The 57,671-nt window shown below is 30.5% G+C and carries 46 protein-coding genes and 1 tRNA gene (1 of these 47 running past the window's edge); 22 read left to right on the top strand and 25 right to left on the bottom strand.

Annotated features, from left to right (window positions below; translation table 11 throughout):
- Positions 1-2,721, top strand: the 3' end of a protein-coding gene (locus AABJ49_RS09975; protein WP_338378130.1) for an alpha-2-macroglobulin family protein. It extends 3,840 nt beyond the left edge of the window; the window shows 2,721 of its 6,561 coding nt (coding positions 3,841-6,561); its start codon lies off the left edge, out of view; it ends in the stop codon at positions 2,719-2,721.
- A gap of 64 nt (positions 2,722-2,785) precedes the next feature.
- On the opposite strand, the gene AABJ49_RS09970 is transcribed toward AABJ49_RS09975, so the two are convergent.
- The 4 genes from AABJ49_RS09970 to AABJ49_RS09955 all read right to left on the bottom strand — a co-directional run bounded on the left by AABJ49_RS09970 (position 2,786) and on the right by AABJ49_RS09955 (position 7,682).
- Positions 2,786-4,024, bottom strand: a complete 1,239-nt coding sequence (locus AABJ49_RS09970) for a zinc-dependent metalloprotease (RefSeq protein WP_338378129.1) — start codon at positions 4,022-4,024, stop codon at positions 2,786-2,788.
- 48 nt (positions 4,025-4,072) lie between these two features.
- Positions 4,073-5,074 (bottom strand): GTPase ObgE, encoded by a 1,002-nt coding sequence (gene obgE / locus AABJ49_RS09965; RefSeq protein WP_338378128.1) that lies wholly within the window; start codon positions 5,072-5,074, stop codon positions 4,073-4,075.
- A 106-nt stretch (positions 5,075-5,180) separates the two neighbouring features.
- Positions 5,181-6,458 (bottom strand): hemolysin family protein, encoded by a 1,278-nt coding sequence (locus AABJ49_RS09960; protein WP_338378127.1) that lies wholly within the window; start codon positions 6,456-6,458, stop codon positions 5,181-5,183.
- Between the two features lie 99 nt (positions 6,459-6,557).
- Positions 6,558-7,682 (bottom strand): adenylate kinase, encoded by a 1,125-nt coding sequence (locus AABJ49_RS09955; RefSeq protein WP_338378195.1) that lies wholly within the window; start codon positions 7,680-7,682, stop codon positions 6,558-6,560.
- Positions 7,683-7,785: 103 nt separating this feature from the next.
- Between AABJ49_RS09955 and AABJ49_RS09950 the strand changes: the two genes are divergently transcribed.
- The 4 genes from AABJ49_RS09950 (at position 7,786) to AABJ49_RS09935 (ending at position 12,427) form a co-directional block, all read left to right on the top strand.
- Positions 7,786-8,316, top strand: a complete 531-nt coding sequence (locus AABJ49_RS09950) for a hypothetical protein (RefSeq protein ID WP_338378126.1) — start codon at positions 7,786-7,788, stop codon at positions 8,314-8,316.
- A 75-nt stretch (positions 8,317-8,391) separates the two neighbouring features.
- Positions 8,392-9,546 (top strand): 5-(carboxyamino)imidazole ribonucleotide synthase, encoded by a 1,155-nt coding sequence (locus AABJ49_RS09945; protein ID WP_338378125.1) that lies wholly within the window; start codon positions 8,392-8,394, stop codon positions 9,544-9,546.
- Between the two features lie 308 nt (positions 9,547-9,854).
- The gene (purE, locus tag AABJ49_RS09940; protein WP_338378124.1) at positions 9,855-10,337 is read left to right on the top strand and encodes a 5-(carboxyamino)imidazole ribonucleotide mutase; all 483 of its coding nucleotides are present in this window, start codon (positions 9,855-9,857) and stop codon (positions 10,335-10,337) included.
- Positions 10,338-10,402: 65 nt separating this feature from the next.
- A complete protein-coding gene (locus tag AABJ49_RS09935; protein ID WP_338378123.1) occupies positions 10,403-12,427 on the top strand; it encodes a M3 family metallopeptidase in 2,025 nt (674 codons plus the stop codon).
- Positions 12,428-12,515: 88 nt separating this feature from the next.
- Here the strand turns inward: AABJ49_RS09935 and AABJ49_RS09930 are convergent, their stop codons facing one another.
- A complete protein-coding gene (locus AABJ49_RS09930) occupies positions 12,516-13,631 on the bottom strand; it encodes an ATP-binding protein (protein ID WP_338378122.1) in 1,116 nt (371 codons plus the stop codon).
- A 276-nt stretch (positions 13,632-13,907) separates the two neighbouring features.
- Here AABJ49_RS09930 and AABJ49_RS09925 point away from each other — a divergent pair, with 276 nt between their 5' ends.
- From AABJ49_RS09925 to AABJ49_RS09905, 5 genes are all read left to right on the top strand, one after another.
- Positions 13,908-14,411 carry a MarR family transcriptional regulator gene (locus AABJ49_RS09925; RefSeq protein ID WP_338378121.1) on the top strand — a complete coding sequence of 168 codons (504 nt, stop codon included), beginning with the start codon at positions 13,908-13,910 and terminating at the stop codon, positions 14,409-14,411.
- A 101-nt stretch (positions 14,412-14,512) separates the two neighbouring features.
- Positions 14,513-15,226 carry a DUF2071 domain-containing protein gene (locus AABJ49_RS09920; RefSeq protein WP_338378120.1) on the top strand — a complete coding sequence of 238 codons (714 nt, stop codon included), beginning with the start codon at positions 14,513-14,515 and terminating at the stop codon, positions 15,224-15,226.
- The gene (locus AABJ49_RS09915) at positions 15,223-15,654 is read left to right on the top strand and encodes a hypothetical protein (RefSeq protein WP_338378119.1); all 432 of its coding nucleotides are present in this window, start codon (positions 15,223-15,225) and stop codon (positions 15,652-15,654) included. Before AABJ49_RS09920 ends, AABJ49_RS09915 begins: the two co-directional genes overlap by 4 nt.
- 4 nt (positions 15,655-15,658) lie before the next feature.
- Positions 15,659-16,039: a hypothetical protein gene (locus tag AABJ49_RS09910; RefSeq protein ID WP_338378118.1), complete on the top strand. Its 381-nt coding sequence runs from the start codon at positions 15,659-15,661 to the stop codon at positions 16,037-16,039.
- Positions 16,036-16,488: an SRPBCC family protein gene (locus AABJ49_RS09905; protein ID WP_338378117.1), complete on the top strand. Its 453-nt coding sequence runs from the start codon at positions 16,036-16,038 to the stop codon at positions 16,486-16,488. Before AABJ49_RS09910 ends, AABJ49_RS09905 begins: the two co-directional genes overlap by 4 nt.
- Here AABJ49_RS09905 and AABJ49_RS09900 read toward each other — a convergent pair.
- Complete coding sequence (locus AABJ49_RS09900) at positions 16,471-17,286, bottom strand: hypothetical protein (RefSeq protein WP_338378116.1); 816 nt, start codon at positions 17,284-17,286, stop codon at positions 16,471-16,473. The genes AABJ49_RS09905 and AABJ49_RS09900 overlap by 18 nt on opposite strands.
- A 172-nt stretch (positions 17,287-17,458) precedes the next feature.
- On the opposite strand from AABJ49_RS09900, the gene gcvP reads away from it, so the two are divergent.
- The 7 genes from gcvP to AABJ49_RS09865 all read left to right on the top strand — a co-directional run bounded on the left by gcvP (position 17,459) and on the right by AABJ49_RS09865 (position 25,136).
- Positions 17,459-20,302, top strand: coding sequence for an aminomethyl-transferring glycine dehydrogenase (gcvP, locus tag AABJ49_RS09895; protein WP_338378115.1), 2,844 nt, complete (start codon positions 17,459-17,461; stop codon positions 20,300-20,302).
- A 134-nt stretch (positions 20,303-20,436) separates the two neighbouring features.
- Positions 20,437-20,808, top strand: a complete 372-nt coding sequence (locus AABJ49_RS09890; protein ID WP_338378114.1) for a group III truncated hemoglobin — start codon at positions 20,437-20,439, stop codon at positions 20,806-20,808.
- Positions 20,809-20,951: 143 nt separating this feature from the next.
- The gene (locus AABJ49_RS09885; protein ID WP_338378113.1) at positions 20,952-22,010 is read left to right on the top strand and encodes a ketoacyl-ACP synthase III; all 1,059 of its coding nucleotides are present in this window, start codon (positions 20,952-20,954) and stop codon (positions 22,008-22,010) included.
- Positions 22,011-22,077: 67 nt separating this feature from the next.
- Positions 22,078-22,608 (top strand): methyltransferase, encoded by a 531-nt coding sequence (locus tag AABJ49_RS09880; RefSeq protein WP_338378112.1) that lies wholly within the window; start codon positions 22,078-22,080, stop codon positions 22,606-22,608.
- A 63-nt stretch (positions 22,609-22,671) separates the two neighbouring features.
- Positions 22,672-23,520, top strand: a complete 849-nt coding sequence (locus AABJ49_RS09875) for a glycosyltransferase family A protein (RefSeq protein WP_338378111.1) — start codon at positions 22,672-22,674, stop codon at positions 23,518-23,520.
- A 102-nt stretch (positions 23,521-23,622) separates the two neighbouring features.
- Positions 23,623-24,369: an ABC transporter permease gene (locus AABJ49_RS09870; RefSeq protein WP_338378194.1), complete on the top strand. Its 747-nt coding sequence runs from the start codon at positions 23,623-23,625 to the stop codon at positions 24,367-24,369.
- Positions 24,366-25,136 carry an ATP-binding cassette domain-containing protein gene (locus AABJ49_RS09865; protein WP_338378110.1) on the top strand — a complete coding sequence of 257 codons (771 nt, stop codon included), beginning with the start codon at positions 24,366-24,368 and terminating at the stop codon, positions 25,134-25,136. The genes AABJ49_RS09870 and AABJ49_RS09865 overlap by 4 nt, the downstream gene beginning before the upstream one ends.
- On the opposite strand, the gene AABJ49_RS09860 is transcribed toward AABJ49_RS09865, so the two are convergent.
- The 10 genes from AABJ49_RS09860 to porU form a co-directional block, all read right to left on the bottom strand.
- Positions 25,133-29,149, bottom strand: a complete 4,017-nt coding sequence (locus AABJ49_RS09860) for a gliding motility-associated C-terminal domain-containing protein (RefSeq protein WP_338378109.1) — start codon at positions 29,147-29,149, stop codon at positions 25,133-25,135. The two genes, AABJ49_RS09865 and AABJ49_RS09860, sit on opposite strands and share 4 nt — an antisense overlap.
- A gap of 42 nt (positions 29,150-29,191) precedes the next feature.
- A complete protein-coding gene (locus tag AABJ49_RS09855; protein WP_338378108.1) occupies positions 29,192-30,244 on the bottom strand; it encodes a mannose-1-phosphate guanylyltransferase in 1,053 nt (350 codons plus the stop codon).
- Between the two features lie 111 nt (positions 30,245-30,355).
- Entirely contained in the window at positions 30,356-30,958 is a 603-nt protein-coding gene (locus AABJ49_RS09850) for a SprT-like domain-containing protein (protein WP_338378107.1), read from the bottom strand.
- A 1-nt stretch (position 30,959) separates the two neighbouring features.
- Positions 30,960-31,643 (bottom strand): SDR family oxidoreductase, encoded by a 684-nt coding sequence (locus AABJ49_RS09845; RefSeq protein ID WP_338378106.1) that lies wholly within the window; start codon positions 31,641-31,643, stop codon positions 30,960-30,962.
- The gene (locus AABJ49_RS09840; protein WP_338378105.1) at positions 31,633-32,619 is read right to left on the bottom strand and encodes a M20/M25/M40 family metallo-hydrolase; all 987 of its coding nucleotides are present in this window, start codon (positions 32,617-32,619) and stop codon (positions 31,633-31,635) included. Before AABJ49_RS09840 ends, AABJ49_RS09845 begins: the two co-directional genes overlap by 11 nt.
- A 75-nt stretch (positions 32,620-32,694) precedes the next feature.
- Entirely contained in the window at positions 32,695-34,320 is a 1,626-nt protein-coding gene (locus AABJ49_RS09835; protein ID WP_338378104.1) for a pyruvate dehydrogenase complex dihydrolipoamide acetyltransferase, read from the bottom strand.
- 3 nt (positions 34,321-34,323) lie between these two features.
- A complete protein-coding gene (pdhA, locus tag AABJ49_RS09830) occupies positions 34,324-35,325 on the bottom strand; it encodes a pyruvate dehydrogenase (acetyl-transferring) E1 component subunit alpha (RefSeq protein ID WP_338378103.1) in 1,002 nt (333 codons plus the stop codon).
- 131 nt (positions 35,326-35,456) lie between these two features.
- Positions 35,457-35,939, bottom strand: coding sequence for a cytidine deaminase (cdd, locus tag AABJ49_RS09825; protein WP_338378102.1), 483 nt, complete (start codon positions 35,937-35,939; stop codon positions 35,457-35,459).
- 80 nt (positions 35,940-36,019) lie between these two features.
- Positions 36,020-37,189 (bottom strand): type IX secretion system outer membrane channel protein PorV, encoded by a 1,170-nt coding sequence (porV, locus tag AABJ49_RS09820; RefSeq protein WP_338378101.1) that lies wholly within the window; start codon positions 37,187-37,189, stop codon positions 36,020-36,022.
- A 39-nt stretch (positions 37,190-37,228) separates the two neighbouring features.
- Positions 37,229-41,098 carry a type IX secretion system sortase PorU gene (gene porU / locus AABJ49_RS09815; RefSeq protein WP_338378100.1) on the bottom strand — a complete coding sequence of 1,290 codons (3,870 nt, stop codon included), beginning with the start codon at positions 41,096-41,098 and terminating at the stop codon, positions 37,229-37,231.
- A 203-nt stretch (positions 41,099-41,301) separates the two neighbouring features.
- On the opposite strand from porU, the gene gldJ reads away from it, so the two are divergent.
- Entirely contained in the window at positions 41,302-42,993 is a 1,692-nt protein-coding gene (gene gldJ / locus AABJ49_RS09810) for a gliding motility lipoprotein GldJ (RefSeq protein WP_338378099.1), read from the top strand.
- A 63-nt stretch (positions 42,994-43,056) separates the two neighbouring features.
- Positions 43,057-44,340: a UDP-N-acetylmuramoyl-tripeptide--D-alanyl-D-alanine ligase gene (gene murF / locus AABJ49_RS09805; protein WP_338378098.1), complete on the top strand. Its 1,284-nt coding sequence runs from the start codon at positions 43,057-43,059 to the stop codon at positions 44,338-44,340.
- 36 nt (positions 44,341-44,376) lie between these two features.
- Here murF and AABJ49_RS09800 read toward each other — a convergent pair.
- The 8 genes from AABJ49_RS09800 to AABJ49_RS09765 form a co-directional block, all read right to left on the bottom strand.
- Positions 44,377-44,451, bottom strand: a tRNA-Val gene (locus AABJ49_RS09800).
- Positions 44,452-44,535: 84 nt separating this feature from the next.
- Positions 44,536-45,750, bottom strand: a complete 1,215-nt coding sequence (locus tag AABJ49_RS09795) for a folylpolyglutamate synthase/dihydrofolate synthase family protein (protein WP_338378097.1) — start codon at positions 45,748-45,750, stop codon at positions 44,536-44,538.
- A gap of 9 nt (positions 45,751-45,759) precedes the next feature.
- Positions 45,760-46,563, bottom strand: coding sequence for an energy transducer TonB (locus tag AABJ49_RS09790; RefSeq protein WP_338378096.1), 804 nt, complete (start codon positions 46,561-46,563; stop codon positions 45,760-45,762).
- 110 nt (positions 46,564-46,673) lie between these two features.
- Complete coding sequence (locus AABJ49_RS09785; RefSeq protein WP_338378095.1) at positions 46,674-47,075, bottom strand: biopolymer transporter ExbD; 402 nt, start codon at positions 47,073-47,075, stop codon at positions 46,674-46,676.
- On the bottom strand, positions 47,075-47,779 hold the full coding sequence (locus AABJ49_RS09780) for a MotA/TolQ/ExbB proton channel family protein (protein WP_338378094.1): 705 nt from the start codon (positions 47,777-47,779) through the stop codon (positions 47,075-47,077). Before AABJ49_RS09780 ends, AABJ49_RS09785 begins: the two co-directional genes overlap by 1 nt.
- Before the next feature lie 47 nt (positions 47,780-47,826).
- On the bottom strand, positions 47,827-49,197 hold the full coding sequence (gene nhaD / locus AABJ49_RS09775) for a sodium:proton antiporter NhaD (RefSeq protein WP_338378093.1): 1,371 nt from the start codon (positions 49,195-49,197) through the stop codon (positions 47,827-47,829).
- A 15-nt stretch (positions 49,198-49,212) separates the two neighbouring features.
- Positions 49,213-50,439 (bottom strand): Glu/Leu/Phe/Val dehydrogenase dimerization domain-containing protein, encoded by a 1,227-nt coding sequence (locus AABJ49_RS09770; protein ID WP_338378092.1) that lies wholly within the window; start codon positions 50,437-50,439, stop codon positions 49,213-49,215.
- Positions 50,440-50,618: 179 nt separating this feature from the next.
- The gene (locus AABJ49_RS09765; protein ID WP_338378091.1) at positions 50,619-52,094 is read right to left on the bottom strand and encodes a hypothetical protein; all 1,476 of its coding nucleotides are present in this window, start codon (positions 52,092-52,094) and stop codon (positions 50,619-50,621) included.
- Between the two features lie 229 nt (positions 52,095-52,323).
- Here AABJ49_RS09765 and AABJ49_RS09760 point away from each other — a divergent pair, with 229 nt between their 5' ends.
- The gene (locus AABJ49_RS09760; protein WP_338378090.1) at positions 52,324-54,567 is read left to right on the top strand and encodes a reprolysin-like metallopeptidase; all 2,244 of its coding nucleotides are present in this window, start codon (positions 52,324-52,326) and stop codon (positions 54,565-54,567) included.
- Positions 54,568-54,623: 56 nt separating this feature from the next.
- Here the strand turns inward: AABJ49_RS09760 and AABJ49_RS09755 are convergent, their stop codons facing one another.
- The gene (locus tag AABJ49_RS09755) at positions 54,624-55,691 is read right to left on the bottom strand and encodes an anhydro-N-acetylmuramic acid kinase (RefSeq protein WP_338378089.1); all 1,068 of its coding nucleotides are present in this window, start codon (positions 55,689-55,691) and stop codon (positions 54,624-54,626) included.
- Positions 55,692-55,787: 96 nt separating this feature from the next.
- On the opposite strand from AABJ49_RS09755, the gene AABJ49_RS09750 reads away from it, so the two are divergent.
- Both AABJ49_RS09750 and AABJ49_RS09745 read left to right on the top strand, forming a co-directional pair.
- Complete coding sequence (locus AABJ49_RS09750; protein WP_338378088.1) at positions 55,788-56,927, top strand: acyl-CoA dehydrogenase; 1,140 nt, start codon at positions 55,788-55,790, stop codon at positions 56,925-56,927.
- A gap of 41 nt (positions 56,928-56,968) precedes the next feature.
- Positions 56,969-57,442: a hypothetical protein gene (locus AABJ49_RS09745; protein ID WP_338378087.1), complete on the top strand. Its 474-nt coding sequence runs from the start codon at positions 56,969-56,971 to the stop codon at positions 57,440-57,442.
- Positions 57,443-57,671 lie beyond the last annotated feature (229 nt).

Below are 57,671 nucleotides of genomic sequence, written 5' to 3'. Positions count from 1 at the left end.
ATGAGAAAAGAATCTGTAACTGGTTCTATAAGTGTAGTTTCTAGCGAACTAGATGAATCTAATGACTTTAACTACTACAGAGGAAATTTATATCGTGATGGAGATAGCGAAAGTAAATTCAAAAGCTTATCAGGAAGAGTAGCTGGCTTAGAAGTAAAATATGACACTTTATCTAATGGAAAAACAATCAGATTTAGAGGAATTAGTTCACTTAATAATACTGAATCACCTCTTTATGTAATTGATGGCATTCTGTTTAATGGAGAAGTTGCGAATATTAATGCTCAAGACATTGAATCTATGACTTTCCTTAAAGATGCAGCTGCTTCGGCTCTTTATGGCAATAGAGCAGCAAATGGTGTTATCATCATTATAACTAAAAATGCAATACAAGATTTAGGCAATGTAAAAACTAGAACCAACTTTAATGAAACAGCTTTCTTTTATCCTAACTTAAAAACAGATACAAACGGAAACATTTCTTTTGAATTTACAACACCAGAATCTTTGACCAAATGGAAACTTAGATTGTTTGCCCATAATAAAAATGCAGAAGTTGGTCAGTTTGAATCGGAAATAATTTCACAAAAAGATGTTATGGTTCAAACTAACATGCCAAGGTTTGTGCGTGAAAAAGATCAAATAAAAATTTCGGCAAAAGTGGTTAACATGACTCTTGAAACGAAATCTGGAATTGCAATGCTACAACTTTTTGATGCTTCAACAAATAAAGTAATCGATGAAATATGTGCCAATAAAAATAATGTAAAGAACTTTTCGTGTAAAGCTAAAGAAAGTGTTCCTGTAGAATGGCTTATCAATATTCCTGAAGGATTACATGGTTTGCAATATAAAATCGTTGCCAAATCTGGTAACTTCTCAGATGGGGAAGAAAATATTTTGCCTGTTCTTTCAAATAAAGTCTTACTTACCGAAAGTATTCCAATTTGGGTGAAAGGTGAAACTAAAAAAGAATATGAATTTACAACTCTAAAAAACAATACTTCAAGTACTTTAAAAAATCATTTGTTTACTTTAGAATATACTTCAAATCCAACTTGGCTAGCCTTACACTCACTTCCTTATCTAATGGAATATGAACACGAATGTGCTGAACAAACTTTTTCAAGATATTATGCCAATTACGTTGCTACTCAAATTATTGATAGTAATCCAAAAGTGGCTTCATTATTTGAAACGTGGAAAAAAGAAGGTAAATCGACTTCAAAATTAAACATGAATGAAGAATTAAAATCAATCATTTTAGCTGAAAGCCCATGGTTGTTGGATAATCAAGATGAAGAATTAAAAAATAAACAATTAGCACTTTTAATGGATTTAAACACCATGAAAGAATCAATGGAAACTACTTTAAAAAAGCTAAAAGAAAAGCAAAAGTCTTCTGGTTCTTTTTCATGGTTTGATGGTGGTGATGACAATGAATACATCACGCAACACATTGTAAAAGGTTTAGGTCATTTAGGCAAACTTTTTCCTGAAAAGGATTCAATTTATGCTAGTATTTCTGACAAAGCAATTCCATATTTAGACCAAAAATACATCAGTAATAGCACATTAAAAAACCAAAGAATTAATTATTACACTTATTCTAATCTACATTATTTATATGCTAGAAGTTTTTATGTTGAAAAACACCCTCTTTCAAAAAAAATAGATTCTATAATCAATATTCAAAAAGTTGAATTTAAGAAAGATTGGTTGACTTATAATTTATATTCAAAAGCATTATTAGCCTTAACTATGAATAGATTTGGAGACAAAGCTTTCGCAAAAAAAATCTTAATAAATTTAAAAGAAACGGCCGCAAGAAATGAATATAATGGAATGTATTGGATAGAAAACACTAATGGTTATTATTGGTATCAGTCTTCTATAGAAACCCAAGCGATGTTAATTGAAGCTTTTGCAGAAATTGTAGACGATGATAAAATAGTAGATGAATTAAAAGTCTGGTTATTAAAAAATAAACAAGTCAATAAATGGTCAACAACTAAAGCTACAACAGAAGCTATTTATGCTTTATTATTACAAGGAAGTGATTGGACTTCTATAAAAGACAACTCTAAATTTTCAATTGGAAATGAGAAAGTCCTTACTAAAAAATTATCCGAAAAAGATAAAGAAGCTACAACTGGTTATATAAAATTAAATTGGAAAGCAGAAGAAATTACCAACGAAATGGCAACTATTAAAGTAGAAAATAAATCAAAAGCTCCTGGTTATGGTGGTGTTTATTGGCAATATTTTGAGAATTTAGAAAATATAAAAACAGACAGTACAAACACAATGTATATTACAAAAACACTCTTCAAAAAAGTTAAAACTTCTAAAGGCAATGAATTAATGGAATTAAATAAAGAAACTTTAAAAACTGGAGACTTAATTACAATTCGTTTAGTTTTAAAAACAGAAAATGATTTAGAATTTGTCCATTTAAAAGATTTAAGAGCTTCTTGTTTTGAGCCAGTTGATGTACTTTCAAACTACGAATGGAGAGATAATTTATCGTATTACAGAAGTACTAAAGATGTTGCAACACATTTCTTTTTTGACAAAATAAATAAAGGAACCTATGTGCTAGAATATGATGTAAGAATAAACAACACAGGAAATTTCAATGATGGAATAGCAACACTTCAAAGTATGTATGCTCCAGAATTTTCTGCACATTCAACAAATACTATTGTAAAAGTTGATTAGTTTAAATAAAAAAAGACTGTCGATTTATTTCGACAGTCTTTTCAATACGTATAAAATTATTTATTTACTGAATAACTATTTTCTTAGTTATTGTAGCATTTGAACCTTTAACAGAAACCAAATAAATACCTGAAGAAACATTTTCTAAATTAACCGTTTGTGTTAATGAGCTTGTTTGGCTAAAATCTTTAGTGTAAACAACTCTACCAGTATTATCATAAACATTAACAACAAAAGCTTCTTCTAATTCAGCTAATTGAATTTCAAAAGTTCCATTGTTTGGATTTGGATAAATTGCAAAGTCATTTTTCACAACAATATCACTACTCAATAAGGTATTTTGATTAAAAGCACTGTAAATAGTATTTAAATGAGCCACACTTCTTTGAGCTTGGCCAGCAGTAAACATATACATACAAGAATCATTAGTATAATCCATATAATTCATTGTCAATTCTCTAGGAGTTCCTGTACAAGACGAAAAATGAAAAATATTTGGACAACCATAATTAGCTGTATTGTGTTGAGGAGTATCTGCAACTTGATCATCACCACAAGTTCCACTTCCCCATATATGATTTAGGTTCAAATAATGGCCTAATTCATGTGTTAAAGTTCTCCCTAAATTATAAGGTGATTGAGGAGCAATAGTTCCGCATCCTGTTCCAGAACCAAAAGAATTTTTATCAATAAATACAGCTGCACCGTTTGAAGGACTTGAAGCTAAATATGCATATCCTAATGTACCACCGTTTAATGAATCAACAACTATATTTAAGTATCCAGCCCAATTTGAATTCCAATCAGAAAATTGAGCAAAATTATATCCTATTGTAACACAAGGTTGACCATTTACTAAATTTGCATCAAATCCCGAAGGGTGATTCTGTGTTGCTAATACAAATTGAACATCAATAACTCCTGGATTTACTCCTGGGAAAAACGAACTTGTAGTTGTATTCCAAGTCGCTAAGTCAGCATTCATAGCATTATAATCATTGTTTAATATATCAATTTGACTTTGTGCTAAAGCAACTAAACATGATCTCTGAGAATTTAAACCAGACGGAAAGTGAACTGCTACAGGTATAATGTACGTTACATTTGGAGAATATACTTTTGCGCTACTATTTTGTAAACGTTGTAATTCTTTGTCTGATTTTTCAATTTGTGCTTCGTATTGTTGTTTTAACAATGGGTTAAAAAGCATTTCTTGCATTTTTCCTTCCATTCCACAACTTCTCTGTTGGGCAAAACTTAGTTGAAAAACAACTAACAATAATAATAGTAATCTTGATTTCATTTATTTATAATTTTTTCCAAATATATATATTTAATTTTAATGTAAATGTTAGACATTTAACATTTTCCATAATTTATCTTTCAATTCTCCTAATCCTACATTAGTAATTGAAGAAATAAACATATAAGGTATTCCTTTAAATTCTTTATCTAATTGTGCTTTCAATTCTGTTTTTAATTCTTCATCTAACATATCTGACTTCGAAATCACAACCAATCTGTCTTTGTCTAACATTTCTGGATTATATCTTCTTAATTCATCTAATAAAATCTCATATTCTTTCTTAATATCATCAGCATCAGCTGGAACTAAAAATAATAAAGTTGAATTTCGCTCAATATGTCTTAAAAAATAATGACCTAAACCTTTTCCTTCAGCTGCTCCTTCTATAATTCCAGGAATATCTGCAATTACAAACGATTGAAAATCTTTATACGAAACAATTCCTAAATTAGGTTTCAATGTAGTAAAAGGATAATCTGCAATTTTTGGCTTTGCCGAAGTCAATACAGAAAGTAAAGTCGATTTTCCTGCATTTGGAAATCCAACTAAACCAACATCAGCTAATACTTTTAATTCTAAAATTACATCAACTTCTTCTGTTGGCATTCCTGGTTGAGCGTATCTTGGTGTTTGATTTACTGAGTTTCTAAAATGCCAGTTTCCTAAACCTCCTTTACCTCCTTTTGCTAATATTTTGGTTTCATCATGTTCTGTAATTTCAAATAACACATCACCTGTTTCTTTGTCTTTTACGATTGTTCCTAGTGGAACTTCAATGTATTTATCTTCTCCATCTGATCCTGTACTTCTTGAACTTCCTCCATCACCACCATGACCCGCTTTTACGTGACGCAAGAATTTTAAACTAAATAAAGTCCAAAGATTTTTGTTTCCTCTCACATAAACGTGTCCACCACGACCACCATCTCCACCATCTGGACCACCTTTTTCAATAAATTTTTCTCTATGTAAATGCGACGAACCTTTTCCTCCTTTTCCAGAAGAAACATATATTTTTACGTAATCGACGAAATTTCCTTCTGTCATAACTTTAATTAGTGATTAGTGATTAGTAATTAGTTATTAGTGATTAGCCAATTACATCTCTAAATTTATTTTTGCAAAGGTAAGATTTATTACCGAAAATGAGATTTTATTCTTCGTTGATGTTTTTGACTCGAATTTTATCAATTTTAACACCATCCATATCGATAACTTCAAATTCTAAATTGTTCCAAATTAACTTTTGTCCTTGCTTAGGAATAGAACCTAACTCAGTAATTATCAAACCGCTAACAGTTGTTACATCATAATCTGATAAATACTCATCCATTTCAAAATAAGTTAAGAAATCGTGTAATGAATAATGTCCATCAACTAACCACGAACCATCTTCTCTTTCGGTTAATTTAAAATCTTCTTGGTAAAAATCGGATGCATCACCAACCAAAGCTTCTAATATATCGTTCAGTGTAATCATACCTTGAAAAACTCCATGTTCATCTGTCACTAAAGCATAGTGAATTTTTGAAGTTTTAAAATGTTCTAAAGCTTTATAAGCTAAAGTATATTCAATAAAATAAATGGCTTCATTAGTGATTTTTCTTAAATCAAAACTTTCTTTTTCAAAGTTTACAAATAAATCTTTTAATGAAACTATTCCAATAATATCATCTAAATTATCTTCACAAACTGGATAAAATGAATGTAAATCTTCTAAAACTTTTGATTTGATTACTTCAATTGAATCATCATAAGATAAATAAACAACAGCATTTCTGTGTGTCATCAATGAATTTACTTTTCGATCACCAATATGAAAAACACGTTCCACTATATCTTGCTCAATTTCCTGAACTTCACCTACTTCTGTTCCTTCTTTAATGATAGCTTTTATTTCATCTTCTGTAACTTTTCCATCAGCTGAAGGTTTAATTTGTAAAACTTTTAAAAGAAATTCCGTTGAAACTGTCAATAACCAAATGAAGGGCATGGTGATTTTTGACATATATTTCATTGGAATAGCTAACGTTTTCGCAATTCCTTCTGGATGGTTTAATCCTATTCTTTTGGGTAATAATTCTCCTAAAACTAATGAGAAAAACGTCAAGATTATTACAACTACTGCAACAGCAATTGAATCAGCATAAGGTTGTAAAATTTCAAATGAACTGATAAAATTCTTTACATCTGTTGTGATTTTGTCTCCAGAAAAAATACCTGTTAAAATTCCGATTAAGGTAATCCCGATTTGAACAGTTGATAAAAATTTATTAGGCGAATTGGCTAATTCTAAAGCTGCTTTCGCTTTTTTATTTCCTTTTTTAGCTGAAGTTTCTAAACGATTTTTTCTAGCTGAAATTAATGCAATTTCAGACATAGAAAAAACTCCATTTAAAAGAATTAAAAATAATATAATAAGTATTTCCATAAACATTTTTGTAAAAAAAGAGCTATTTAAACAATAGCTCTTCAATATTTACAAATATCTGAAATTTTTTTGAATGTCAGAAATTTACATTTTTATAATTTATAAAGTATCTATAACAGCACTTAATCTTTCAGTTACTTCTGCAATACTTCCAATTCCGTTGACAGCCTTAAACTTGTTTTGACCTTTATAATAATCCATTAAAGGAGCCGTTTTTTGGTTATACTCATCATAACGATTTCTGATTTTTTCTTCATCTTGATCATCTGGTCTTCCAGAAGTTTTTCCTCTTTCTAATAAACGTTGTACTAGAATTTCGTCATCAGCTTCCAAAGCCACTGTTGCTGTAATTTCTTGATTTTTTGAACTTAAAAAAGCATCCAAAGCTTCTGCTTGTGCAATCGTTCTTGGAAATCCATCAAATAAAAATCCTTTAGCTTGTGGGTTTTTATCTACTTCACTTTGCAACATTTTAATGGTCACTTCATCTGGAACTAAATCACCTTTGTCCATGAAGGTTTTGGCTAATTGACCCAATTCCGTATCATTCTTGATGTTAAATCTAAAAATATCACCTGTTGAAAGATGTACTAAATTGTATTTTTCTTTTAAAAAATCGGCTTGTGTTCCTTTACCTGCTCCAGGTTTTCCGAATAAAACTATATTAATCATTTGTGTGTGTTTGTTTTCTATGGCTAATTGATATACATCTGGTAAATTTCTTCCCAATCCATCATAATCTAATCCAAAACCAACGATGAATTTATTTGGAATTCTAATTCCTACATAATCTAATTTGATGTCTTTTTTGTATGCTTCTGGTTTAAAGAATAAGGTTGCAATTTTTAAGTGTTTTACTTTTTTCTCTTTCAGAATCGCTTTTAATTCTTCGATGGTATTTCCTGTATCGACAATATCTTCTACAATTACAACCGTTTTTCCTTCTAAATCTTCATTTAAACCAATTAATTGTTTGACTTGATTTGTCGATTGTGTTCCTTCATAGGAAGCTAGTTTTACAAAACTTACTTCACACATTCCTCTATAATATTTCATTAAATCGGAAATAACTTTGAACGAACCATTTAAAACTCCAATAAAAACAGGAACTTCGTCAAAAAAATCATCATCCATTTGTTTTGCCATATTTTGAATCGCAAAATCAATTTCATCAGATGAAATAAAAGGTTCAAAATGTTTGTCGTGTAATTGAATCACTTGAATATTTTTTTAGTTGTGACTACAAATTTAAGGAAGTATAATTTATTGCATCCTATATATTTATACTTTTTTGCAAATTTGATATATTTACCAAATGAATTCAGAAATGTTTACCAAAATTGATCAAAGCACTGCACACAAAAAAAGTAGAGTTACTGTAAGTAATTTTGCTATGAAAAACGAATTAAATTTGGCAGAATTAATCTCTATAGCTTTTGATATTTCTCATAAAAATCACGTAAAAGCTTTTTGGTCGTTAGAATTAGTTTGTCATAAAAAACTAAAGCTATTCATTCCATATATAGATGAATTTTGTAAAGTTTTACCCAAATTAAAAGACGATTCAGCTATTCGTCCAGCTACAAAAATCTGTATGTTTTTAGCCAAAAGTAATCACAGAAAAAACGGAATTGAATTATCCAAAGACCAAGAACACAACATTATTGAAAATTTAGTAGACAGATTAATTCAAGATGAAAAAGTAGCGTCAAAAGTGTATGCTATGAAAGCTCTATTTGTTTTCGGAAAAAAATACGATTGGATTTATGAAGAATTAAAACCTATAATAACACAAGATGCTTTTGAACATTCAGCAGCTTATCAAGCTTGTGCTCGAAATATTTTAAAGAAAATTTAAGTTTTTGCAATTTCTGAATTTGATTTTTAGCTTTTAGAATTGGGATTTTATATCTTTGCTCAAACACAACTACAAATGAATTATTTCTCTTCAAATTTTAAATTAGGAATTCTTGGTGGTGGTCAATTGGGTAAAATGCTATTGGCTGACACAAGAAAATTTGACATACAAACTTTAGTACTTGATCCAAGCGAAGAAGCACCTTCGCAATTTGGATGTAATGCTTTCTACAAAGGAAGTTTAATGGATTTCGATACGGTTTATCAATTTGGTAAAATGGTAGATTTATTAACTATTGAAATTGAAAATGTAAACCTTGACGCTTTGGATAAATTAGAAGAAGAAGGTTTAGCTGTTTTTCCATCTCCAAAAACGTTGCGAATGATTCAAAACAAAGGAAAACAGAAAGATTTTTATGTTGAACATAACATTCCAACTTCAAAACATTTGCGTTTTGTAGATTTAAATGACTTAAAAAAATCTATAGAAAAAGACGAATTAGAATTTCCTTTTGTGTGGAAATCTGCTCAATTTGGCTACGATGGAAATGGTGTGAAAGTGTGTCGTTCTGCGATAGATTTAGTAAAACTTCCAGATGTGGAATGTATTGCTGAAGACATGATTCCTTTTAAAAATGAATTGGCTGTAATTGTGGTTCGTTCTGCTTCAGGTGAAGTTAAAACGTATCCTGTTGTGGAAATGGAATTTCATCCAGAAGCTAATCAAGTTGAATATGTGATTTGTCCAGCTCGAATTGACGAAAAAGTAGCACAAAAAGCCATTGATGTTGCTTTGAAAGTTTCTGAAAGCTTTAACCATGTTGGATTATTAGCTGTAGAAATGTTTCAAACCGAAGACGATGAAATTTTAGTCAATGAAGTAGCTCCAAGACCACACAATTCTGGACATTATTCAATTGAAGCTAGTTATACTTCTCAATTTGAAAATCATTTGCGTGCGATTTTAAATTTACCTTTAGGAAATACAAATAGTAAAGTAGCTGGAATTATGGTAAATTTGGTAGGTGAAGAAGGTTTTGAAGGTCAAGTCTTGTATGAAAACATAGAAAAAATAATGGCCATTGATGGTGTAACGCCACATATTTATGGTAAAAGAGAAACAAGACCTTTCAGAAAAATGGGTCACGTTACAATTGTAAACGAAAATATGGTTGAAGCTAGAAAAATTGCGGAAGAAGTTAAGAATAGTATTAGAGTGATTTCGATTTGAAAATAATAAAACAATTAATTAAAATTATCTTTTATTCGTTTGTTACATTTTGTGTGATTAATTTTATTATCTTATTATTTCAGATTTACATTAATCTACAAATTAAAGAAATTCCAGAAATCAATATTGGTTTCCCATATGTCTTTTATTCAGTTTTTTGGTTAGACGGAAATGATTTACACCATGGAGCAGATTTTAAAAATCTTATTTATGACATTCTAATATTTTGGATTATCGTATTTTTATATTTTCAATTGAAAACAAGAAATTTTAAACTAACTACGAACAACAAACAACATAAATAAAAAATGAAAGTAGCCGTAATAATGGGTTCAAAATCCGATTTACCAGTAATGCAAGATGCAATAGATATCTTAAAAGGATTTGACATCGAAACAGAAGTCGATATTGTTTCAGCACATAGAACTCCAGAAAAATTATTTGATTTTAGTAAAAATGCTCACACACGTGGAATTTCAGTAATTATTGCTGGTGCAGGTGGAGCTGCTCATTTACCTGGAATGGTGGCTTCTATGTCTCCCTTACCTGTAATTGGTGTTCCAGTAAAATCAAGTAATTCAATTGACGGTTGGGATTCTGTTTTATCTATTTTACAAATGCCTGGTGGAGTTCCTGTAGCAACTGTCGCTTTAAATGGAGCAAAGAATGCTGGAATATTGGCAGCTCAAATCATCGGAACTTCTGATAAAGCAGTTTTAGATAGAATCATTTCCTATAAAGAAGGATTAAAACAAACCGTTTTGAAATCTTCGGAAGAATTGAAAAAATAAAATTTAATTTTCATAAAACAACCCTTCCAGAGTTTAAAACTCTGGAAGGGTTTAATAATAAAAAAATGAAACTACTGACTCAGCAATTCAATACAAAATACACCTCAGCTCCATTTTCTCAAATAAAAATGGAAGATTATAAACCTGCATTTATCGAAAACATCAAAAATGCTAAAGCTGAAATTGACGCTATTATCAATAATCCTGAAGCACCAACTTTCGAAAATACTTTGGAAGCTCTAGATTTTGCAGGAAATCCTTTAGACAGATTATCGTCTATCTTTTTTAATTTGAATTCGGCTGAGACTTCTGATGAAATGCAAAAAATTGCACAAGAAGTTTCTCCATTGTTAACAGAATTCAGCAATGATATTACACTAAACGAAGATTTATTCAAGAGAATTAAAGCCATAAACGACCAAAAAGAAAGTTTGAATTTAACAACAGAACAACAAACTTTATTAGATAAAAAATACAAAGGTTTTGTCAGAAATGGTGCTTTGTTAAATGACGAACAAAAAGCAAAACTTCGTGAAATTGACACGCAATTAGCCAAATTAAAACTGACTTTTGGTGAAAATGTTTTGGCTGAAACCAATAATTATCAATTACATATTACAAATGAAAATGATTTAAGCGGTTTGCCCGAAGGTGTAATTGAAGCTGCAAAATCAGAAGCAGAAAACAGACAACTAGAAGGTTGGATTTTTACTCTAGATATGCCAAGTTATTTACCTTTTATGACTTATGCAGACAATCGTGAATTACGAAAAGAATTAGCTATTGCAGCAGGAAAAAAAGCGTTTCAAAACAACGAATACGACAATCAAAATAACGTAAAAGACATTGTTCGTTTGCGTCATGAACGTGCTAATTTATTGGGTTATGCTTCTCATGCTCATTTTGTTTTAGAAGAACGAATGGCTCAAAATCCTGATAAAGTGAAATCGTTTTTAAATGATTTACTAGAAAAAGCCAAACCTGCTGCCGAAAAAGAGTTTGCAGAATTAACTGCTTTCGCAAAAGAGCTTGACGGAATTGAACATTTAGAAAAATGGGATGGTGCCTATTATTCAGAAAAGTTAAAACAAAAATTATTCAATTTGGATGATGAAAAACTGAAGCCATATTTTAAATTAGAAAATGTTTTAAATGGAGCTTTCACTATTGCTGAAAAACTATTTGGAATTACTTTCAAAGAAGTTTTTGATATTGACAAATATCACAAAGATGTAAAAACGTTTGAAGTTTTAGATTTTGAAAACCAATTAGTTGCTGTTTTTTACGCAGATTTTTTTCCAAGAAAAGGAAAACGAAATGGCGCTTGGATGACTTCTTTCAAATCACAATCAATAAGAAATGGTGTTAATGAAAGACCTCATATTTCTAATGTTTGCAACTTTACACCACCAACATCAAGCAAGCCTTCACTCCTAACCTTCAATGAAGTTACAACTTTATTTCACGAATTTGGACATGGATTACATGGTATGTTGGCCAACACCGTTTACCCAAGTTTATCTGGAACATCTGTGTATTGGGATTTTGTGGAATTACCAAGTCAAGTGATGGAAAATTGGTGTTACGAACCAGAAGCTTTGGCTTTATTTGCCAAACATTATGAAACTGGAGAAATCATTCCTCAAGAATATGTTGAAAAAATCAAAGAAAGTGCTAGTTTCTTGGAAGGAATTGCAACCATGAGACAAATTAGTTTTGGACTTTTGGATATGGCTTATCATGGAAAAGCGCAAACTATTGAGGATGTAAAATCCTTTGAAGAAGCTGCTTTTGAAAACACAAAACTATATCCTGATGTAGCTGAAAATTGCATGAGTGTTTCTTTTTCTCATATTTTTCAAGGTGGTTATTCTTCTGGGTATTACAGTTACAAATGGGCCGAAGTTTTAGATGCTGATGCTTTTGCCTATTTCCAAGAAAAGGGAATTTTTGATAAAGAAGTCGCTACAAAATTCAAAGAAAATGTACTCTCAAAAGGTGGAACAGAACATCCAATGACTTTGTACAAAAAATTTAGAGGTCAAGAACCAAAACCCGAAGCTTTGTTGAAAAGGGCTGGGTTGATTTAAGTTTTAAAAGTAAAACCATTAAGAAATTAAGGTTCATTAAGTTTTTTTTCTTAATTTTTCTTAATTTCTTAATGGTTTTAAAAAAATTCTATTCTAAAAAATCTCTAAAATTCTCCTTATTCACCACCAAAAAACTTGGATTATAGGCTTCAATAAATGATTTTGGTAATTTCGCTTTTTTAGTGGTTGCCCATTTGAATTCAAAAGCACTCACAGCATCAGCATTGGTTTCTATATAATCAATTTCTTGTTGGGTTGTAGTTCTCCAAAAATAAGGCTTTGCATTACTTTGTGTATACGATAAAAACTTCATGCGTTCTGCCATCATAAAGTTTTCCCACAAAGCACCTTTATCTTGTCGAAATGCTAAATTATTGAAGTTTCCAATAATCATATTTCGAACACCATTGTCATAAAAATAAATTTTCTTGTTGGCTTTTATCTCATTTCTAAGGTTTTTACTAAAACTATTGATTCTAAAAACCACGAAACTTTTTTCTAACAAATCGATATAATTACTTACTGTATTCTTATCAATCCCAACCAATTGTGCTATTTCATTATAACTAACTTCATTTCCAACTTGAAAAGCTAATGCTTGAACCACTTTTTCTAAATACTCTGATTTTCTGATGCCTGCTAAAGCCAAAATATCTTTGTACAAATAACTGGAAACCAAGTTTTTTAAGATTTCATGTTCTTCTCCAATATTATTGATTACGTCAGGATACATTCCATATAACATTCGTAACTCGAGTTGTTGCTGTGCTTTGATGTAACCTACATTTTTTTCAAATTCACTCCATGAAATTGGAAATAAATTATATTCAAATTTCCTTCCTGTTAAAGGTTCTTGTGTTGCATTATTAATATCAAAAGCTGATGAACCGCTAACAATAACTTGTACATCTTTTATTTGATCAACAATGATTTTCAACTTCAAACCTATATTTGGGATACGTTGTACTTCATCAATAAATACATATTTATAGGTTCCAATGATGCTACGCAAAGCTTCCGTATTGACATTACTAATTATTTCAGCCACAGAATGATCGTCACCATCCAAAAAAAGATAGTCATTATCAGTCAAAAGAGTATTAATCATCGTTGTTTTTCCAACTTGTCGCGGTCCAATCAATACAATTACTTTGCCTTTATGCAGTTTTGTTGCTAAAACTGGAGTTAAATCTCTAGAAATCATCTCATAAAATTTTGACAAATATATAAAATATTATTTCTATTCACCAATTTTATATATTTTTTAGTGAACATATTCACCAATTTTATAGTTTTTTCGGTGAACGTATTCACCAATATTACATTTTTCAAATAATACTGAAATAACTTTCATTTTTTATTGAAACTTTAAAAACTTTTATATATCTTTGTACTATCAAAATGAAATAATATCCAAAATTGACAATAAGCATTTTTAATACGTTTGCATTTGAAAAATAAAAAACAATAAAAACGACAAATGGAATTCAAAGAAGCAAAAAATAAATTCGTTCAAACTTGGGGAGCATTAGGCAGTCAATGGGGAATTAACAAAACCATGGCTCAAATTCACGCGCTTTTGATGGTTAGCAACGAACCTATTTCTATGGAAGACATTATGGAAGAATTACAAATTTCTCGTGGAAATGCTTCTATGAATCTTCGTGCTTTGATGGATTGGGGAATTGTCTACAAAGAATATAAAGCTGGTGAAAGAAGAGAATTTTTCACCGCAGAAAAAGATTTAGACGAATTAGCTGTAAAAATTTCAAGAGAAAGAAGTAAAAGAGAAATCAAACCTGCTTTAAAAGTTTTGAAAGAAGTTTCTACTATTGATTCAAAAGCTACTGAAGAAGAAAGACACTTTATTGATCAAACCACTAAATTATACGACTTTGTTCTAAAAGCTGACAATATGTTAGAAAAAGCAACAGAATTCAAAGACAATTGGTTAGGAAGATTGGTTGTTAAAATTATGAAATAGTTTTTAAATCAAATGAAAAAACAATAAAAACAAACGAATTAAATAAAAAAAATTTAATCAAAACTTTCAATATTTTCTGAAAGTTTAAAAATAAAATAATTATGAGTTTCTTAAAAGCACAATGGAAAAACTTAGTATTAATAAATTACGATATTAACCCTGAATTACTAAAAAACTACATTCCAAAAGGAACTGAAATTGATTTATGGAATGGGAAATGCTATGTAAGTTTAGTAGGATTTATGTTTAAAAATGTGAAAATATTAGGCTTAAAAATTCCATTTCATGTAAATTTTGAAGAGGTTAATCTTCGATTTTATGTAAAACGTTTTGAAAATAACGAATGGAAACGTGGTGTAGTGTTTATTAAAGAAATTGTTCCAAAACATGCATTAACATTTGTTGCCAATGCTGTTTACAAAGAACATTATCAAACACTTCCAATGAAACATTCAATTACTCAAAACAAAGAAACTATAGATTTTGTATATCAATGGAAAACAGAAAATAAATGGAATACAATTTTAATTGAAACTGAAAAAAATCCAATTAAAATTGAATTAAATTCTGAAGCTGAATTTATTACTGAACATTATTTTGGATATACTAAAGTCAATGAAAACAAAACGTTTGAATATGAAGTAAAACATCCTAGATGGCAACAATTAAAAATAACTAATCATCAAATTGATGTAGATTTTAAAAAAACTTATGGTTCAGAATTTGAATTTTTAGAAAATAAAAAACCAGCTTCAATTCAATTAGCTATTGGCTCAGTTATAAGTGTTGAAAATAAAAAAACTATAAAATTATGAACTTAACAATCCCAAACTGGCTAATTATTCTAAGTGGAATTGGTCAAATTTTCACAGCCTTGATTTACCCATATATTCGTCATCAAGTTTTTGATTGGTATAATGATGTAAAACAATTAAAACCTTTAAATCAAGAAATTGCAAAAACTTATGGAAGATATATTCAAGGACTGAACTTCTCTTTTGGATTAATAGCAATTCTTTTACCAAATGATTTGAAAAATCAATCTCAATTAGCCATTGCATTAACTGGATTAATTGCAGCTTATTGGCTTGGAAAAGTGGCTACTCAAATTGCATATTATCCTATGTATGATATTCCAAAAAGAACACTTTTTAAAGTTGGCAGTTATTGCATGAATACGTTGTTTGTATTTTTTGCAATTGTAAATACATTGCTTTTTATCAATAACATATTTAAAAACTGAAATCATGAACTGGAGCTATTTATTTAAGCATTGGTTTGGAACATTAATCATTTCACCTTTTGTATATGAATTATTTAATTTAATGAAAGTAAACTCAAATAGAGTCATTGGTTTAGTTGAAATTTATCCAATTACTTTTATTTTTAGTCTAATTTTTTCTATTCCAACTTATATAATTTATGGGTTTATCTATTATTTCTTAGCTAGAAATGAAGTCTCAATAATGAAATCTAAAATTATTCTATTATTATTCACGGTCTTAAGTATTCTTTTAACTTTTCATATAGTTTTTAATGCTCGAGAACTAACAATTAGTATTTCTTACGCAGTAACTTCTATAATTTTAGGAATTTACTTCAAATTAAATTTTAAAGAATCAAAATGACAACCATAAACCTCATCACCAAAATAAATGCACCTAAACAAATTATTTTTGATTTAGCCAGAAACATTGATGTGCATCAAAATTCTGCCAGTAAAACAGATGAAAAAGCAATTGCTGGAATAACTTCTGGCCTAATTAACTTAAATGAAACCGTGACTTGGAAAGGCAAACATTTTGGATTTTACTTAACACATACAAGTAAAATTACCGAAATGGATTTGTATGATTATTTTGTGGATGAAATGATTAAAGGAAATTTCAAATCATTCAAACATGAACATTCTTTCATTGAGAAAAATGGCAAAACGGTTATGATTGACAATTTAATGTACGAAACTCCTTTTGGACTTTATGGAAAATTTTTCGACTGGCTATTTCTAAAAAAACACATGACAAATTTTCTTAAAACAAGAAATACCGTTTTGAAAAATTTAGCCGAAAATCAATAGAAAAACCAACCAAATAAAAGGCACACTTTCAACCCAAAAAGAAGTGTAATATTTGGTGCGTTTTGAATTCGCAAAATATGTAAAAGCCATTAAAATTAATCCAACCAAAAAAGTAATCAATAGTTGCTGATTGGTAATATTTGGTTTAAAAAAGTCTAAAACAAAAAAAATAAAAGTTAATAAGTAACTCAATTTTTTAGTTTGCTTCACTCCTAATTTTTGAGGAATAGTATGAAGTTTTAAATCGTCAAATTGCAAATCAATTATTTCAAAAATCAACATCAATACTAAGACCAAAATAAAGCGTTGGATACACTTCAAAATTACCAAAATTGAAAAATCAAATTCAGCATTGATTACAGGCAAAAGAACCGTGACTCCAACCCAAGCAAGAGCTACTAAATAAATTTTTAAACCACTCCAATTTCGCATATTAGATTTGTGCGGGAAAAAAGGTAACGTATATAAAATTGTGAGTAACAAAGCTCCAAATCCAATTAACTTAGTTTTAGTTTTTAATTCCAAAAAGTAATAAAATACAGCAATGGCTGATACAAAACTTAAAACAATTATTGCTTTAAAAGTTTTGGTTAATTTTATTTTTTTTACACGAGCTAACTCATCATATTTTATAAAATTATAACCTACAATCGTTCCAAAAAAACCAAAATACGCTACAGACTCATCATAAGAAATGTTTAACTTTAAAAATGTAATTCTAATCAATGCATATACAGCCAATGCAACATGTAAACTGCTTTGAATGTAAAAATCAAACAAATATTTTAGAATTCGCATTCCACAAAAATAATCAAAGTGTTAATAAGAATGCATTTTAGTTGAAAAAAAGACAAAATTTCGAGTCAAATTAAGAAAAAATTAAAAGTATAATAATTACTTTTGCACTTCCATCTGAAATTTGTTTTTCAGATCCAAAACAACACAATTACACACTTTTACCTTTACATAAATGAAAACAGACTCATTTGCTTTAAGACACTTAGGACCAAGAGAAAACGATTTGCCAAAAATGTTGGAAACTATTGGTGTTGAAACTTTAGATCAATTAATTTATGAAACAATTCCAAGTGACATTCGTTTGAAAAAACCTTTAGAGTTGGAACACATCATGACTGAATATGAATATGCCAATCATATTAGAGTTTTAGGTCGTACAAATAAAGTTTTTAAATCTTATATTGGTTTAGGGTATCACCCAACAATTGTTCCTCCAGCTATTCAAAGAAATATTTTTGAAAATCCAGGATGGTATACAGCTTACACACCTTACCAAGCTGAAATTGCTCAAGGTCGTTTAGAAGCTATCTTAAATTTCCAAACTACAGTTATTGAATTAACTGGAATGGAAATTGCAAATGCATCTTTATTGGATGAAAGTACAGCTGCTGCGGAAGCAATGGCTTTATTATTTGATGTTCGTTCAAGAGATCAAAAGAAAAATAATGTGTGTAAGTTCTTTGTTTCTGAAGAAATTTTACCACAAACTTTGTCTGTATTACAAACCCGTTCTACACCAATTGGAGTGGAATTAGTTATAGGAAATCACCAAGAATTTGATTTTTCTAACGAGTATTTTGGAGCAATTCTTCAATATCCAGGAAAATATGGTCAAGTGTATGATTATGCTGATTTCATCAAAAAAGCAAATGAAAACGAAATTAAAGTAGCGGTTGCTGCTGATATTTTATCTTTAGTAAAATTAACTCCTCCAGGAGAAATGGGAGCTGATGTAGTAGTTGGAACTACGCAACGTTTTGGAATTCCAATGGGTTATGGTGGACCTCATGCTGCTTATTTTGCTACAAAAGAAGAATACAAACGTTCAATGCCAGGAAGAATTATCGGAGTTTCTCAAGATGCTGATGGTAATCGTGCCTTACGTATGGCATTGCAAACACGTGAACAACATATCAAACGTGAAAAAGCAACTTCAAACATTTGTACAGCCCAAGTTTTATTGTCTGTTATGGCTGGAATGTTTGCGGTTTATCATGGACCAAATGGTTTAAGATATATCGCTGATAAAGTGCACGGAATGGCTTCTACTCTTGCTGATGCTTTGAATAAATTAGGAGTTTATCAAACTAATACTTCATTTTTTGATACAATTGTTGTAAAAGCTGATGCTAAAAAAGTGAGAGCTATTGCTGAAAGTAAAGAAGTAAATTTCTTCTACATTGACGATGAAACGATTTCAATTTCTTTAAACGAAACGATTTTATTTAGCGATGTTAATGAAGTAATTGCCATTTTCGCTGAAGCAGTTGGGAAAGAAGCTTTTGAAGTATCTGAATATGTTTTGGAAAACAATTATCCGATGCATTTAAACAGAAAATCGGAATTCTTAACGCACGAAGTATTCAACAAGTATCATTCTGAAACTAGTTTGATGCGTTACATAAAAAAATTAGAACGTAAAGATTTATCTTTAAATCACTCCATGATTGCTTTAGGTTCTTGTACAATGAAATTAAATGCAGCAGCTGAAATGTTACCTTTAAGTATGCCTTATTGGAACACCATTCACCCATTTGCTCCATTAGATCAAGTGCAAGGTTATACTAAAATGCTTAAGAAATTAGAACACCAATTAAATGTAATTACTGGTTTCGCTGGAACTACATTACAACCAAATTCTGGTGCTCAAGGTGAATATGCTGGTTTAATGGCTATTCGTGCTTATCATCAATCAAGAGGAGATAATCAAAGAACAGTTTGTTTAATTCCTGCATCTGCTCACGGAACAAATCCTGCATCAGCAGCAATGGCTGGAATGAAAATTATCGTAACCAAAACTATGGAAAACGGTAATATTGATGTAGAAGACGTAAGAGAAAAAGCCATTCAATATAAAGATGAATTATCATGTTTAATGGTAACTTATCCTTCAACTCATGGAGTTTTCGAAAGTGCAATTAAAGAAATTACACAAATCATTCATGATAATGGTGGTTTAGTATATATGGATGGTGCAAACATGAATGCACAAGTTGGATTAACAAATCCTGCAACAATTGGCGCTGATGTTTGTCACTTGAACTTACATAAAACATTTGCTATTCCTCATGGTGGTGGTGGACCAGGTGTTGGGCCAATTTGCGTTAATGAAAAATTAGTTCCATTCTTACCAAGTAATCCATTAGTAAATGTTGGTGGTGAAAAAGCAATTACTGCTATTTCTGGAGCACCTTATGGTTCGGCTTTAGTATGTTTGATTTCTTATGGCTATATCTGTATGTTAGGTGCAGAAGGAATTACAAATGCAACAAAATATGCTATTCTAAATGCAAATTACATGAAAGCACGTTTAGAGGAGCATTATCCAATTTTATATTCTGGAGAAAAAGGAAGAGCAGCTCATGAAATGATTTTAGATTGTAGAGCTTTCAAAGCTAAAGGCATTGAAGTAACTGATATTGCAAAACGTTTAATGGATTATGGTTTCCATGCTCCAACAGTTTCTTTCCCAGTTGCAGGAACTTTAATGGTTGAACCAACAGAATCAGAAGATGTTGCTGAATTAGACAGATTCTGTGATGCAATGATTTCTATTCGAAAAGAAATTGAAGCAGCTACAATTGAAGAACCAAACAACGTACTAAAAAACGCTCCTCATACATTGAACATGCTAACTTCTGATACTTGGACGTTACCTTATTCAAGAGAAAAAGCAGCTTATCCTTTAGAGTATGTGGCTGATAACAAATTCTGGCCAAGTGTTCGTCGTGTTGATGAAACATATGGAGACAGAAATTTAGTTTGCAGCTGTGCTCCTATTGAGGCGTATATGTAAATAAAAGTACGAGATACGAAGTAAGAAATACTAAGAAAAAAAGGTTTCAAATTAATTTTGAAGCCTTTTTCTTTTTATGATAAATATCAGATAATAAAATTAAGAGAATACTAACTTTGTCTAAAATTAAAAAAATGAATGATATTGAAACTAGAGAAGATATTCTTTTAATTATGCGAGAATTTTATGATAAACTTCTAAAAGATGACACAATTAGTTTTTACTTTACAAAAATTACTGATACTGATAAAAATTTAGAACATCATTTTGAAATTTTGGCTACTTTTTGGGAACAATCTTTATTTATGAAAGGTGGATATAGCAACAATATGTTTCAAATCCATAAAAATTTGAATGAAAAGCATGCTTTTAAAAAAGAACATTTTGATAATTGGCTAAATCATTTTTACAATACAATTGATGCTAATTTTGAAGGAAAATATGCAGAACAAATGAAAACAAATGCGTTAAGTATGGCAACAGTAATGCAAATTAAATTTACATAAAAACAGGGTTAATTATAAATATTCAATAATATATGTAGTGCATTTTTAACAATATGATAATAGTATGCATGCATAGTAAATTAATTAAAGTTTTGTAATATATAATTATTAAATTTACATATAAATTTCATTAAATTAACAGGATGAATATCAAAATAACAGGTTCAGGAAGTTATATCCCAACATTAAAAGTTACCAATCAAGATTTTGCAAATCATGAATTTTTAAATGAAGATGGTTCTACTTTTAACTATCCAAATGATGTAATAGCTCAAAAATTTACTGAAATCACAGGTATTATTGAAAGAAGATATGCAGAAGAAAACGAAAATACTTCTGACATTGCAACAATCGCTGCTCAAAAAGCCATTGAAGATGCAAATATCGATCCTGAAACTTTAGATTATATAATATTCGCTCATAATTTTGGAGATGTAAAAAAAGGAGCCATTCAAGGTGACATGCTACCAAGTTTAGCTTCAAAAGTTAAGTATAATTTACGCATAAAAAACCCAAGTTGTGTTGCTTATGATATGCTTTTTGGTTGTCCTGGTTGGGTAGAAAGTTTCATACAAGCACAAGCTTTTATTAAAGCTGGAATGGCTAAAAAATGTTTGGTCATTGGTGCTGAAACGTTATCAAGAGTTGTTGATCCACATGATAGAGATAGCATGATTTACTCTGATGGAGCTGGAGCCACAGTTATTGAAGCAACAGAAGAAGCAGGTGGTGTTTTATCTCATAAATCAGCTACTTATACTTATGATGAAGCTAATTATTTATTTTTTGGAAATTCTTACAATCAAGATAATGATCCAGATGTTCGCTATATAAAAATGTATGGCCGAAAAATATATGAATTTGCTTTATCTAATGTTCCAAAAGCGATGATGGAATGTCTTGAACAAGCCAATATCAACATTAAACAAGTTAAAAAAATATTAATTCACCAGGCTAATGAAAAAATGGACGAAGCTATAGTTCAACGTTTTTATAAGCTTTACAAAGAACCTTATCCAGAAGGAATTATGCCCATGAGCATTCATAAACTTGGAAATAGTAGTGTTGCTACAGTTCCAACACTTTATGATTTGATAATGAAAGGTGAAATAGAGAATCAATCTTTAAACAAAGGTGATATTATTCTTTTTGCTTCCGTTGGTGCTGGAATGAACATTAATGCTATTGCTTACCAAATGTAAAAAAATTATAAGATGCATTGTAAGTTGTAAGAAACAATTAAATTTGTAACTTAATTTACCTTTTACGATGTACGAAAAGACTTATCCAAGCAAAAGATTCAATATTACTTTAGATTTTCTAAAAAAACATATTTCAACTAATGAACCTATTTTAGATTTAGGTGTTCCAAATCCTTTTTCTAAAATTATGGATGAAAATGGTTATTCGGTAAAAAACACTAAAGGTGAAGATTTAGATAATGACCAAACTACATTACAAAGTGAAGATTATGCTGTTGTTACTGCTTTTGAAATTTTTGAACATTTATTAAATCCTTACACCATATTAGAAAACGTAAAATGTAATAAAATTTTGATTTCAATTCCAATGCGATTGTGGTTTTCATCTGCTTACAGAAGTAAAACAGATAAATGGGACAGACATTATCATGAATTTGAAGATTGGCAATTAGATTGGTTACTTGAAAAAACTGGTTTTAAAATTGTAGATAGTATCAAATTTACGCACCCAGTAAAAAAAATCGGATTTAGACCTTTGTTGAGATATTTTACAAATCGTTACTATTTAGTTTACGCAATAAAAAATCCCAAAAAATAAATCCCAAATTCCAAAATATTCCTTCAATTGGAATTTGGAGTTTTAAAAATTGGAATTTCATTTATGAACTATTACATTATCATTCCAGCTTATAACGAAGAACAATTTATTGAATTAACACTTCAATCTATTGTCAATCAAACTATTTTGCCTAAAAAAGTAGTTATAGTTGATGACAATTCTACAGATAAAACTTTTGAAATAGCTGAAAAATATGCTGAAAATGTTACATTTATTTCTGCTGTAAAAAATAATTCTGAAGCCATTCATTTACCAGGAAGCAAAGTCATCAAGGCTTTTAATAAAGGGTTATCGCAATTAGACGATGAATATGATGTTATTGTAAAACTAGATTCAGATTTAATTTTACCTCTAGATTACTTTGAAACTATTTTAAATCATTTTAAGTCTGACGATTCAATTGGAATGGTTGGTGGTTTTTGTTATATTGAAAAAAACAATGAATGGATTTTAGAAAGTTTAACTGATAAAGATCACATTCGTGGAGCATTGAAAGCTTATCGAAAAGAAACGTTTGAACAAATTGGTGGTTTAAAGCCAGCTATGGGTTGGGACACTGTTGACGAATTATTATGTAAATTTTACAATTGGAAAGTAGTTACCGATGAGTCTTTACATGTAAAACATCTAAAACCAACTGGAGCTAATTACAACAAAGCAGCTCGTTACAAACAAGGAGAAGCGTTTTATAGTTTGGGTTATGGTTTTTGGATTACAGCAATAGCATCTTTAAAACTAGCTTTACGAAAGAAAAAACCTTTACTTTTCATGGATTATATTAAAGGGTTTTGGAAAGCAAAATCAGATGGAAAACAATTATTTGTCACAAATGAACAAGCGAAGTTTATTAAACAATATCGTTGGAAAAAGATGAAGGAGAAGTTGTTTTAATTCTACTTAGATTTTGTTTCAAATGCAATCGCCAAAAAAATCATAAGACATAACTCAAAACTCATAACTTCTTAGTATTTTTGAGAATATTTTAAAATTATGATGTTAATCAGATACCTAACCCAAATAGGTCGTTATTTTATAATGCTGAAAGAAATTTTCAAGCAACCTACCAAATGGAAAGTCATGCGACAACTTATTTTTAAGGAAATTGATGACTTAATCATTGATTCTTTAGGAATTGTAGCTTTTATTTCTTTTTTCGTTGGAGGTGTTGTTGCGATTCAAACAGCTTTGAATTTGACAAATCCTTTAATTCCAAAACATTTAATTGGATTTGCTACTAGACAATCTGTAATTCTTGAATTTGCACCTACTTTTATTTCGATAATTATGGCTGGTAAAATGGGTTCATTCATTACTTCTAGTATTGGAACCATGCGTGTTACCGAACAAATTGATGCTTTAGAAGTTATGGGTGTTAATTCACTTAATTATTTGGTTTTCCCTAAACTTATTGCACTTTTACTATACCCATTTGTGATTGGAATAAGTATGTTTCTTGGTGTTCTCGGTGGTTGGATGGCTGGTGTTTATGGTGGCTTTACATCAAGTGCTGAATTTATTGAAGGTATTCAAACCGATTTTATTCCTTTTCATATTGCATATGCTTTTATTAAAACATGCGTTTTTGCTTTTATTTTAGCAACTATACCATCATTTCATGGTTATTATATGAAGGGTGGAGCACTTGAAGTAGGAAAAGCTAGTACTGTTGCCTTTGTTTGGACTTCAGTTGTGATTATTTTGATTAACTATGTATTAACTCAACTCCTTTTAAGCTCATGATAGAAGTTAAAAATTTAGAAAAAACTTTTGGTGACCAAAAAGTATTAAAAGGTATAACCACAACTTTTGAAGCTGGAAAAACCAATTTAATAATTGGTCAAAGTGGTTCTGGGAAAACGGTTTTCTTGAAGTCTTTATTGGGAATTCACACTCCTGAAACTGGAACGATTGCATTTAATGGAAGAATTTATTCTAACCTGACTAATGATGAAAAAAGAGAGTTAAGAACTGAAATAGGAATGGTTTTTCAAGGCAGTGCTTTGTTTGATAGTATGACTGTGGAAGAAAACATTGGTTTTCCGCTAACAATGTTTACTAAAAAGACAAAAGCAGAAATTAGCGAGCGTGTTAATTTTGTAATCAACCGAGTAAATTTAATTGATGCAAACGATAAAAAACCTTCTGAAATTTCCGGTGGAATGCAAAAACGTGTTGCCATTGCAAGAGCAATTGTAAATAACCCAAAATATCTTTTTTGTGATGAACCAAATTCAGGTTTAGATCCAAAAACAGCCATTGTTATTGATAATTTGATTAAAGAAATTACAGAAGAATATAATATTACAACTGTCATTAATACACATGACATGAACTCTGTAATGGAAATTGGTGAAAAAATTGTTTTCTTAAAAAACGGATTAGTAGCTTGGGAAGGTTCTAATAGAGAAATCTTTAAAACCGATAATGAAGCCGTTACCGATTTTGTTTATTCATCTGAATTATTCAAAAAAGTCAGAAAAATGTATATTGAAGAAGATCAAAATTAATAAGAAACGTAAACCCAACCTGTTTTACTTTCTCCTTCATTAAATTCTAAAACATAGTAATAGGTTGAAGCTGGCAAACGTTTATTATCATTGGTTTGACCTTTCCATTCGTTTATATAATTATCTTTATCATAAACTAATCGTCCGTATCTGTTATAAACGTAAATTTTCTTCACATTATAACCTGTTAAATCAAAAAAATCATTTATTCCATCATCATCTGGTGAAAATCCATTTGGAATAAAACAATTGGTGTTTTCAACTACTGCAGACGAACTTGACTTACAACCTAGAGCATCTGTGACCTCAACATTATAAGTTCCTATTTCTAAATTTGGAACAACAATGTTTTGCGTAAAAGCAACAAAACCATTTGGTCCTGTCCAAGAATATGTTGCATTTGAAAAGTTGCTTGAATTAATAATGTTTATTTCATAATTCTTACCATTACATCCTTGTTCTAAAACCACATCAAATGAGTTTATTTTTTCAATAATTTCAATATCTTTTTGGTTTTCACATCCATTATTATTAATAATTATACTGTAATTCCCAATTTGTGAAATCTGTAAAGTTGGAGTTGTAGTCGAAAGTAAACTATTTTCATAATACCATTCTATTGTGACTGAATTTACATTAAAATTTGTTGGAGTGATTGTCAATGTTTCATTTTGTCCAATACAAATTGAAGTTGTTCCATCAATAGAAAAATCTGGAATAGGATTACTGTTTACAACTATTTGTTCTGTTGCTGAATTACAACCATCTACGGTTGTGTAAACAAAATACGTTCCATCATTTGCACTATCAAAACTTGTAATCAATGGGTTTTGATCTGTTGATGTAAAACCATTTGGTCCTGTCCAAAAATAAGTTGCGTTAGCAATTAAACTAGCTTCAAGCAAAACATCATCACCCTCACAAATTGGACTTGGAGCTGATAAAACTGGAGAAGCTGGTAAGTCTTTTATCGTTATCGTAATTAAAGCATCATCAGTAACAGCACAAAATCCGTTAACAGTATATGTAAAAGCATGATTGCCAACGGTAAAATCAATTGGATTAATAATAGCACTTAAAGGGTCACCATTAGAATCAGTCCATGTTCCACCATTATCATGAGGGTTTGCCAAAAATGTATTTAAACTTAATTGCGTGTTTTCTCTACATATTGAAACGGCATTATCGTCTCCAGCATTTGGATTAAATCCATTTGGACTTATTATGTATTCTATAGTTTGATTAATACAACTATTTGGGTTTGTAGTTGACAGTTGAACTGCATAAGTTCCTGCATCAGTAGTACTGTTAAAAGGAGTAAATTCTAACGTACTTGAAGTACTTAATATCACTGTTGGGTTTTGAACATTATACCACTCATAAGTAACAAATGGAAAATCTTGAATTTCCAATTGACCATTGGTTCCGTTACAAAGATTGGAAGCTATAATTTCTGGTTCTTGAAGTAATGAAACGTCAAAATCAATATTAACCCAATTACCGCATAAATCTTCTACTCTAAAATTATAAATAGCTACATCTAAACCTGAAAAAGCATTAGATGTACCGTTATTTACAATAAATGATGCACCGTTTTTTTCTGTTATACTATAAAGTAAAGGCCCTAATCCTTCTGCAATTACAACAACTTCTTGAGTGTTATTTAAACATGGAAATGCATAAACCGTAATAATTTTTGGTTCATTTTTAAATTCAAATTCATCTAAAATAGAAATACATCTGTTTAAATTAGCAATTCCATTGGAATAGTTGTAATACATTTTCACAACTCTAAACTTACCGGTATAAGCTAAACTATTATTTGCATTATTAGTTAGTGGAACTGCATTAGCAACGGTTAAATTACTGCCCGGAACATAATCAAAACCAGTACTAGGATGCTCCCAAACACCGTCTATTTCATTATATTTCTGCAACCAAAATGAAACTAAATAATTAGCATTACTAGTATGTGTTAATTGTAATTCAAACAAACCACAATATTCAGTAATATCCATTGTTGTATTACCAGCATTTAGTCCTTCAATTGTTCTATCGTAAATCCTATCAAAACCACAATTATCAATAATTCTAAATTTGTAATCTCCTTCTGGTAATGAGTTCATATAAAAAGATCCATTACCTGCAATATTTGATGAAACATTATATGGCAATGCAAAACCAAATGTAAAAGGAGCATTTAAAATTTCAATAAAAGTGATACTTGAATTTGCAACACCAATAACTACTGAAGTCAAACCTATTTCGCACCCTACCCTATTAATTAAACTAATGGGACTTGCTGTTGGAACGATTGAAACAGTATGTGAATAAGTATCTCCACAAACGTCTGTCATATTAAAAGTATACGTTCCTATTGGTAAATTATCCATGAATAAAGCACCATTAGCATTAATAAACTGAGAAACATTTTCAGGTATTGAATTAGGATAATTTGTTGGAGCAGCAACTAAATTAATTGTACTTATCTCTATGTAAGGAACAAGCATTAGTGTTATACTACCAGTTCCTCCACAAGCTGGGTTTGTTACTGTCTCTTGAACAACAGAAGCTTGAGGTGGTATAATTTCAAAACTCTGCTGTGAAGTGTTTCCACATAAGTCTGTAATTTGCACTACATAAATTCCAATAGGTAATGAGTTATTTTGATTTCCAAAATTTAAACTATCATCTGTATATGGTCCAGGAAAATTTGAATTATAGTTAGCAGGATTAAAACCAACTGGTGCTGAAATGAAAATTATATTAAAAGGAGGCCCATAATTCAAAAGACTAAAATTTACGTAAGAACCATTGCAACCTGCCGGAGCAACTGTAGTCGTAACATCAAAAGGAGCTGCTAAAACATTGTCGTTTAGTTCGTATGTATTACCACAAGCATCAGTTACTAATAAATTATACGAATAGGAAGTATTATTTTCCATTGGAACAGTAACATTTATAATTGTTCCAGAGTTTATTACTTGATTGGTAATTATTGGTGAGCCAACTGTTGGTATAACTGTAGTCTGAACTGAAAGTGGAAAATAAAATTGATTATTTACATCTAAGGTAAGTTCATGCGAAATATCAAAAGAAGTACAACTAGATAATTGTGAAGATGTATTATTTAATGTTGGAGGAGAAATTTGAATAGGTGTGTAATTTAAAATATTATTATTTAAAATAAAATTATTTCCACAAGCATCAGTAATTAATATATTGTAAGGATAAGATTGATTGTTTTGAGCAGGAATAGTTAAATTAAAAACATTCCCGGATGTAATTGTTTGAGTTGTAACTATCGCTGGTCCTGTTGGAGGGTTTACGGTTGTTTGAACTGTTAAAGGATATGCTATTAGGGAATTTGCACTTGGGGCAATGTTGTGTGAAACATTTATTAAATTACAACTTAAAACTTGAACTAAAACAGGTGAAAAAATAATTAAGGAAGCTGTAGAAGTTAGTAATGTGAATGTTTGAACCTTTGCTTCACCACAATTATCAATTACTCGAATGTTATAAATTCCAGCTGGTAAACCCGAAAAAACGTTACTAGATTGAGCTCCAGTAGTTACAGGGCCTGTTAAAATTTGATAAGAAACAGCCGTTGAAGAAGCATTTACAGTTATTACTCCATCATTTCCACATAATACTTTTGTACCTGTAATTGTAAAAGTAAATGGAACAACATTATTATTTATGGTAGCATTTTGTGAAGCAGTCGTCTGAACTCCATTTACGGTTTGACTGGCTATAACTAAATAATTCCCCGAAACTAAACCTCCATGAGAATTTCCTGAAACTGTTGCTATCGGAGTTGTCGAATTTGGTAATAAATAAATACTATAAAAAATTGGCACATTGGGAACTTGATTAGTAACTGTAAAAGCTAACGAACCATTTCCTGTACAAGTTTCATTTGTTACTGTTACTTGCAAATCTAAAGCTACTGCATTTTGGTTAGAAAAAAACAAAACAAACAACAAGGTAAAAAGTATTTTTCTTCCCATAAAAAAGTATTTAGTTACATAAATTTGATAAACTTTTGATGCTTATAATTTTGATACAATTTTCTTGATATCTTGTTCTTTGCTCTTTGGGTAAATTAATAATACATCATCTTTATCAACAATGATATAGTCATCTAGCCCATCAATAACAATTATTTTTTTATTACTTGCTCTAATTATATTATTGGATGCATTTTCTAAAACAACAGTTGCGTTGACAACTGAATTTTTATTTTCATCTTTATCTAATTTTTCGTGCAGAGAACCCCAAGTTCCCAAATCATTCCAATCAAAAGTTGCTGGTAAAACAAAGACATTATTTGCTTTCTCTAATATTGCATAATCAATTGAAATATTTTCAGCTCCAGCATAATTATCATTAATAAAATCTCTTTCAGCTGTTGTATTTAATCTATCTAATCCATTTAAAAATAAAGTATTCATAACAGGCTGAAATTCAGAAAAAGCTTCTGTTATTGATTTAGCACTCCAAATAAAAATTCCACCATTCCATAGAAAATTTCCACTAGCTAAAAATGCTTTAGCCGTTTCATAATCAGGTTTTTCTCTAAATTGATTTACTTTTTTTATTGGGTTTGAATCAGTTTTATCAAATTCTATATATCCAAAACCTGTGTTTGGAAAAGTTGGTTGAATTCCTAATGTCATTAATGCATCTTCTGAACTACAAAATTCAAAACATTGTTTTAAGTTTCTTGCAAATTCATCTTCGTCTTCAATCCAATGATCACTAGGAGCCACAACCATAACTGCATCTGGATTATCTTTTTGAATTTTTAAGGAAGCATATAAAATACACGGTGCTGTATTTCTCATGGCTGGCTCTAATAAAACTTGTTCTTGTTTTACCATCGGCAATTGCTCTAGAACCAAATTATTATACTTTTCGTTAGTCAAAATCAAAATGTTTTCTGCAGGAATTAATTTTGATAATCTCGAAAATGTTTTTTGAATTAAAGTATCACCAGTTCCTAACATATCGTGAAACTGTTTTGGAAAATCAACTGTACTCACTGGCCAAAAACGAGAACCAACTCCTCCAGCCATCAATATTGCATAATAATTTTTATTCATTGTTTTTTTTGTAATTTATATTTACAAATTTAATTTCTAAATATACAAATTAATCTCAAATTCTATTAAATGTTTATTATCTTCTTTGAAATACACGTTACTTTAGATTAATTAATTTGGAATTATTTCTACTTCAGCATTTGCATTGAACAAATAGGTTTTTCCACTACTCATTTCTGTGCATTCATAACGTTTAACTCTCAATCCAATTTTTTGAAAAATTCTACCATTTTTTATTCTGAATAAACTTCCATTTGGAACTTCATGAATAAAATTAATTCCATCTTTTCTTTCGTCAAATTGTTTTAATGCAAAAGCTAATCTTGCATCTGTATCGCTACTTGCTGTTGGGTTTCTAAAATGATTTGCCACTAAAGACAAAACTGAATGAGGAAAAATTTCTGGTCGAATAAAAGGAACCATAAGTCTTTGAAACGTATGTTTCCACTCTACTCCATGAGGTTTTATGTTTCTTCCAAATTTTTGAAAAGCTACTAAATGAGCAATTTCATGAATTAAAGTTATTAGAAACCTATATTTATTTAAATTAGAGTTTACTGTTATCAAATGAAAACCTTCTACATCTTTTCTATAATCTCCATGACGCGTTTGTCTTTCATTTACAATTTTTAAATGCACATGATTGGCTTTGATGAGTTCAAAACAAGGTTCAACTGCGTGTGATGGCAAATATTTTTCTAAAACGTTACTCAAATTATGGAGTTGTGGATGAAACTTCTAAAACCTTTCCGTTGAAATATTTATTTCCTGTTAAAGCAAAATCGTGAATATAATTTGCCATTTCTGTTGCTGAAACTGGTGCCTCATAACCTGGAAAAGCTTCTTGCAACATTTCTGTATTTACTGAACCTAAAGCTAAAACATTGAAACTAATTCCTTGCTCTTTATATTCTTCTGCTAATAATTCTGACAAAGTAATAACTGCTCCTTTGCTTGAGCTGTAAGCTGCTAAACCAGCAAATTTCATACTTCCTTGAATTCCACCCATTGAGCTTATTGTTACAACGTGACTTCCTTTTTCAAGATATGGAATGCAAATTCGTGTTAAACTTGCCACAGCAAAAACATTTACTTTATAGATGTTTTCAAATTCTTGTGATGTGATTTGTTCGAATGGTTTAAGTAATAAAGCTCCAGCATTGTGAATTAAAACATCTACTTTTTTAAAGGTGTTTTTTATAAAATTTTCGACTTCATCAATAGCTGAATCTAAAGACAAATCAACAGACAAACAAGTGATATTTTTATGTTCGATTAAAGTTTTAGGAGTTTTTCTTGATAATGCTAAAACGTTGTGCCCTTCATTAGCGAATTGCAAAGCCATTTCGTAGCCAATTCCTCTTGAAGTTCCTGTGATTACTATATTTTTATTTGACATTTATCGTGATTTCTTTTGTGGGTTTATTCATCATTATTTCCAAAACTGGAATCATTGTATTAACCACATTTGTCATGTGTTTTGGATCCATTAATTCAAATTCATCATCTGGTTTGTGGTAAAAATCGAAATTTTCAAAATCAAAAGTAGAAACTGTTTGTGCTGGAACTTCAAATTCTGTAAAAAATGGATAATTATCAGAGGCTCTAAACAATTGATATTTGGTTTCCGCTGGAATGTATCCAATAACTTTCTCACCATTATATTCATTCATTTTTGAAGCCATATTTGTTCTTCCAAATCCTGTTAAATACAAAAGAAAGTCTTTGTCTTTCATTGGCACTCCAATCATTTCAAAATTAAACATGAAATACAAATCTAAATTTTCAGCTTTTAATTTCTTTGCCAAATGTTTTGAGCCTAACAACCCTTTTTCTTCAGCAGAGAAGAACACAAAAATCAAACTTCTTTTATTGGTTTTATTTTTTGCAAAGTATTTCATCACTTCTGTTACTGCTGTTGAGCCTGAAGCATTGTCATTTGCTCCATTTGCAATTTCGTCACCATGTACAGCAGCAATTTTTCCGATGTGATCGTAATGAGCTCCAATAATTACAAATTCATTTTTGAGTTTGGGATCATTTCCTTCAACATATCCAACTATATTATAAGCTGGTTTGTCAAAATTTGAAAGTGTATCTCTATAGGTTGTGAAATAAGGTTTGATGTCGTTTTCTTTCATCATGTTTTCTAAAAAAACACTAGCATTTTCAATTCCTTTACTTCCAGAATCTCTTCCTTCGTTGTCATCTGATGCTAAGAATTTCAATGTTTTTGCAACATTTTCTACTTTGGCAAAATCTGTTTTAGCAATTGAAGAGTTAGTTTCTGTAGTAACTTGATTCGTTGTAGGAAGTAACTTTGGAGAACCACAAGCTATTAGTAATAAAGATGCAAAAAAATATAATTTTCTCATGTTATGTAAGTTTTAGTAAAAATAAAAAAAGTCCCGATAAAAATCGAGACTTTAGTACTTTATTAATAAAGAAAATTAAGCTAACATAGTAACTGGGTTTTCCATAAATGCTTTAAAAGTTTGTAAAAACTGTGCTCCTGTTGCACCATCTACTGTTCTATGATCACAAGCAAGAGTAACTGTCATCGTATTTCCTACAACGATTTGTCCGTTTTTAATTACTGGTTTTTCAACAATAGCTCCAACGGATAAAATGGCAGAATTTGGTTGATTAATGATAGAAGTAAAAGATTGAATTCCGAACATTCCTAAATTAGAAATTGTAAATGTACTTCCTTCCATTTCGTTAGGTTGAATCTTTTTAACTTTAGATCTTCCTGCCATATCTCTTACGTTTGCACCAATTTGCGTTAAGCTCATTTGGTCTGTAAATTTCAATACTGGAACTACCAATCCATCTTCAACAGCAACTGCAACACCAATATTCACATGATGATTGATAATCATTGCATCATCTTTCCATTGCGAATTTACTTGAGGATGTTTTTTCAATGCCATTGCAGATGCCTTGATAACCATATCATTAAATGACACTTTAGTATCTGGCAATCCATTGATCATATTTCTTGAAGCAATAGCATTATCCATATCCAACTCAATAGTTAAATAATAATGAGGAGCCGTAAATTTAGATTCAGCTAAACGTTTTGCTATTACTTTTCGCATTTGCGAATTTTTGATTTCTTCTTGATAAACTTCTCCAGCTGGAACAAATGGTTTAACGTCACTAAAAGTTGCGGTTGCTTGAGCTACTGGTTCAGCTGATTTTGCAGAAGGTGTAAAGTTTTCTACATCAAATTTCACAATTCTTCCGTTTTCACCAGAACCGTTAACTTGATTTAAATCAATCCCTTTTTCTTCTGCAATTTTTTTGGCTAATGGTGAAGCAAAAATTCTTCCACCATCGTTATTTGTTGAAGCAGTTTCCGAAACAGTATTTTTAGTTTCAGTAGTTTCTTTTGTTTCAGACTTTTCGGTTTTTTCAGTTGCTGAATCATTTGAAAAATTTTCTGCAATTCCAGAAACATCTGTTCCTGCAGGTCCAATGATTGCTAAAACACTATCTACTGGTGCAGTTTCACCTTCTTGAATTCCAACATATAATAATGTTCCTTCATTGAAAGACTCAAACTCCATTGTGGCTTTATCAGTCTCAATTTCAGCTAAAATATCACCTTCACTAACTTTATCACCAACTTTTTTCAACCAAGTTGCTACTGTTCCTGTAGTCATAGTGTCACTTAAACGAGGCATTGTAATTACTTTCACTCCTTTTGGAAGTTCTGCAGACTTTGGTTTTGATTCAGAAGTTGATTTCTCTTCTTTTTTATCTTCAGATTTTGAGCTTTCTTCCTTCATTTCATTTGAAGCACCACCAGCAATTAATTCAGAAATATCTTCCCCTTCTTTACCAATAATTGCTAATAATGAATCTACCGTAGCTGTTTCACCTGCTTGAATTCCAATATGCAAAAGAGTACCTGCATTAAATGATTCAAATTCCATTGTAGCTTTATCTGTTTCGATTTCTGCTAAAATATCTCCTTCACTAATTTTATCCCCAACTTTTTTTAACCAAGTTGCTACAGTTCCTTCAGTCATTGTATCGCTTAAGCGAGGCATTGTTACTACTGTTGCCATATCTTATAATTTATGAGGTATAAATGGATAATTTTCTTGTTCATACACTACGTCATACAATTGTTGAACTTCTGGGAAATCAGATTCTTCAGCAAATGTTGCGCATTCTTCTACTAAATCTTTAACTCTTGCATCAATAGCTTCAATTTCAGCTTCAGTTGCATAGTTATTTTCTTTTATGATATCCAAAACTTGCGTTATTGGGTCGATTTTTTTGTATTCTTCTACTTCGTCTTTTGTTCTGTATAATTGTGCATCAGACATGGAATGACCTCTATATCTGTATGTTTTCATTTCTAAAAAAGTTGGTCCATCACCACGACGAGCTCTTTCCATTGCTTCATGCATAGCTTCAGCAACCTTAACTGGATTCATTGCATCAACTGGTCCACATGGCATTTCGTATCCTAAACCTAATTTCCAAATATCTGTATGGTTTGCTGTTCTTTCTACTGAAGTTCCCATTGCATATCCATTATTTTCACAAATGAATACAACTGGTAACTTCCAAGTCATTGCCATATTAAAAGCCTCATGCAAAGATCCTTGACGAGCAGCACCGTCACCAAAATAGGTTAAGGTAACTCCACCTGTTTCAAAATATTTATCCGCAAAAGCCATTCCTGCTCCCACTGGTATTTGAGCACCTACAATTCCATGTCCTCCATAAAAACCATGTTCTTTAGAGAAAATGTGCATTGAACCACCCATTCCTTTTGAAGTACCAGTAACTTTACCTAATAATTCAGCCATTACTTTTCTTGGATCAACACCCATCCCAATAGGTTGAACGTGATTACGGTAAGCTGTAATCATTTTGTCTTTTCCACCTAATTCCATTACATGTAATGCTCCAGCTAAAACAGCTTCTTGACCATTATATAAATGTAAAAATCCTCTAACTTTTTGTTGAATATAAAGAGCAGCTAATTTGTCTTCGAATTTTCTCCAAAACTGCATATCTTCGTACCACTTCAGGTACACTTCTTTTGTAATTGGCTTCATTGTTTGTTATTATTTGATGAAATTTACTTCATAATTAGCAAAAATACTATTTCCTAGCTTATTGAAAAAATTAAATTTCATGATTTTTATGTTTTTTACTGACAATTCATTAAAAACAATTAACGAAATCGTTATAGGTGGTTTTTATCGAACATTAAGGGTAATAAATTTTGCAAAGAGTCTGATTTATAAACTTCTCCTTTTGCACCCATAAAATAAATTTCAATTAGTGAATCTTGTTTAAATTCGTATTCAGCTATAGATTGTCTGCATGCTCCACAAGGTGGGATTGGAATATCAGAATCTCTATCCTTTGGAGAAGCCGTAATACATAATTTTAAAATTTTTGCATTTGGAAATTTAGAACCTGTATAAAAAATCGCAACTCTCTCTGCACATAAACCTGAAGGATAAGCTGCATTTTCTTGGTTTGTACCGGTTATAATTTCCCCATTATCCAATTCTAAAGCCACACCCACTAAAAAATTAGAATAAGGAGCATAAGCCGTTTTTCTAATTTCAATGGCTTTTTCCATTAATTTTTTTGTGTCAAATTCTAATTCTTCGACAGAATCATAGACCTTAAAAGATGTACTTACATTTAATTCTCTCATATTTATTTCTTATAAAGGGAAAAAAAATCCAAATTCTAAAAAAATAGAATTTGGATTTTTTTGTTTTTATTATTTATCGATTAATATTCATCATATTCATCCCCAAAGTTAAACGTTAAAGAAAAACGCAATGTGTTTTCTAATGGGTTTTTCACTTTTGAAGCAGAGAATAAATATGATAAATCTACTTTTACTATTTGGTATTTGAAACCAGCTCCAAGGGTTAAATATTTTCTAGCACCTTTCTCATCGCTTTCATTAAAATATCCTGTACGAATAGAAAATGAATCTTGGTAACTATATTCTGCTCCTAAAGCCCAAGTAAATTCTTTCAATTCTTCTGAAAAACCATCTGGAGCATCATTAAAAGATTTAAAAACACCTGAAACCCAACCAATTTCTCTGTAATCACTATATAATTGAGAAGAATCTTGACTATCAATAAGTCCATCTTCATTTACATCTGTAATTTCTGGTGGCGTTGGAACTAATAACTTTGTAACTTCTCCGGTTAATGCTACTTTATTGTATTCATCAAATATAAAGTCAAAACCTGCACCTAAACGTAAATTTGAAGGAATGAAATTTGTATTTGTCACATCATTATCATACTTGATTTTTGGTCCTAAATTTTGCAAATTAAAACCAGCTCTCCAACGACCATTGAAATCACTGTAAGCTTCTTCTTCAGATTGATAATAACCTGCTACATCAAAAGCAAATGTTGAAGCCGCTGAAGCATCTGTAGTTCCATCAGGAATTTTCAGGTTTGAGCGAATAAATCTACCTGCAATTGCCATAGAAAACCTTTCACTTAATTTTAGAGAATACGAACCATCAATAGCTAATTCATTTGGTGAAACTGTTCTTGGTACATCTTCAAAAGATTGTCTTAATTCAATATCTCCTAATCCAAAATATCTTAAACTTCCTGCAAAAGCACTACGTTCATTAATTCTATTAAAATAAGTGACTTGACCTAATGAAATATCATTAGCTATATCTGTTAAATAAGGAGTATAACTCAAAGAAAAACCTTGTTCTTTTAAAGAGAAAGCATATTTAGCAGGATTGTATTGTTGTGAATAAGCATCCGCAGAAGTAGCAACTCCCATATCAGCCATACCTGCAGAACGAGCGTCAGCTGCAATTAATAAAAACGGAACTCCTGTTGTAATAACTCTATTTTTGTCTTGAGCTTGAGTTTTAAAAGTTGTGATTATTAAAATTATTAAAGCAATTTTTTTCATTTTTTACATTCTTATTTAATTGACAAATATACTATTTTATTAAAGTATTACAAGTTTCTCGTGTTTTTCTGATTTTTTTCCATCTACAGAGGACACAACTGTGAGCTTATATACATAAACACCTTTACCTATTTTATCTCCAAAATCATCTCTTCCATCCCATTTTATTTCTCTTGACAAAAACCCTTCCGTTAAAACAGACTGATTAATAGTCTTCACAACTTTACCTGTTATTGTAAAAATTTGGACTTGAACATCTAACATTTCAAAAGGTCGATTGTGATTAAACCAAAATTCTGTGTAGCTTACAAAAGGGTTTGGATAGTTTAAAACATTACTTAATGTTATTCCATCGTCTCCAACAACAACAAATTGAATCTCAGCTGTAATTAAATTATTATATACATCCCAAGCTTTAAAAGTAATCGTATGTAAACCTGGTTCTAAATCTCTAAAAGGAAAACGCACTTTCCCCTTTTGATAATTATCTAATTCTGTTTCGTAATAATCATTTAAAATATATGGATTGAGTTCATCGCCATCCAAAATAGCCACTATATCATGTCCAATTCCGCTAGCTGTGTTAATTCCATGCTCATCTTCTAAGAAGGCAATAAATATTGGAGAATCATTTGTAATACCACCATACACGAAAGACTCATCATTCATGTACAACCTTACAGTTGGAGGTGTTGTATCTTCAGGAGCATTTAAGTTTATTCCACCAATTTTAATAGAAAAATCATGACCTGTTTGATCTTGAAGCGTGGGATTACTTGACTTTGCATAAAAACTAACTTTACCTGTTCCTTCTGCAATTTTAATATCTTTAGGTACCACAAAACCAAATTCAAATTTTCCATTTACCACAGAAGCATTTCCTCTAAAAATTGTTTCCCCAAGAGTTGTAAAGTCCATTATAATTAAACTTCCAGCACTATTTGTAACTCCATCATTACCCAATGTTTGTCTTTGAATATTCTTGTCAAATATTTGAACAGCCAAATCACCATTATAGTCGGTCAAAATAGTATTGTTTGAATTTCTTATTTCTCCTGATAGAGTAACATAACTTAAGGCATTTAAAACATCTGTTGGCTGATTTACATCTACTCCATTTATTTTTGTTAAAACGACTTTAGGCTTTGGTATTGCCAACATTAAAGCAGGATCACCAATATTAAAAACAACCCTTCTATTATCGCTTGTATTATCATTCTTTGCCAATCTTAATGCTTCCCCTACAGACACTTGATTATTATTAGCATCTGGATATAGATAGAAATTAAAATTATCATTCATTGTTGAAGCTACAGGAACAAAAATTAATCTTGTAGTTGTAACCAAACTTATAGCTCCTCCTTCTGGATTCCAAAAAGTAAATTCACCACCCGTTTGTAAATAAGGATTATCAAAACGACTAAAGTCACATGTCATGGTAATGAATAATGGTAAATTATTATAATTACTTAAGCTTACCGCTTCACTTATTTCGTACAAACGCTCTTGCGCGAAACCATATTCTCCTCCATGACCATAATAATCAACAACTAATGCTCCTAGCTGAATAGCATCTATAAAATCTTGCTTTGCCTTTGGATAACGATTCCCTCCAGCGGAAACTTCTTGAACATAAGCATCTGTGTGTATTTTTTTGGCATTTATAAAAGGATAATTTGCATTTAAATTATCAATCATATTATTCAAACCAGATTGAAGAGTAGCATCAGAAGCAGTATCTGCATCATCTGTTAAAATGACATAATTATTTCTCCATCTTCCATAGGATTTTTCGTCATGATAATGAATTATCTTATTAACTACAGCTTCAGCTTCTTGGGTAGTACTTACTACCATTCTTCCAACAGCAATATCTATTCCTTCACCTACATTTACTGATGTAGCTAGCATTTGACCTTCGTTATCATCCATCAATCCAAAAAAATCATCCGACATGAATGAATTTAAAATTGAAAAGTTTGAAGAATTATTAGCATAATTGCTCAAGTTACTTGTCAAACCATGAAAAACAGGAACTATGTTTGTATTGTTTGGAATTCTATCTTTAAAATCATAGGAAGCATCCCCAAATAAATTCACGTATTTTACTTTTTTGCTAACATCAGATGCGTTATCATAAACGTACTTTATAAAATTCCTAATAGCTGCAACGTCTTGCTTTCCTGAAGAAAACTCTTGATAGATATCTTCCAGCTTAACTGTTCTTACTACCAAACCACTATAATTTCTGTGAAAATTGGCTAATTTTTCGGCTTGACTATATAAAAAAGCAGGAGTTATTATAAGGTAATCTACATCTTGAAAGCTACCTTGAGTAGAACTAAATATTGTTCCTTTTAAATTTTGATTAACAACTTTAGAATTTGATTCTTTTAAAGGATTAAAATAATCATTTACATCGACCGCAACGTATTTTTTCACTTGCCCTAAATTAACTTTATAAGAAAAAGTACTTTGATTATTAGTATATTTTTTTACATTGTAAATATCAGTCACATCCCAAACTTGGGTTATAGATGAAGCATTGGTAATAGTATATTGACCTATCCCAATATTTGTTTCTTCTTCTAAATTTCGAAAAATAAATTGATTTCCATAGCCTGTCAGATTTCTTTTTGCTTCCAAAATAATATAATCTACGTAACCTCTCGAAGCTGGTACTCCACCATTGTTGTAAGTTAATTTTATTGAAATATTTTGATTTGAAGCATTAAATGTTGTTTGCAAAAAATTCTCTACTGCAAAAGTATAACTTGGCAATGGAGATATATTTACAGTTCCTAAATTTTGTTGATTTGCAGCAACTTGAAAACTTGAATTACCAAATGATGATGATGCCAAATTAGCATATAACTTTACTGGAGAAGATGTTACAATATTAGGAATTATAAAATCGAAAGTTTTTTCGTTTTCAACTCCAAATTGATCTCCAAGCCATTTCCTTCCAATTTTTCCAGGGTTATTTAAATCTTTTTCATAAAATTTATAATCATCAAAAACTGTAAAATTCACAGAAGGAACTCCTGTGGGTTGAACACTTTCTTGAATTCTTTTTCCAGCCCCCAAAGAAGATGTAACATAGTAATATGATTTGTCTGCATATAAATTTAAATGTGTTCTGTTTTCTGGACTCCAAGTGTCTAAACCCTCAGCATAGAATAAAATATAATCTTGATTGGAAAAATTACCGTCTTCTTCTCCTATAAATTGAATAGCATTTTCTTCCAAATCAATTGGATATGAAGTACTATTTAATAAAGGAACCATTCTTCCTCCATTACCATATATTCTAATATTTCTTGGATCAACATTAGTATTAAAACCTAAGCTTTCAAGAAAACTTTTAGTAATTTTATAAACTCCAGATTTCTCAACATAAAAACGATACCAATCACCAGAAGCCAAAACAGAATTTTGAATATTTTGGGGAAATTTATTTTCAACAGTACTTTTTTGACTATTATTAATTTCATATTCAAAAGAAACAACTCTTTTGATAATTCCATTTTCAATATATATTGGATTAAAAGAATATGAAATATAATATTGATCTCGAGCTTTAGAATAACCCGTTTGAAAATTTAATTTAGCTTCTAAATTATTCTTATCTAGATCAAATAATTCCTTTTCATTGATAACTTCAGTTTTAAAATCAATTAAATTAACATCTTTTAAAGTGGTTGAAGCAAAATTACTTTTAAAAAATATTTTTTTGTTTTCTATTTCTGCATCGTAAAATTTTTCCTGAAAACTTGGAAAAACAAATTGTATATCAAGTATCGAATAGTCAGAGCGTTTCCATTCAATTTTAACTGCTTCTTTATTCTGAGCAAAAACTGTAATGGAAGACAATAAAAATATAATGAGCGTAAAAACTTTCTTTTTCATCAATAGCAAAACGAAAAACTTAAAAATATATTACAAAGAGAGAATATTTTTTTCTTCTACACAATAAAAAAACAATAAAAATAAAATTATAACGTTATAGGCTTATATGCTAAAATACATGAATTAAAAAAAAAATAAAAAAATGTTGCGATTTAATGGTTAATTATTATCTTGCGAACCAAAATTTATTACCTACTTAAAGTATGAAAAGTATCAAATTCAAGGCCTTACCAGTTTTATTAGCTGTTGCAGCAACAGTTAGTTTTACTAGTTGTAGCAAAAAAGGTAGTTCAAAAGGAGCGTCATCAGCTACTGGATGGAAGATTAATGACAAAAAAGGTGGATTTCAGTACAATGCAAAGTACAAAAAACAAGAAACTCCTCCAGGAATGGTTCCGGTTGAAGGTGGAACATTTACAATGGGTAAAGTTCAAGACGATGTAATGCATGACTGGAATAATTCTCCTAATCAACAACACGTTCAATCATTCTTTATGGATGAAACTGAAGTTACAAATTTTATGTACACAGAATATTTATTCTGGGTTAAGAAAGTTTTCCCTCCAACAGAAGAAAGTTATAAAAACATATATGATGGTGTAGTTCCTGATACTTTAGTATGGAGAAACCGTTTAGGATATAACGAGACAATGACTCTAAACTATTTAAGACACCCAGCTTATGCAAACTACCCTGTAGTTGGTGTTAACTGGATTCAAGCGGTTGAATTTAGTAAATGGAGAACTGATCGTGTAAACGAAAATATCCTTGAAAGAGAAGGTTTCTTGAAGAAAGACGCTAAAATTACTGATGCATCTGCTGATGCTAACTTTAGTACAGAAACATATCTTGCAGCTCCAACTCAAACTTATGGTGGAAACGAAGAAATCGTTTTACAAAAAGGTGCAAGAGGATCTAGAGGTAAGAGTGGTGAAAATGCAGATGAAACTGCAACTAATGTTTACGCACAAAGAAGTTCTGGTTTAATTTTACCTGAATATCGTTTACCAACTGAAGCAGAATGGGAATATGCTGCTCTAGCTTTAGTAGGAAATAGAGAATACAACTTATACAAAGGACAAAAGAAATATCCTTGGAATGGTCAATATACTCGTTCTGGAAAAAGAAAGAAAAGAGGTGATCAATTAGCTAATTTCAAACAAGGTAAAGGAGATTATGGTGGAATCGCTGGATGGTCTGATGACGGTGCAGATATTACACAATACGTTAAAGCGTATGCCCCTAATGACTTTGGTTTATATGATATGGCAGGAAACGTTGCAGAATGGGTTGCTGACGTTTACAGACCAATTGTTGATGACGAAGCTAATGATTTCAACTACTACAGAGGTAACGTTTATTTAAAAAACAAAATAGGTGAGGATGGAACGGTAGAATTAGTTACTCAAGATAATATTGCTTATGACACTTTAAGTAATGGTAAAATTATCGCTCGTAATTTCCCAGGTCAAATTGCTCAAATTCCAGTTGATGAAAATGAAACTTACTTAAGAACTCAATTCTCAACTTCTGATAATAGAAATTACAGAGATGGTGATAGACAATCAACTCGTTATTTTGATTTTGGAAACACTGAAGAAGAATCTGAAGCTGAAAAAGACAAACACAGAATGTATGATTCTCCAGAACATTCAGTTTCACGAGATAGCTTAGGTGATTTATTAAAACAATATGACAAATCTAACAAGAGAACAACCCTAGTTGATGACAACGTAAGGGTATACAAAGGAGGCTCTTGGAGAGATAGAGCATATTGGTTAGATCCAGCTTCAAGAAGGTATTTCCCTCAAGATATGGCAACTGACTACATCGGATTTAGATGTGCAATGTCTAAAGTTGGACCAAAAACAAACAAGAAAAAAGCAAGAAATTAATTTTTTCTCATACTTTATAAAAAAAGCCCTTTTCAAAAAGGGCTTTTTTTATATCTTTACTTTATGGAAATAAACGCTATTTATTCTAAATTCTTAGAATGCACATCTATCTCAACTGATACACGAAAAACCGAACCAAATTCAATGTTTGTTGCTTTAAAAGGAGAAAGCTTTGACGCCAATACTTTTACTAGAGAAGCATTAGACAAAGGTGCTAAATATGTACTTATTGACAATAATGAATTCTATATTGACGAAAGAACTATTTTGGTCAATGACAGCTTAATTGCCTTACAACAATTAGCTAACTTTCATAGGAAACAATTAAACACAACTATAATTAGCCTAACAGGAAGTAATGGAAAGACCACAACAAAAGAGCTAATAAATACTGTTCTTTCTGAAAAATACAAAACTATAGCTACAATTGGAAACTTAAATAATCATATTGGTGTTCCTTTAACACTGTTAAGACTAACTGAAGATACTCAAATCGGAATTATAGAAATGGGTGCTAACCATCAGAAAGAAATAGAATTGTTGTGCACTATTGCTGAACCTGATTTTGGATATATAACAAACTTTGGAAAAGCTCATTTAGAAGGTTTCGGAGGAATAGAAGGAGTAATCAAAGGCAAAAGCGAAATGTACTTATACCTAAAAGAAAACAACAAGAAAGTTTTTGTCAATTTAGACGATGTCATTCAGAATGAAAAATCATCTCAACTAAATAGATATACTTTTTCTCAAATTGACCATAAAGCAGATGTTTTTATATCATCAGTTGAAGCCAATCCTATGGTTTCAATTAATTATAATAATTTAAAAATTCAGTCACACTTAATTGGAATTTATAATTCTAATAACATCAATGCTGCGCTAACCATTGGAAAATACTTTAAAGTTGAAGACGAAGCTATAAAAAAAGCCATTGAAAATTACATTCCGGAAAACAATCGTTCCCAATTGATTCAAAAAAATGGTGTTGAAATTATTTTAGATGCCTATAATGCGAATCCAAGCAGTATGAATGCAGCTTTGGCTAACTTTTTTCAACTACACAAAAAAGGTAAAATTGCCATTTTAGGTGATATGTTTGAATTAGGAGACGAAAGTTTTGAAGAACATCAAAAAATAGTGGATTTGACTATAAATCATCCTGAAATTGAAGTTTATTTTATTGGAAAACACTTTTTTAAAGCAAAGAAAGAAATTAGTCATCTTCACTTCTTTGAGAATTTTGATAATTTTTCAAAGAAATTCAAAACAAAATCTCTATCAGACGAGCTAATATTAATAAAAGGATCAAGAGGAATGGCTCTGGAAAGAAGTTTGGAATTATTGTAAATAAAAAAACTTCGACATTTCTGTTGAAGTTTTTTGTGGGCGATGAGGGGTTCGAACCCCCGACCCCCTCGGTGTAAACGAGGTGCTCTGAACCAGCTGAGCTAATCGCCCTATTTTATTTCGCCATACTTGCTCCGTATTGCGAGTGCAAATATACACTACTTTTTTAATGTAACAAACATTTTAATAAAAAAATTAAACAATTTCTGCTACTACAAATGTACTTCCTCCAATGTAGATAAAGTCATCTTGGTTTGATTCTTTTAACGCTAAGGTATAAGCTTCTGATACTGAATTGCATTCTATTCCTTTCAAATCATAATTCAGTGCTTTTTGTTTTAAAATAGCTGAATCTAAGCCCCTAGAAATATTTGGTTTACAAAAGTAGTAAAAGGCTTTTTTAGGAAATAATGGCAATATTAAATCTAAATCTTTATCATTTACAACTCCTAAAACAATACGCAATTGGTTAAATTTTTGATTTTTTATTTGTTCCATCACAATTTTTAAACCATGTTCGTTATGAGCTGTATCACAAATTATTTTTGGATTTTTTCCTAATTGTTGCCATCTTCCTAACAAACCAGTATTTTTTACAACATTTAACAATCCTAATTTTATATTTCCTTCTGAGACTTTTAAATAATCTTTTAATAAATTAATCGTTTGTAAAACTGTTTTTTTATTCTGAATCTGGTAGTTTCCTAATAAATCACAAGGTAAATCCTCGTGATCGTTTTCTTGTGCAAAATAAATAGATGCATTATTTTTTTGTGCAATTTCTGTAAAAACATTTTTAGTTTTAGAGATATACTCACCAATTACTACAGGAACGTTTTGTTTGATTATTCCTGCTTTTTCTGCTGCAATAAGTTCCAAAGTGTTACCTAAAAATTGCGTATGATCTAAACCGATATTAGTAATAACAGAGACTAAAGGTGTAATGATATTTGTAGAATCTAATCTTCCTCCCATTCCAACTTCAATTATAGCAATATCTACTTTTTCGTCAGCAAAATATTGAAAAGCTAATCCAACAGTCATTTCAAAGAAGCTTAATTGATTATCTTCGAAAAATAATCTATTCTTTTTTACAAAATCTACTATATAATCTTCGCTAACTTCTTGACCGTTAATTTTGATTCGTTCTCTAAAGTCTTTTAAATGTGGTGAAGTATATAAACCAATTTTATAACCTGCTTCTTGAAGAATAGAAGCTAACATAGAAGAAGTTGAACCTTTTCCGTTCGTTCCGGCTATGTGAATAGATTTGAATTTGTTTTCAGGATGGTTTAAATGTTTAGCTAAAGCTAAAGAATTTGATAAATCTTTTTTATAAGCCGAAGCACCTTGTTGTTGAAACATAGGCAATTGATTAAAAAGCCATTCTGTTGTTTCTTGATAATTCATTGAAATATATTATTCTCCTACTCTAAAATTAATTTCCACAAATCCAATTTGAGTATCAGGAGCATCAGGAGCTTGATTCCATTTAAAAGTCCTAGCTGTTGCAATTGCAGGTTTTATTAAACATTGACTAGTAGAATTTGAACCTTTTGCAGAATATTGAGCATCAATAACCCTTCCTTGTTTATTAACTGTAACTTGAACTACAATTGTACCTTCTTCGTTACATTGTTGAACTACTTTATCGTTTCCTGCTAAACTTCTACCAGCTAAACCCCATTTTGTACCGTTTCCACTTCCGGTTCCTTTTCCGTTACCCCAAAAACTATTGGCATATAAATCTCCGTTTATATTTCCTTTGTCTCCTGGTTCACCATCATCTCCGTGACCACCGGTTGTTGTTCCTTTGTCTTTTCCTTTTATCATTCCGTCTAAAACAGAATTTTTAGCTTTGGTAGGTACAACTGGTTTTGTGTTTTGTGTCGGTTTTGTTTCTGTAGGAGTTGTTTTTGGTGTAGGCTTAACTTTCTCTTTTTTAGGTGCAACTACAGGAGAATCATCATCTTGAGTAGATAAATTTTCTTGAGATTCCACAGGTTTGCTTGGAGTTTGTGGAGCTGCTGCTTGAACAGGTTCTATTGGTTGCACTTCTCCTTGACCTACATCACTAGTTCCAAAATTGACGGCTATTCCGTTTTCTGGTGGTGGATCCATGTAAGTTAATCCGAAAAATATACATATTAGTGCTATGATTACAAAAATACCTGATGTAATCGCTAAAGATTTTTTTTCTTCTGGTGTTTCTATAAGTTTCATAGTAAACTAATTTTTAATTTTAAACCAATTATCCTAGCCCTGATGGTAACGGCATCCTTTTTTTGCAAAAAAAAGATATAGTGAACAGCAGGAAATAGCTCCTAAAAATTCTACTTTGGATCTACTGCTAAAACCGTTTTTATTTGATTTCTGTTAGCAATATCCATTACATAAATAATATTATCGTATTCGACAGTTTTCTCTGCTCTAAGAACAATCGCTCTTGCTTTATCATCTCCTGAAGGAAGAATGGCTAAAAGTTGTTCTTCTAATTGCTCTTTTGAAACAGGATTTTTATCTATGAAAAATTCAGAGTTATCATTTATGTTAACCGTTGTGTTTTTATTACTATCGGTTTTTCCTTTTGCTTTTGGCAATACTAAATCTAATGCATTAGTTGTTACCATTGTTGATGTTAGCATAAAGAAGATCAGTAGCAAGAAGACAATGTCTGTCATCGATGACATATTGAATTCTGTAGAGACTTTATTTCTTGTTTTACCTAACTTCATTATACTGGCTCATTTAATAAGTCAAGGAAATCTACTGCATTGGCTTCCATTTGATTTACCACTTTATTTGTTTTAACTACCAAGTGATTGTATCCAATATATGCAATGATTCCAACAATAAGTCCGACTACAGTTGTTGTCATTGCTGTATAAATTCCTTCAGCTAATGCTCCAACTTCAATTTGCCCACCACCACTTGCCATTTTATGAAAGGCAAGTATCATACCAACTACCGTTCCCAAGAAACCAATCATTGGTCCAGCTCCTGAAATGGTAGCCAGCATTGAAGTGTTTTTTTCTAACTTATATAATTCTAAATTACCAGCATTTTCAATAGCTGTATTGATATCTTCTAGAGGTTTTCCAATACGAGAAATTCCTTTCTCGATTAGTCTAGCCACAGGAGAGTTTGACTGAGCACAAATCATTTTTGCATTGTCAATTTTACCTGAAGCAATATTCATTTTAATATTGTTCATAAAACTAGAATCAATTTTACTAGCTTTATTGATTGCCATAATTCGTTCAAAATACAAGAACAAAGCAAAAAACAATAAAATAAATAGTACTAAAATAATGGCTTGTCCACCGATTCCACCACTTGTTAATAAAGACCAAATTGAAAGTGTTTTTTCTACTGGTTGGTCATCTGTTAATATTTGATTAGCAACTGCTAAACTATCTGCTTGAAGAAATATACTCATAGAATTATTAATATGTATTAAAACGTAAATGTACTATAAAAATTGTATTAAGGTGCATTTAATAAAAAGTCTCTTAATAAGACAAATACGGCAAAGCCAGAAACAAATCCAATCAAAGCTAACCAGCCTATCTTTTTAAGGTACCAAAAGAAGTCAATTTTTTCCATTCCCATTGCTACTACACCAGCAGCTGAACCGATAATCAACATACTCCCCCCTGTTCCAGCAGAATAAGCTATAAAGTGCCAAGCCGGTTCATCGATTGGAATAGAAAACATTCCGATACTTGCTGCTACTAAAGGCACATTATCAATTATAGCCGAACCAATTCCTAATAATAAAACAACTAAATCAGAAATATGTGTTGTAGCATGTTCTGTTCCTAATAATGGTACCGAACTCTCAAGCACTCCTGCGAATTCGAATAACATTCCTAGAGATTCTAGAGCCGCAACAGCCATTAAAATACCCAAGAAAAATAAAATACTCGGCATTTCAATTTTAGATAACGAATGGTGAATTGGGCTATGACTTGCCGGCAATGCACCACCACCTGCCGAAGCTTCAGCCATAGAAAACTTAGAGTTACTAAAATATTCGGCAAAAATTGATACAACTGCTAAAGACAACATCATTCCCATATATGGAGGTAAATGTGTTACTGTTTTAAAAACAGGTACAAATAGTATTCCAGCTAAACCAAGATAAAACATTGTAGCACTGTGTTTTGAGGTAGGTTTGTCATCTTTTAATTCCTCAGTACCAATTTCTCCTTTAAATATCTTTAATCTCGAAGCTATAAATGTAGGAACAGCATAACAAAAGATAGATGGTAAGAGTACGTGTTCAATTAAACTAGAAGCTGTTACTTTATTTGCAATCCAAAGCATTGTAGTTGTAACATCACCAATTGGAGACCAAGCTCCACCAGCATTGGCTGCTACCACAATTAAACCAGCATACCATAAACGAACCTCTTTTTCTTTTACAATTTTTTGAAGTATAGTTATTAATACAATCGTTGCTGTTAAATTATCAATTATAGCAGATAATATGAAAGCTAACGTGGTAAACAACCACAGTAAACTTGATTTACGTTTAGTTTTTACATATGATTTTATTGTTGAAAAACCGTCAAAATAATCGATAATTTCAACAATAGTCATAGCTCCTAGAAGAAAAACTAAAATTTCTGCAGTTTTTCCAAGGTGATGGAGTAATACTCCTTCTATATGATGTGGTTCTAAGGATTTTGTAGCTGTATTTACTTCAAAAACATCCATATGCGCAACTGCAATTATAGCCCATAAAATTGCCATCATGGCTAATGCTGGTACAAGTTTATCAACTTTTATATTATGTTCTAATGCAATAGCTAAATATCCAACAATGAATATTATTATTAAAATTGCTTCCATTTATTTATTATGATTTTAGATTAATTGTTTTAATGCAATTTCAAAAGCTGTTGCACTAATGTTTTTGTTGTCAGGATTAAGATCGTAAGCTTTTTGTATAGCGTTTTTAATGATCGAAGAAGTGTCAGAAAAGATAGCTTCATCAGTCATCTGAACTTTTTTCTCCATAAAATAAGCAAACACTCTTGCCATTCCACAGTTAGAAATAAAATCAGGAATTAAACTTACTTTTTTGTCTGTTTCTTCCATTATTGGCCCGAAGAAAATTTCTTTATCTGCAAAAGGAACATTAGCTCCACAAGAAATAACTTCTAAACCAGAAGCAATCATTTCGTCTATCTGAGATTTTTGAACTAAACGCGAAGCTGCACAAGGAGCGAAAATTTGCGCCTCAATATTCCATATTCTCTTGTTTATTTCGTCAAAAGGAATCATGTTATTTGCTACTAATTTATTTCCGTCTTTGTTTAAAAATAATTCAGTAATCTCTTCAAAACTAAATCCGTTTTCATTAATTAATCCTCCATCTCTGTCAATTATCCCTACAACTTTAGCTCCCATTTCAGCTAAATAAAATGCTGCAGCCGAACCAACATTTCCAAAACCTTGAACTATAGCTTTTTTACCTTTAACATTTCCACCATAAATATCATAGTAATGACGCACTGCTTCAGCAACACCATAACCTGTAATCATATCTGCTACAGTGTATTTACGAGAAACATCTGGTGAAAAGTTAGGGTTTTCTATAACTTTAATTACACCTTGACGTAATTGTCCTATTCTGTTAATTTTATCTGCCTCAGTTGGTTTAAAATGTCCGTTAAAAACACCCTCTTGCGGATGCCAAACACCACATTCTTCAGTCATAGGAATAACTTCGTGAATTTCATCTACATTTAAATCTCCACCTGTACCATAATAATTTTTCAACAATGGAGAAACAGCTTTATACCAACGTTCTAAAACGCCTTTTTTTCTAGGGTCATTTGGATCAAAGTTAATTCCTGATTTTGCACCTCCAATAGCTGGTCCAGAAACAGAGAATTTTACTTCCATAGTTTTTGCTAAAGAAAGCACTTCATTCATATCTAATCCCTTTCTCATTCTAGTTCCACCACCTGCAGCTCCTCCTCTAAGAGAATTGATTACTGTCCAACCTTCAGCTTCTGTTTCGGGGTCTTTCCAATTAAAAACTATTTCTGGTTCTTTATTCTCAAATTTTTGTAATAAATCTTTCATTAATTCTTGTAAATTGTGTTGTACAAATATACATATTCTGAATGATTACATAAAACAAACCTAAAGTTTTAGTAATTTAATAACTTTAAATATGACATAAATACTTAAAAGCTTTTCTATCAAATATTTATAAAATTAGTTTTTATGATCAGTAAACTAGTAAGTTACAAAACATATTTCTAATGATTTAATAAAATACTTTGCCGTTGAAAATTTCTTACAAAAACTTCTAAATCATCTTCAATGTTTAAATTGATTTTTTTTCTAAGTCTATTTCTATTTTTCTTTACACTTTCGTTTGAAATACCTAATATCGACGCTATTTCTTTACTTTTCAAATTCAATTTTATACAGAGAAAAAGTCTTTCTTCAGCTTCTGTTATTTTTGGATAAGTACTTCTTACCTTTTCGATATAATTTGGATGTATTTTTTCAAAATACTTCTTGAATGATGACCAATCTGATTCTGTTAATATTCTTAAATTGTAAATTTCAAATGATTTGATTTCCTCTTCAATTTCCTTCTGACTAAGTAATGATTTTAGCTCATGTTCTTTTTTTAAAAGCATTTCATTTTTCTTAATAAGTAAATTTTTAACCTCTAAAAGATTGCTTTTATTAATTTGTATTTCTTTTTTTGAAATTTTAACTTTTTTAATCAAGCTATAAACTAAAACAATAAGAAGGATTCCTGAAAAAAAAATTAAAGCATAAATTCGTTCAATTTTTCTATCTGATTTACTAAGCTCTAATTGTGCTTTTTTTAAACTTGCTTCTTTTTTTTGATTTTCATATTTCGCTTCCAGATCAGCGATTTTTAGATTTATTTCTACTCCATTTAAACTGTCTTTCAAAAAATAATATTTTTTTAGATACTCATTTGCTAATTGATAATTACCCTTTGCCGTGTATAATTCAGATTGCCCAATATAATTATACATTAACATATCTGTAAATTTATTTTTTTTATTTACTATTTCACCTTCTTTGTAAATATCGATAGCTTTAGAAAACTCTTTTGTGCTCGTATATATTGTTGCTTTATTATTACTATACAACATCACCTTATACAAATCATTATTTTTTTGAGCCATAGAAATTGCACTATCAATATATTTTTGAGATTCTATATAGTTTTCTTCATGATTCAATAAATTACTGTAATTATTATAAGTCAAAGCCATTTGATAGCTATCAGCATATTTAGATAATATTGGTATAGCTTGTTTGTAATAATAATGGGCTTTTTCATAATTATCTAATTCCTTATATTTTGCACTTATCTGTTCCAAGGATTCTCCCATGCATAAACTATCTTTGACAGTCTTACAGTTTTCATATGCTTTAAAAAAGTATTTTATTGCATTCTCTCTATCTTCTTTAATTCCAAAAGCCATTGCTTTTCGCATGTTAATAATTCCTTTCCAACTAACATTGTTTGTTTTGTTTGCAATTACTTCAGCATCAAGGAGACATTTATTCATATTTACATAGTCATTCGTAAAATAATAATCTACAAACAAATATAAATAACCATAAAATTGATTTGTAATGTTTTTTTCGGCTTTTGCTCTTGACAGAAACTGTTTATGAACTTTAATTTTTTCAAAATCATTTAATGTTGAGTTTTTATCAATTGGATTTTGTTTTCTCATCTCTGCTTTAATATTTGTTTGAGAAAAAACGTTAGAAATTAAAAACAATAGAAAAAAAAATATTTTAAATTGAAATCTGCATATGTGTTTCATTATGTGCGTTTTTAAATTTTTTAACAATTGTACCCTAATTTGTCACCTATAGGCTGTATCATTAAAGCAAAGCTTTGAAGTAATTTTACAAAAATATTAATTATAATATCAATTAAACTTTAAATTAAAAAAACCAATGAAAAAAAAATTACTTTATTTGTTTATCATCTTGTTTTCTATAAATGTAAATGCCCAAAACTCTTCGGTTTGGAAAAGTATTTCTAACCATGAAATTTCTAAACTTTCACGAAAAATTGAACATCGAAATACTGATGGCGAAAAGTATTACACATTAAACTCTTTAAAAATGAGTCAAATACTTTCAAATACACCTGCTATTCGATCTAATACATCTGGTATTATTGTTTCAATCCCTAATTTAAATGGAAAACTTGAGCAATTCGAAGTTTGGGAAAACTCAAACTTTGACCCTATTTTACAAGCGCAATATCCTGACATAAGAGCTTATTCAGGTAGAGGAATTACGGATAAATCTGCAACAATAAGTTTTAGTTTAGCTCCTATTGGCTTTCAAACTGTTGTGTTTAGAACTGGAAAAGATACTGAATTTATTGAAGCATATGATAAAGAAGCAACTGCATATGCAGTATTTAGTACAAAGAACAGTCATTCCGGAATAAGTACTTTCTCATGTGGAGTTAAAGATAAAAATTTAAACTTTAGTCCTATTCAAAATACAAACAAATCAAGTTCAGGTCAATTAAAAACTATGCGTTTAGCAATGTCATGTAATGGAGAATATGCTCAGTATTTTGGCGGCACAGTAGCTGGTGCTCTAGCAGGAATGAATGCGTCATTAACTAGTATAAATGCACTTTTTGAAAGAGATTTAGCTATTCACTTAAATTTAATAGCAAATAATACATCTTTAATATATTTAAATGCTGCTACTGACCCTTATTCTAATGCTGCGATTGGCTCAGCTAATAATGTTTGGAATTTAGAACTACAAAATATGCTTTCATCTACTATAGGAAATGCCGCATATGATGTAGGGCATTTAGTATGTAATACAGGTGGAAATGGAAATGCAGGATGTATTGGTTGTGTTTGTAATGATGATGATATTACAGATCAAACTGATATAAACAAAGGAGCAGGTTTTACAAGTGCTGATACTACACCTGAAGGTTCAGTTTTTAACTTTGATTTTTTAGCTCATGAATTTGGTCACCAATTTGGTGCAACTCATACTTTTAGTTATGAATATGAAGGTTCAGGAACAAATATTGAGCCTGGTAGTGGATGTGCTACAATGGGATACGCTGGTGTTACTAACTGGGATGTTCAACCTCATAATATTCTACAATTTTCTACTGCTAGTGTTGTACAAGTAGAAGCAAACATGGCTACTAAAACCTGTCCAGTTAACACACCTGCAAGTGCGGCTCCAGTTGTAAATGCAGGTGCCGATTATACTATCCCTAAAGGAACGGCTTTTATATTAACAGGAAGTGGATCAGATTCAGATACAAATGATGTGCTAAGCTACAGCTGGGAACAAAATGACGATGGCACGGCTACTACTGTGGGGGCTAACAGTACTACTACAGATACAAAAACAGCTGGTCCAACTTTTAGATTATATTCAGCAACTATTACACCTGTTCGTTATATGCCAAAATTAGAATATGTTTTAAATGGTGAATTGACAAATTCTTTAAATTGGGAATCTGTTTCTAATGTTGCTAGAAGTTTAAATTTTACACTTACAGTTAGAGACAATCATCCAGGAGCTGGACAAACCAAAACTGATGCGATGGTTGTGACTGTTGACGCTACAGCTGGTCCTTTTGAGGTTACCTCTCAAAATACAACAGGTATTAATTATAATAGTTCTACTACACAAACTGTTACTTGGAATGTAAACGGAACTAGTTCTTTAGCTGGATCATCAACAGTAGATATTTTATTATCAACAGATGGTGGATTAACATTTCCAACAACTATAGCTGCTGCTGTTCCTAATAATGGCTCTACATCTTTGACACTTCCAAATGTCTCTTCTACTACTTGTAGACTAATGATTAAACCTACTGGAAATATTTACTATGCCGTAAATTCAGAAGAATTTTCAATTACTGCAGTAGCAAGTAATACAGAGTTCACTTTTGAAAATTTTACTCTATACCCTAATCCAAATGAAGGTAACTTTACCATAAAATTTAATTCTACAGCAACAAATAATATAGAAATTAATATTAATGATATTAGAGGAAGACAAGTATTCTCAAATACTTATAATAATGATGATTTCTTTAATGAAAACATTCAATTAAAAAACATTCAAAATGGAATTTATTTAATCAACATTAATGATGGAATAAATAAGATGACAAGAAAAATTATAATAAAGTAGTTTATAATTAACGTTAGGGGTTAAATTTGGAAATAGAGAAATGGTAAAATGTTTCTCTATTTTTTTTTATAAATTTTTCCCGAACTATGATCTTGTTTTGAACCTGTAACACTACTCAAAACATTAATTTCATTGCGCAATTTCAAAACCCCTAAAAAAGCAAAAATCAATGCCTCTTTAAATTCTATTGTTTTATTATCTGGAATTACTATGTTGTTATTTGGTAAATAAAATTTGATTCTCTCTATTAAAAAATCATTATAAACTCCACCACCAGAAATAAAAAGAGGTGCTTCTACTTTAGTAATTACTTCACTAATTTGAAAAGCAATATGCTCAACAAAAGTGTTCATTTTATCATTTGTAGAAATATTGAAGTTTTCAATTATTGGGAAAACGAACTCATTAACAAACTCAATTCCTAATGATTTTGGATAAGGTAATTTATAAAAAGCTAAATTATTTAATTGTTCTAATAATTTTATATTATAATTTCCAGATTTTGCAATTTTACCTTGATCATCGTATGGAAAACCAAGCAAATTTGAATAATAATTCAAAACTGTATTAACAGCCGTAATATCAAAGGCAATTCTTCGTCCATTATCATCAAACGAAATATTAGAAAAACCACCTAAATTTAAACAGTAATCATATTCAGAAAACAGTAACTTATCTCCTATTGGAACTAATGGTGCCCCTTGACCACCTAATTCAACATCTTGAACTCTAAAATCACAAACAACATTCTGATTTACTAATTCTGAAATTATTGGCAAATTGCCTATTTGCAAAGTATATCCATGATTTGGCTTGTGCAAAATAGTATGACCATGACTACAAACGACATCAATATCTTTAATATCACTCTTTAAAATAAAATCATTAATCATTTGAGCTAAAAGATGCGTATAATCAACATTTATTTGATTTAATTCAGCTTTAGAAAAATTAACAGCAGATTTTAAAATTCTCAACCATTCTTCAGAATATGAAATAGTTTCTGTTTCTAAAATTTCATAAGTCCAATTTTCATTTTTAGAAAATTTAACATGAGCTATATCCACTCCATCCAATGAAGTTCCTGACATTACTCCGATAACGTTATAGTTCTGCTTAAACATGGGTTAAAATTACAAATAGTTATTGAAAATTTGCTAATAAATAAGTACATTTGACAACTTATTTTATCATAAAATTAAAACAATATATTTTAGATTATGGATTTCAAATTAAACGAAGAACAATTAATGATTCAGCAAGCTGCGAGAGATTTTGCTCAAACAGAATTATTACCTGGTGTAATTGAAAGAGATGAACATTCAAAGTTTCCAACAGAACAAGTCAAAAAAATGGCTGAATTAGGTTTCTTAGGAATGATGGTTGATCCAAAGTATGGTGGTGCTGGCTTAGATAGTATTTCATATATCTGTGCAATGGAAGAAATTGCAAAAATTGATGCTTCTGCTGCTGTAATCATGTCTGTAAATAACTCTTTAGTTTGTGCCGGAATCGAAAAATATTGTAACGAAGAACAAAAACAAAAATATCTTGTACCTCTTGCAACTGGAGAGGTAATTGGAGCATTTTGCTTATCTGAACCAGAAGCAGGTTCTGATGCAACTTCACAAAAAACAACTGCAATTGACAAAGGAGATCATTATTTATTAAACGGTACAAAAAACTGGATAACAAATGGTAATTCCGCATCAACTTACATAGTTATTGCTCAAACTGATGTTGAAAAAGGTCATAAAGGTATAAATGCTTTTCTAGTTGAAAAAGGCTGGGAAGGCTTCTCCATTGGGCCAAAAGAAAAGAAAATGGGAATTAGAGGTTCGGATACTCATTCATTAATGTTTTCTGATGTGAAAATTCCTAAAGAAAATAGAATTGGAGAAGACGGATTCGGTTTTGCGTTCGCAATGAACGTATTAAACGGAGGAAGAATTGGAATCGCATCTCAAGCATTAGGAATTGCACAAGGTGCTTATGAATTAGCTTTAAAATATGCTCAAGAAAGAGTAGCTTTTAAAAAACCTATTATTCAACATCAAGCAATTGCGTTTAAATTAGCAGATATGCATGTTCAAATTACAGCAGCTAGAATGCTATGCTACAAAGCTGGTTTTGAAAAAGATAACGGAGAAGATATTTCACATTCAGGAGCAATGGCAAAATTATTTGCTTCAGAAACTGCAATGAATGCAACTATTGAAGCCGTTCAAATCCACGGTGGAAACGGTTACGTAAGCGAATATCATGTAGAAAGAATGATGCGTGATGCAAAAATCACTCAAATATATGAAGGTACTTCTGAAATTCAACGAATCGTTATTTCAAGAGGCTTGACAAATTAATTCAACAAATTTACTTATTATAAGAGTTCAATTTTCAAAAGTTGAGCTCTTTTTTTATTAATGCTATTCGACAACTGGAAAGAAAATCTTCAACCTATAATTGCAAATACAAAGACAATAAGCATCCATTAACTTACGATAATTTGTATCAGTTACTAATTATGATAATTTTGGCTGCTCACGATTCAGATGAAAATATAAATGCAATTTCTATTCGTTTTTTTGAAAAATATCATCACATAGTGACTCTTTCAAAAGCAAAAACTTCTGAAATAAATGATTTTATAACAACTGTTGAAAATTATCAAAACAAATCAAATTGGCTTTCTGAATCTGCAAATATGATTAAATCAGACGATAAAATTCCAACAAATTTATCCGATTTAATAAAATTAAAAGGCATAGGAAGAAAATCTGCCAACGTAATAATAAGAGAATTAAATAAAAAACCAGAAGGCATTATAGTTGATTTACACGTAATTAGAGTAATTCCTAGAATAGGCTTAATTCTCTAAATTAAAGACGTAAACAAAATAGAAAAACTCTTAATGCAACAATTACCATACTAAATATGGCACAATATCGGAATGGCATTTTCCTTTTTAGGAAGAGAAATTTGCAGACCAACAAATCCTAAATGTGGATTTTGCCCTATAAATAATCACTGCAACTATTTCAATAATTTATATTTTTTTTTATGGCGTGTCCTTTCAGGTCGGGCTATCCGCACTCGCTTTTTTTGTT

The organism is uncultured Flavobacterium sp. (assembly GCF_963922255.1).
Lineage (GTDB): Bacteria > Bacteroidota > Bacteroidia > Flavobacteriales > Flavobacteriaceae > Flavobacterium.
Note: the sequence above shows the minus strand (reverse complement) of the source record. Positions and strands in the feature narration are given on the sequence as shown.

Bases quoted from the DNA above. Each gene is read 5' to 3' on its own strand.
- AABJ49_RS09835 (WP_338378104.1), bottom strand. From the start codon at position 34,320: ATGGCAACAGTAGTAACAATGCCTCGCTTAAGCGATACAATGACTGAA.
- AABJ49_RS09785 (WP_338378095.1), bottom strand. From the start codon at position 47,075: ATGAAGTTAGGTAAAACAAGAAATAAAGTCTCTACAGAATTCAATATG.
- AABJ49_RS09950 (WP_338378126.1), top strand. From the start codon at position 7,786: ATGTTTACCAAAATTGATCAAAGCACTGCACACAAAAAAAGTAGAGTT.
- porV (WP_338378101.1), bottom strand. From the start codon at position 37,189: ATGAAAAAAATTGCTTTAATAATTTTAATAATCACAACTTTTAAAACT.
- AABJ49_RS09770 (WP_338378092.1), bottom strand. From the start codon at position 50,439: ATGAAAGATTTATTACAAAAATTTGAGAATAAAGAACCAGAAATAGTT.
- AABJ49_RS09865 (WP_338378110.1), top strand. From the start codon at position 24,366: ATGATAGAAGTTAAAAATTTAGAAAAAACTTTTGGTGACCAAAAAGTA.
- AABJ49_RS09930 (WP_338378122.1), bottom strand. From the start codon at position 13,631: ATGATTTCTAGAGATTTAACTCCAGTTTTAGCAACAAAACTGCATAAA.
- AABJ49_RS09875 (WP_338378111.1), top strand. From the start codon at position 22,672: ATGAACTATTACATTATCATTCCAGCTTATAACGAAGAACAATTTATT.
- AABJ49_RS09910 (WP_338378118.1), top strand. From the start codon at position 15,659: ATGAACTGGAGCTATTTATTTAAGCATTGGTTTGGAACATTAATCATT.
- AABJ49_RS09755 (WP_338378089.1), bottom strand. From the start codon at position 55,691: ATGTTTAAGCAGAACTATAACGTTATCGGAGTAATGTCAGGAACTTCA.
- AABJ49_RS09880 (WP_338378112.1), top strand. From the start codon at position 22,078: ATGTACGAAAAGACTTATCCAAGCAAAAGATTCAATATTACTTTAGAT.
- gldJ (WP_338378099.1), top strand. From the start codon at position 41,302: ATGAAAAGTATCAAATTCAAGGCCTTACCAGTTTTATTAGCTGTTGCA.
- AABJ49_RS09760 (WP_338378090.1), top strand. From the start codon at position 52,324: ATGAAAAAAAAATTACTTTATTTGTTTATCATCTTGTTTTCTATAAAT.
- AABJ49_RS09885 (WP_338378113.1), top strand. From the start codon at position 20,952: ATGAATATCAAAATAACAGGTTCAGGAAGTTATATCCCAACATTAAAA.
- AABJ49_RS09935 (WP_338378123.1), top strand. From the start codon at position 10,403: ATGAAACTACTGACTCAGCAATTCAATACAAAATACACCTCAGCTCCA.
- AABJ49_RS09915 (WP_338378119.1), top strand. From the start codon at position 15,223: ATGAACTTAACAATCCCAAACTGGCTAATTATTCTAAGTGGAATTGGT.
- AABJ49_RS09905 (WP_338378117.1), top strand. From the start codon at position 16,036: ATGACAACCATAAACCTCATCACCAAAATAAATGCACCTAAACAAATT.
- pdhA (WP_338378103.1), bottom strand. From the start codon at position 35,325: ATGAAGCCAATTACAAAAGAAGTGTACCTGAAGTGGTACGAAGATATG.
- nhaD (WP_338378093.1), bottom strand. From the start codon at position 49,197: ATGGAAGCAATTTTAATAATAATATTCATTGTTGGATATTTAGCTATT.
- obgE (WP_338378128.1), bottom strand. From the start codon at position 5,074: ATGACAGAAGGAAATTTCGTCGATTACGTAAAAATATATGTTTCTTCT.
- AABJ49_RS09945 (WP_338378125.1), top strand. From the start codon at position 8,392: ATGAATTATTTCTCTTCAAATTTTAAATTAGGAATTCTTGGTGGTGGT.
- AABJ49_RS09890 (WP_338378114.1), top strand. From the start codon at position 20,437: ATGAATGATATTGAAACTAGAGAAGATATTCTTTTAATTATGCGAGAA.
- cdd (WP_338378102.1), bottom strand. From the start codon at position 35,939: ATGAGAGAATTAAATGTAAGTACATCTTTTAAGGTCTATGATTCTGTC.
- AABJ49_RS09900 (WP_338378116.1), bottom strand. From the start codon at position 17,286: ATGCGAATTCTAAAATATTTGTTTGATTTTTACATTCAAAGCAGTTTA.
- AABJ49_RS09870 (WP_338378194.1), top strand. From the start codon at position 23,623: ATGTTAATCAGATACCTAACCCAAATAGGTCGTTATTTTATAATGCTG.
- AABJ49_RS09765 (WP_338378091.1), bottom strand. From the start codon at position 52,094: ATGAGAAAACAAAATCCAATTGATAAAAACTCAACATTAAATGATTTT.
- AABJ49_RS09920 (WP_338378120.1), top strand. From the start codon at position 14,513: ATGAGTTTCTTAAAAGCACAATGGAAAAACTTAGTATTAATAAATTAC.
- AABJ49_RS09960 (WP_338378127.1), bottom strand. From the start codon at position 6,458: ATGGAAATACTTATTATATTATTTTTAATTCTTTTAAATGGAGTTTTT.
- AABJ49_RS09795 (WP_338378097.1), bottom strand. From the start codon at position 45,750: ATGAATTATCAAGAAACAACAGAATGGCTTTTTAATCAATTGCCTATG.
- gcvP (WP_338378115.1), top strand. From the start codon at position 17,459: ATGAAAACAGACTCATTTGCTTTAAGACACTTAGGACCAAGAGAAAAC.
- AABJ49_RS09750 (WP_338378088.1), top strand. From the start codon at position 55,788: ATGGATTTCAAATTAAACGAAGAACAATTAATGATTCAGCAAGCTGCG.
- AABJ49_RS09840 (WP_338378105.1), bottom strand. From the start codon at position 32,619: ATGAGAAAATTATATTTTTTTGCATCTTTATTACTAATAGCTTGTGGT.
- AABJ49_RS09860 (WP_338378109.1), bottom strand. From the start codon at position 29,149: ATGGGAAGAAAAATACTTTTTACCTTGTTGTTTGTTTTGTTTTTTTCT.
- AABJ49_RS09845 (WP_338378106.1), bottom strand. From the start codon at position 31,643: ATGTCAAATAAAAATATAGTAATCACAGGAACTTCAAGAGGAATTGGC.
- murF (WP_338378098.1), top strand. From the start codon at position 43,057: ATGGAAATAAACGCTATTTATTCTAAATTCTTAGAATGCACATCTATC.
- purE (WP_338378124.1), top strand. From the start codon at position 9,855: ATGAAAGTAGCCGTAATAATGGGTTCAAAATCCGATTTACCAGTAATG.
- AABJ49_RS09855 (WP_338378108.1), bottom strand. From the start codon at position 30,244: ATGAATAAAAATTATTATGCAATATTGATGGCTGGAGGAGTTGGTTCT.
- AABJ49_RS09970 (WP_338378129.1), bottom strand. From the start codon at position 4,024: ATGAAATCAAGATTACTATTATTATTGTTAGTTGTTTTTCAACTAAGT.
- AABJ49_RS09790 (WP_338378096.1), bottom strand. From the start codon at position 46,563: ATGAAACTTATAGAAACACCAGAAGAAAAAAAATCTTTAGCGATTACA.
- AABJ49_RS09780 (WP_338378094.1), bottom strand. From the start codon at position 47,779: ATGAGTATATTTCTTCAAGCAGATAGTTTAGCAGTTGCTAATCAAATA.
- porU (WP_338378100.1), bottom strand. From the start codon at position 41,098: ATGAAAAAGAAAGTTTTTACGCTCATTATATTTTTATTGTCTTCCATT.
- AABJ49_RS09925 (WP_338378121.1), top strand. From the start codon at position 13,908: ATGGAATTCAAAGAAGCAAAAAATAAATTCGTTCAAACTTGGGGAGCA.